Source organism: Streptomyces sp. 3-6 (genome assembly GCF_056323165.1).
The window spans coordinates 112,815-170,485 of the sequence record NZ_JBWHZP010000008.1 but is presented as its reverse complement, the minus strand read 5'-3'; the positions used below and the strand labels follow the sequence as shown (position 1 = coordinate 170,485).

Annotated in this window: 52 protein-coding genes and 1 tRNA gene (1 of these 53 only partly in view); 19 read left to right on the top strand and 34 right to left on the bottom strand. The window is 69.9% G+C overall.

Annotated features, from left to right (window positions below):
• Positions 1-155 precede the first annotated feature (155 nt).
• The 4 genes from AC02VZ_RS13560 to AC02VZ_RS13545 all read left to right on the top strand — a co-directional run bounded on the left by AC02VZ_RS13560 (position 156) and on the right by AC02VZ_RS13545 (position 3,746).
• Positions 156-809 (top strand): response regulator transcription factor, encoded by a 654-nt coding sequence (locus AC02VZ_RS13560; protein ID WP_028424348.1) that lies wholly within the window; start codon positions 156-158, stop codon positions 807-809.
• Positions 810-813: 4 nt separating this feature from the next.
• Positions 814-2,061: a sensor histidine kinase gene (locus tag AC02VZ_RS13555; protein ID WP_476475427.1), complete on the top strand. Its 1,248-nt coding sequence runs from the start codon at positions 814-816 to the stop codon at positions 2,059-2,061.
• Positions 2,062-2,452: 391 nt separating this feature from the next.
• Entirely contained in the window at positions 2,453-2,749 is a 297-nt protein-coding gene (locus tag AC02VZ_RS13550) for a DUF4193 domain-containing protein (protein ID WP_003993510.1), read from the top strand.
• Between the two features lie 13 nt (positions 2,750-2,762).
• The gene (locus tag AC02VZ_RS13545; RefSeq protein WP_476475426.1) at positions 2,763-3,746 is read left to right on the top strand and encodes a hypothetical protein; all 984 of its coding nucleotides are present in this window, start codon (positions 2,763-2,765) and stop codon (positions 3,744-3,746) included.
• Between the two features lie 306 nt (positions 3,747-4,052).
• On the opposite strand, the gene AC02VZ_RS13540 is transcribed toward AC02VZ_RS13545, so the two are convergent.
• A complete protein-coding gene (locus AC02VZ_RS13540; RefSeq protein ID WP_476475425.1) occupies positions 4,053-4,517 on the bottom strand; it encodes a DUF3093 domain-containing protein in 465 nt (154 codons plus the stop codon).
• Positions 4,518-4,574: 57 nt separating this feature from the next.
• On the opposite strand from AC02VZ_RS13540, the gene AC02VZ_RS13535 reads away from it, so the two are divergent.
• The 8 genes from AC02VZ_RS13535 to AC02VZ_RS13500 all read left to right on the top strand — a co-directional run bounded on the left by AC02VZ_RS13535 (position 4,575) and on the right by AC02VZ_RS13500 (position 12,482).
• Positions 4,575-5,159: a PaaI family thioesterase gene (locus AC02VZ_RS13535; RefSeq protein WP_432054654.1), complete on the top strand. Its 585-nt coding sequence runs from the start codon at positions 4,575-4,577 to the stop codon at positions 5,157-5,159.
• Entirely contained in the window at positions 5,156-5,716 is a 561-nt protein-coding gene (gene dut, locus AC02VZ_RS13530; protein ID WP_432054655.1) for a dUTP diphosphatase, read from the top strand. Before AC02VZ_RS13535 ends, dut begins: the two co-directional genes overlap by 4 nt.
• Position 5,717: 1 nt before the next feature.
• Positions 5,718-6,476, top strand: a complete 759-nt coding sequence (locus AC02VZ_RS13525; RefSeq protein ID WP_164443365.1) for a DUF3710 domain-containing protein — start codon at positions 5,718-5,720, stop codon at positions 6,474-6,476.
• A gap of 148 nt (positions 6,477-6,624) precedes the next feature.
• Positions 6,625-7,347: an ABC transporter ATP-binding protein gene (locus tag AC02VZ_RS13520; RefSeq protein WP_476475424.1), complete on the top strand. Its 723-nt coding sequence runs from the start codon at positions 6,625-6,627 to the stop codon at positions 7,345-7,347.
• Positions 7,348-7,686: 339 nt separating this feature from the next.
• The gene (locus AC02VZ_RS13515; protein ID WP_476475423.1) at positions 7,687-10,251 is read left to right on the top strand and encodes a DUF4118 domain-containing protein; all 2,565 of its coding nucleotides are present in this window, start codon (positions 7,687-7,689) and stop codon (positions 10,249-10,251) included.
• Positions 10,248-10,928, top strand: coding sequence for a response regulator (locus tag AC02VZ_RS13510; RefSeq protein ID WP_432054658.1), 681 nt, complete (start codon positions 10,248-10,250; stop codon positions 10,926-10,928). Before AC02VZ_RS13515 ends, AC02VZ_RS13510 begins: the two co-directional genes overlap by 4 nt.
• Before the next feature lie 345 nt (positions 10,929-11,273).
• Entirely contained in the window at positions 11,274-11,672 is a 399-nt protein-coding gene (locus tag AC02VZ_RS13505) for an OB-fold nucleic acid binding domain-containing protein (RefSeq protein WP_362096377.1), read from the top strand.
• Between the two features lie 3 nt (positions 11,673-11,675).
• Complete coding sequence (locus AC02VZ_RS13500; RefSeq protein ID WP_476475422.1) at positions 11,676-12,482, top strand: DUF3159 domain-containing protein; 807 nt, start codon at positions 11,676-11,678, stop codon at positions 12,480-12,482.
• A 241-nt stretch (positions 12,483-12,723) separates the two neighbouring features.
• Here AC02VZ_RS13500 and AC02VZ_RS13495 read toward each other — a convergent pair whose 3' ends face one another.
• Together AC02VZ_RS13495 and AC02VZ_RS13490 are read right to left on the bottom strand one after the other, a co-directional pair.
• Positions 12,724-13,401, bottom strand: coding sequence for a potassium channel family protein (locus tag AC02VZ_RS13495; RefSeq protein WP_362096383.1), 678 nt, complete (start codon positions 13,399-13,401; stop codon positions 12,724-12,726).
• The gene (locus AC02VZ_RS13490; protein WP_432054660.1) at positions 13,401-14,072 is read right to left on the bottom strand and encodes a potassium channel family protein; all 672 of its coding nucleotides are present in this window, start codon (positions 14,070-14,072) and stop codon (positions 13,401-13,403) included. The genes AC02VZ_RS13495 and AC02VZ_RS13490 overlap by 1 nt, the downstream gene beginning before the upstream one ends.
• A gap of 803 nt (positions 14,073-14,875) precedes the next feature.
• On the opposite strand from AC02VZ_RS13490, the gene AC02VZ_RS13485 reads away from it, so the two are divergent.
• The 6 genes from AC02VZ_RS13485 (at position 14,876) to AC02VZ_RS13460 (ending at position 26,378) form a co-directional block, all read left to right on the top strand.
• A complete protein-coding gene (locus AC02VZ_RS13485; RefSeq protein ID WP_476475450.1) occupies positions 14,876-15,787 on the top strand; it encodes an adenosine kinase in 912 nt (303 codons plus the stop codon).
• Between the two features lie 499 nt (positions 15,788-16,286).
• Positions 16,287-18,332, top strand: a complete 2,046-nt coding sequence (locus tag AC02VZ_RS13480; protein ID WP_476475421.1) for an APC family permease — start codon at positions 16,287-16,289, stop codon at positions 18,330-18,332.
• Positions 18,333-18,400: 68 nt separating this feature from the next.
• Positions 18,401-19,729 (top strand): class I SAM-dependent RNA methyltransferase, encoded by a 1,329-nt coding sequence (locus AC02VZ_RS13475; protein WP_432054662.1) that lies wholly within the window; start codon positions 18,401-18,403, stop codon positions 19,727-19,729.
• A gap of 468 nt (positions 19,730-20,197) precedes the next feature.
• Entirely contained in the window at positions 20,198-21,940 is a 1,743-nt protein-coding gene (locus AC02VZ_RS13470) for a class I SAM-dependent DNA methyltransferase (RefSeq protein ID WP_360228713.1), read from the top strand.
• Positions 21,941-21,975: 35 nt separating this feature from the next.
• Positions 21,976-23,235, top strand: a complete 1,260-nt coding sequence (locus AC02VZ_RS13465) for a restriction endonuclease subunit S (protein ID WP_381312654.1) — start codon at positions 21,976-21,978, stop codon at positions 23,233-23,235.
• Entirely contained in the window at positions 23,235-26,378 is a 3,144-nt protein-coding gene (locus AC02VZ_RS13460; protein ID WP_432054664.1) for a type I restriction endonuclease subunit R, read from the top strand. Before AC02VZ_RS13465 ends, AC02VZ_RS13460 begins: the two co-directional genes overlap by 1 nt.
• Positions 26,379-26,669: 291 nt before the next feature.
• Here the strand turns inward: AC02VZ_RS13460 and AC02VZ_RS13455 are convergent, their stop codons facing one another.
• The 7 genes from AC02VZ_RS13455 to AC02VZ_RS13425 form a co-directional block, all read right to left on the bottom strand.
• Positions 26,670-28,433: a UvrD-helicase domain-containing protein gene (locus tag AC02VZ_RS13455; protein ID WP_381312650.1), complete on the bottom strand. Its 1,764-nt coding sequence runs from the start codon at positions 28,431-28,433 to the stop codon at positions 26,670-26,672.
• Positions 28,430-30,052 (bottom strand): ATP-dependent nuclease, encoded by a 1,623-nt coding sequence (locus AC02VZ_RS13450; protein ID WP_432054665.1) that lies wholly within the window; start codon positions 30,050-30,052, stop codon positions 28,430-28,432. Before AC02VZ_RS13450 ends, AC02VZ_RS13455 begins: the two co-directional genes overlap by 4 nt.
• A gap of 520 nt (positions 30,053-30,572) precedes the next feature.
• Entirely contained in the window at positions 30,573-30,734 is a 162-nt protein-coding gene (locus tag AC02VZ_RS13445) for a hypothetical protein (protein ID WP_168724127.1), read from the bottom strand.
• A gap of 100 nt (positions 30,735-30,834) precedes the next feature.
• Complete coding sequence (locus AC02VZ_RS13440; RefSeq protein ID WP_432054666.1) at positions 30,835-33,831, bottom strand: WD40 repeat domain-containing protein; 2,997 nt, start codon at positions 33,829-33,831, stop codon at positions 30,835-30,837.
• Positions 33,828-34,643, bottom strand: a complete 816-nt coding sequence (locus AC02VZ_RS13435; RefSeq protein ID WP_381311512.1) for a serine peptidase — start codon at positions 34,641-34,643, stop codon at positions 33,828-33,830. The genes AC02VZ_RS13440 and AC02VZ_RS13435 overlap by 4 nt, the downstream gene beginning before the upstream one ends.
• Entirely contained in the window at positions 34,640-36,226 is a 1,587-nt protein-coding gene (locus AC02VZ_RS13430; protein ID WP_381311514.1) for a hypothetical protein, read from the bottom strand. The genes AC02VZ_RS13435 and AC02VZ_RS13430 overlap by 4 nt, the downstream gene beginning before the upstream one ends.
• 928 nt (positions 36,227-37,154) lie before the next feature.
• Positions 37,155-37,230, bottom strand: a tRNA-Arg gene (locus AC02VZ_RS13425).
• A gap of 208 nt (positions 37,231-37,438) precedes the next feature.
• Between AC02VZ_RS13425 and AC02VZ_RS13420 the strand changes: the two genes are divergently transcribed.
• A complete protein-coding gene (locus tag AC02VZ_RS13420) occupies positions 37,439-38,335 on the top strand; it encodes a DUF5655 domain-containing protein (RefSeq protein WP_432054668.1) in 897 nt (298 codons plus the stop codon).
• 178 nt (positions 38,336-38,513) lie between these two features.
• Here the strand turns inward: AC02VZ_RS13420 and AC02VZ_RS13415 are convergent, their stop codons facing one another.
• The 24 genes from AC02VZ_RS13415 to AC02VZ_RS13300 all read right to left on the bottom strand — a co-directional run.
• Positions 38,514-39,878 carry an SPDY domain-containing protein gene (locus AC02VZ_RS13415; RefSeq protein ID WP_432054669.1) on the bottom strand — a complete coding sequence of 455 codons (1,365 nt, stop codon included), beginning with the start codon at positions 39,876-39,878 and terminating at the stop codon, positions 38,514-38,516.
• A gap of 64 nt (positions 39,879-39,942) precedes the next feature.
• Entirely contained in the window at positions 39,943-41,058 is a 1,116-nt protein-coding gene (locus tag AC02VZ_RS13410) for a DnaB-like helicase N-terminal domain-containing protein (protein WP_381311519.1), read from the bottom strand.
• Positions 41,058-42,380 carry a DNA cytosine methyltransferase gene (locus AC02VZ_RS13405; RefSeq protein ID WP_476475420.1) on the bottom strand — a complete coding sequence of 441 codons (1,323 nt, stop codon included), beginning with the start codon at positions 42,378-42,380 and terminating at the stop codon, positions 41,058-41,060. Before AC02VZ_RS13405 ends, AC02VZ_RS13410 begins: the two co-directional genes overlap by 1 nt.
• Positions 42,326-43,285, bottom strand: coding sequence for an adenine nucleotide alpha hydrolase family protein (locus AC02VZ_RS13400; RefSeq protein WP_432054671.1), 960 nt, complete (start codon positions 43,283-43,285; stop codon positions 42,326-42,328). Before AC02VZ_RS13400 ends, AC02VZ_RS13405 begins: the two co-directional genes overlap by 55 nt.
• A 13-nt stretch (positions 43,286-43,298) precedes the next feature.
• Positions 43,299-43,751: a hypothetical protein gene (locus AC02VZ_RS13395; RefSeq protein WP_381311525.1), complete on the bottom strand. Its 453-nt coding sequence runs from the start codon at positions 43,749-43,751 to the stop codon at positions 43,299-43,301.
• Complete coding sequence (locus AC02VZ_RS13390; RefSeq protein ID WP_432054672.1) at positions 43,744-44,484, bottom strand: tryptophan synthase subunit alpha; 741 nt, start codon at positions 44,482-44,484, stop codon at positions 43,744-43,746. Before AC02VZ_RS13390 ends, AC02VZ_RS13395 begins: the two co-directional genes overlap by 8 nt.
• 94 nt (positions 44,485-44,578) lie before the next feature.
• Complete coding sequence (locus AC02VZ_RS13385; RefSeq protein ID WP_432054673.1) at positions 44,579-45,106, bottom strand: hypothetical protein; 528 nt, start codon at positions 45,104-45,106, stop codon at positions 44,579-44,581.
• Positions 45,107-45,164: 58 nt separating this feature from the next.
• On the bottom strand, positions 45,165-45,923 hold the full coding sequence (locus AC02VZ_RS13380) for a hypothetical protein (RefSeq protein WP_432054674.1): 759 nt from the start codon (positions 45,921-45,923) through the stop codon (positions 45,165-45,167).
• Between the two features lie 31 nt (positions 45,924-45,954).
• A complete protein-coding gene (locus AC02VZ_RS13375) occupies positions 45,955-46,680 on the bottom strand; it encodes an SPDY domain-containing protein (protein ID WP_432054675.1) in 726 nt (241 codons plus the stop codon).
• Positions 46,681-46,871: 191 nt separating this feature from the next.
• Entirely contained in the window at positions 46,872-47,630 is a 759-nt protein-coding gene (locus AC02VZ_RS13370) for a hypothetical protein (RefSeq protein ID WP_381311535.1), read from the bottom strand.
• A complete protein-coding gene (locus AC02VZ_RS13365) occupies positions 47,627-48,136 on the bottom strand; it encodes a hypothetical protein (protein ID WP_432054676.1) in 510 nt (169 codons plus the stop codon). The genes AC02VZ_RS13370 and AC02VZ_RS13365 overlap by 4 nt, the downstream gene beginning before the upstream one ends.
• 124 nt (positions 48,137-48,260) lie before the next feature.
• Positions 48,261-48,719 (bottom strand): XF1762 family protein, encoded by a 459-nt coding sequence (locus tag AC02VZ_RS13360; protein ID WP_381311537.1) that lies wholly within the window; start codon positions 48,717-48,719, stop codon positions 48,261-48,263.
• Positions 48,716-50,506 carry a type IV secretory system conjugative DNA transfer family protein gene (locus AC02VZ_RS13355; protein ID WP_432054677.1) on the bottom strand — a complete coding sequence of 597 codons (1,791 nt, stop codon included), beginning with the start codon at positions 50,504-50,506 and terminating at the stop codon, positions 48,716-48,718. Before AC02VZ_RS13355 ends, AC02VZ_RS13360 begins: the two co-directional genes overlap by 4 nt.
• Before the next feature lie 33 nt (positions 50,507-50,539).
• Positions 50,540-51,316 (bottom strand): SPDY domain-containing protein, encoded by a 777-nt coding sequence (locus AC02VZ_RS13350; protein ID WP_381311541.1) that lies wholly within the window; start codon positions 51,314-51,316, stop codon positions 50,540-50,542.
• Positions 51,317-51,318: 2 nt separating this feature from the next.
• On the bottom strand, positions 51,319-51,678 hold the full coding sequence (locus AC02VZ_RS13345; RefSeq protein WP_381311543.1) for a hypothetical protein: 360 nt from the start codon (positions 51,676-51,678) through the stop codon (positions 51,319-51,321).
• 230 nt (positions 51,679-51,908) lie between these two features.
• A complete protein-coding gene (locus AC02VZ_RS13340; RefSeq protein WP_432054679.1) occupies positions 51,909-52,730 on the bottom strand; it encodes an SPDY domain-containing protein in 822 nt (273 codons plus the stop codon).
• Positions 52,727-53,080 carry a hypothetical protein gene (locus tag AC02VZ_RS13335; RefSeq protein ID WP_233644951.1) on the bottom strand — a complete coding sequence of 118 codons (354 nt, stop codon included), beginning with the start codon at positions 53,078-53,080 and terminating at the stop codon, positions 52,727-52,729. Before AC02VZ_RS13335 ends, AC02VZ_RS13340 begins: the two co-directional genes overlap by 4 nt.
• Positions 53,081-53,106: 26 nt before the next feature.
• Positions 53,107-53,910: an SPDY domain-containing protein gene (locus AC02VZ_RS13330; RefSeq protein ID WP_381311548.1), complete on the bottom strand. Its 804-nt coding sequence runs from the start codon at positions 53,908-53,910 to the stop codon at positions 53,107-53,109.
• Complete coding sequence (locus AC02VZ_RS13325) at positions 53,907-54,290, bottom strand: hypothetical protein (RefSeq protein WP_052836952.1); 384 nt, start codon at positions 54,288-54,290, stop codon at positions 53,907-53,909. Before AC02VZ_RS13325 ends, AC02VZ_RS13330 begins: the two co-directional genes overlap by 4 nt.
• Positions 54,291-54,566: 276 nt before the next feature.
• Positions 54,567-54,974 carry a hypothetical protein gene (locus AC02VZ_RS13320; RefSeq protein WP_381311550.1) on the bottom strand — a complete coding sequence of 136 codons (408 nt, stop codon included), beginning with the start codon at positions 54,972-54,974 and terminating at the stop codon, positions 54,567-54,569.
• Positions 54,975-54,991: 17 nt separating this feature from the next.
• Positions 54,992-55,639 (bottom strand): hypothetical protein, encoded by a 648-nt coding sequence (locus tag AC02VZ_RS13315; RefSeq protein ID WP_381311552.1) that lies wholly within the window; start codon positions 55,637-55,639, stop codon positions 54,992-54,994.
• Complete coding sequence (locus AC02VZ_RS13310) at positions 55,636-56,394, bottom strand: hypothetical protein (RefSeq protein WP_381311554.1); 759 nt, start codon at positions 56,392-56,394, stop codon at positions 55,636-55,638. Before AC02VZ_RS13310 ends, AC02VZ_RS13315 begins: the two co-directional genes overlap by 4 nt.
• A gap of 26 nt (positions 56,395-56,420) precedes the next feature.
• Positions 56,421-57,125, bottom strand: coding sequence for a hypothetical protein (locus AC02VZ_RS13305; protein WP_381311556.1), 705 nt, complete (start codon positions 57,123-57,125; stop codon positions 56,421-56,423).
• 13 nt (positions 57,126-57,138) lie between these two features.
• Positions 57,139-57,671 carry the 3' portion of a relaxase/mobilization nuclease gene (locus tag AC02VZ_RS13300; RefSeq protein ID WP_381311558.1) on the bottom strand. The gene runs 316 nt beyond the window's last position, so the window shows 533 of its 849 coding nt (coding positions 317-849); its start codon lies beyond the right edge, outside the window — the gene reads right to left on this strand; its stop codon occupies positions 57,139-57,141.

The window sequence follows — 57,671 nt, the reverse complement described above, 5'->3', positions numbered from 1 at the left end:
CCTCCGCCCGGCACCCGCCCGCACCGGCGGCACTCACGGCTTACCGCCGACTTACGGCCGAAAAGGGCAGGATGGAGGCCAACACACCCACCCGTACCCCTGCCCGCGCGCGCCCGCCCGGCGCCGCCCGGCAGACATCAGGAAGGACAAGCGACGTGCGCGTACTCGTCGTCGAGGACGAGCAGCTGCTCGCCGATGCGGTGGCCACCGGACTGCGCCGGGAGGCCATGGCCGTCGACGTCGTGTACGACGGTGCGGCCGCCCTGGAGCGCATCGGCGTCAACGACTATGACGTGGTCGTCCTCGACCGCGACCTCCCGCTCGTGCACGGCGACGACGTGTGCCGCAAGATCGTCGAGCTCGGCATGCCCACACGGGTGCTGATGCTGACGGCCTCCGGCGACGTCAGCGACCGGGTCGAGGGCCTGGAGATCGGCGCCGACGACTACCTGCCCAAGCCGTTCGCCTTCAGCGAGCTGACCGCCCGCGTGCGCGCCCTGGGACGGCGCACCAGCGTCCCGCTGCCGCCCGTCCTGGAGCGCGCCGGCATCAAGCTGGACCCCAACCGCCGCGAGGTTTTCCGGGACGGCAGGGAGGTCCAGCTCGCGCCCAAGGAGTTCGCCGTCCTGGAGGTGCTCATGCGTAGCGAGGGTGCCGTCGTCTCCGCCGAGCAGCTGCTGGAGAAGGCGTGGGACGAGAACACCGACCCGTTCACCAACGTGGTGCGCGTGACCGTGATGACCCTGCGCCGCAAGCTGGGGGAGCCGCCGGTCATCGTGACCGTGCCCGGTTCCGGATACCGGATCTGATCCCATGGCCGCCACGCCCACCCCCACGCCGGCGTCCCCCCAGGCCCCGCCCAAGCCCACCTGGGATCCCCGCAGGCCGGTGCCGCCCTTCCCCTGGCTGCGCCCCACCATCCGGATACGTCTCACGCTCCTGTACGGCGGGATGTTCCTGATCGCGGGCATCCTGCTGCTGTCGATCATCTACCTGCTCGCGGCGAACGCGCTCAACGTGGGCAGCGACCTGCCGTTCCGGATCCTCTCCGGCAACGTGGCCAGCGAGACCTGCCACCTGGGCAGCGCCGAGGTGCCCGCGGACGAGCTGAACCGGGCGCTGAACGACTGCGTCAACGAGCAGCGCCAGCACGCCCTGGACAACCTGCTCAGCCGTTCCCTCCTCGCCCTGCTCGGCCTCGCCGTCATCGCCTTCGCCTTCGGCTACGCCATGGCGGGCCGGGTGCTCTCGCCGCTCGGCCGGATCACCCGCACCGCCCGCGCGGTCGCGGGCTCGGACCTGTCCCGCCGCATCGAGCTGGACGGCCCGGACGACGAGCTCAAGGAGCTGGCCGACACCTTCGACGACATGCTCCAGCGCCTCCAGCGGGCCTTCACGGCCCAGCAGCGCTTCGTCGGCAACGCCTCCCACGAGTTGCGCACCCCGCTCGCGATCAACCGCACGCTGCTGGAGGTGCACCTCTCGGACCCGGACGCGCCGGTGGAGCTCCAGCAGCTGGGCAAGACGCTGCTGGCCACCAACGAGCGCAGCGAGCAGCTGGTGGAGGGACTGCTGCTGCTGGCCCGCAGCGACAACCAGATCGTCGAACGCAAGCCCGTGGACCTCGCCGAGGTCGCCGAGCAGGCGATCGACCAGGTGAACGCGGAGGCCGCGGCCAGGGGCGTGGAGATCCGCGGTCGGCACGAGCCCGCCGTCGTCCAGGGCAACGGCGTCCTGCTGGAGCGGATCGCGCTGAACCTGGTGCAGAACGCGGTGCGCTACAACGTGCCCGAGAACGGCTGGGTGGAGGTCACCACCGAGGTCCAGCACGGCCGGGCGGTCCTGGTGGTGGCCAACACGGGGCCGGTCGTGCCGGCGTACGAGATCGACAACCTCTTCGAGCCCTTCCGGCGCCTGCGCACCGAGCGCACGGGCAGCGACAAGGGGGTCGGCCTCGGTCTGTCCATCGTCCGGTCGGTGGCCCGGGCGCACGGCGGGCACATCTACGCCCAGCCGCGGGAGGGGGGCGGACTCGTGATGCGTGTCACGTTGCCGATGTGAGATCTCGGCCCGCCCGGACCGTGTTCGCTTTGCGCGGAATTTTTTGGGCACCCGCCCGAGGGTCACGTGTGTGATCGATCACAGGTCGGAAATACCGATCATCCACTCTCTGTGATCATGCGACCGGTCGGAAGGTCGGGAAAGTACCGGTTTTCAGGGCCCCTCATCACGGGAAGTACACGGTGAGGCGCCTTTGGCGCACAGGATCGGGACCGTGTACGGTCCCCATCGCCATCCCAGCCGATCACTCATGAGGGGTCCGGTTGGGTGTCGATTGAGTAACAGACCTTGATGTGAGGCAAAATCTCCGCCTCAGGTCGGGCACAAGTCCGGCCTCTCACGCGTTACGTGCGCTGGAGACACCGCATACACCCAGAGGGGGAGAGCGAGCATGGCAACCGATTACGACACTCCACGCAAGACCGACGACGACGTCGACTCGGACAGTCTGGAAGAGCTGAAGGCCCGGCGCAACGACAAGTCGGCGTCCGCCGTGGACGTCGACGAGTTCGAGGCCGCCGAGGGCCTGGAACTGCCCGGAGCGGACCTCTCGAACGAGGAGCTGGCCGTCCGGGTGCTGCCCAAGCAGCAGGACGAGTTCACCTGCATGAGCTGCTTCCTGGTGCACCACCGCAGTCAGCTGGCCCGGGAGAAGAACGGCCAGCCGATCTGCCGCGACTGCGACTGAGGGAGGGTCGGCCGTGACTGGCTCGACCCCTTCCCGGAAGCGCCGACTCTTCGCAAGGGGAGCGGACCAGGGGCCGCCGCCCGGCGGCCCGCAGCACGAAACGCGTGATCACGAGCGGGGCCCGACCGGTACCGGGACGGCCCCGCTCGAGCACGCCGGACACCCGGGCGACCTCCCGGCTCCCACGGAGGTCCCCCCACCCGTGGCCCGCAGACGGGCCGCCGCCCTCCGCGACAAGGCCAGGGAAGGAGCCCGCAAGGGCGGAGCACGCGCGCGTGCCGGACTGGGCCACCTCGCGGACCGGATCATCGAGATGGCCCCCCGCGTACCCGTGCGCGACCTCGCGACCCTGCGCGCCCAGTTCCCGGGGCTCGGGCCCGAGGAACTCGCGGACAAACTGGTGGCGGGCGCCGCCGGCGCCACGGCCACGGTCGGCGCCGGGGTCGGCGCGGCGGCCGCCATGCCCGTCCCGCCCGCCATGCCGGCCGAACTGGCCGCCGAGGTCACCGGTGTCGCCGCCATCGAGCTGAAGCTGATCGCCGAACTCCACGAGGTCTACGGCGTCCGCCCGGCCGGCACCCTCGCCCGGCGCAGCACCGTCTACCTCAACACCTGGTCCGAGGAGCGCGGCGTCGAGGCGACCAAGCCGTCCACCGTCAGCGCGGCCCTGAACAGCCGGATGAAGCGCGAACTGCGCCAGCGCATCATGAAGCGCACCGTCCGCAACCTGCCCAACCTGATGCCCTTCCTGGTCGGTGCCGCCGTCGGCGCCTTCATGAACCGCCGGGACACCCGCAAACTCGCCGCCCGCATCCGGGCGGACCTGCGTCGCATCCAGGTGCCGTGGGAGGAGCTGGCCCCGCTGCCCGCCCTGGAGACCCCGGCGGACGCCCTGGAGATGGACCACCTCACCGACGGCCGCCCGCTCGACGCCCGCCCGCACGACGCCCGCCCGCACGACGGCCGGGGCACGGAGGACACCGGCCCCGCCACGTGATCACCCGCCTCCAAGGACGGCCCGCCCGCCCCGGTGGGCTCCGGCGCGTGACGCTGCCTCCGGGCGCACGGGGTCCACGGGGCCGGCACGGGGCGGGACGACGGCCGGGTCCGCCCCCGCCGTGGTGAGGGTTCACAGGGCCCGGGACACCCGTGCTGCCGAGCGGCGCGAGACGGCCACGGCACCCGGCACCCGCACCACCGCGAGGCCCCGGGACACCCACCCCCGGCACCCGCACTGCCGCGAGCCCCGAGGCGGCCGGGGCACAGCCCCCGCCGACCCCGGACCACGCGCCCCGGTACGCCGCTACGCGGCCGCCTTGGCCGCCCGCAGCGCCCCCGCCAGCCGCTCCGGCTCCCGGGTCGACAGGAAGACGTACGGCGTGGGATCCGACGGGTCGGTGATCTCCACCCGCACCGCCCCGGGGATGTACGCGCGCAGCAGCATGAAGCAGCGCGGGTCGGCCTTGTGGGTGCGCCAGGCGCGGGCCTCCTCCGCGTCCAGGATCTCCGCCTCACCGAGCGCCGTCACCGGGATCCTGGCCTCACCGGCGATCAGACTGCCGCCCACCACCCGGATCCGCGCCGACCCGTAGGAACTGACCACCACGGCCGCCGCCGCCGTGCCCGCGGCCAGGCCGCCGAGCGCCGGCAGGGTCCCGAACGGCACCACGATCAGGGCGAGGGAGACCCCCGCCAGGAAGCACATCACCCACCAGGCGCGGGGCGCGGTCAGGCGTTCTTCGTACGGGGCGGTGGAGGGCTGCTGCATGGAACCAGCTTGGCACGGTGTCGGGACCGCGCCGACGCGCGGGTAAGGTCTGCGCCTGTGAGTGGTACTTCCCCAGCTCTTCAGCCCCCGGCCGACGCCGGGACACCCGTGCGGCACCCGGACGCGCCCGCCCCCGGCGAACTCCTCGGCGCGCACTACGACCAGTGCTTCGGCTGCGGCGGCGGCCAGCCCCACGGACTGCACCTCCAGGCGCGCGCCGGTGAGGGCGTCTCGGTCACCGCCGAGTTCGTCGTGCAGCCGGCCCACCAGGGCGCCCCCGGCCTGGCACACGGGGGCGTGCTCGCCGCCGCCCTGGACGAGACCCTCGGCTCCCTGAACTGGCTGCTGCGGGTCATCGCCGTGACCGGCAGGCTGGAGACCGACTTCGTCAGCCCCGTGCCCGTGGGCACCACGCTGCACCTCCAGGCCGAGGTGACCGCGGTGGCCGGGCGGAAGATCTACTCGACCGCCACCGGCCGCATCGGCGGCCCGGACGGCCCCGTCGCGGTCCGCGCGGACGCGCTGTTCATCGAGGTCAAGGTCGACCACTTCATCGACAACGGGCGCCCGGAGGAGATCCGGGCCGCGATGGACGACCCCGACCAGGTGCGCCGGGCCCGGGCCTTCGAGGTGAACCCGTGAGCGAGGCCGGCCGTGCCCCGCTGGAGGTCCTCCTCCGGCGCGTCGACCCGGACGTACCGCTTCCGTCGTACGAGCACCCGGGCGACGCGGGCGCCGATCTGCGCACCACCGAACCGTGCGAACTCGCCCCCGGCGAGCGGGCCGTCCTGCCCACCGGGGTGTCCGTGGCGCTGCCCGAGGGGTACGCGGCGTTCGTGCACCCGCGATCCGGTCTGGCCGCGCGCTGCGGCGTCGCCCTGGTGAATGCCCCGGGGACGGTTGATGCCGGGTACCGTGGGGAGATCAAGGTGATCGTGGTGAATCTCGACCCGCGCGAGACCGTGCGGTTCGAGCGGTTCGACCGGATCGCCCAGCTGGTCGTCCAGCAGGTCGAGAGGGTCCGCTTCGTGCCGGTCGCGGAGCTTCCCGACTCGGCGCGGGCCGCAGGGGGTTTCGGCTCCACCGGCGGCCATGCCGCGGTGGAAGGTAAGAGCGGTACAAGCGATCAGGCCGCCGTGGGCGGCACAGCGGGTGGGAATCGATACGCTTCGGTCGTATCCGACCGGGAAGGACAATGACGTGTTCGGACGTCGCAAGAAGAGGGATGCCGCCGAGGACGCGGCCGGCGAGGCCGAGCAGGTCGTCGACGGTGTCGACACCGAGGTGGAGCAGGAGCGCGAGCGGCTGAGGCTCGAGCCGGCGCCGCGGCCCGACGGGCCGTGGGACAGCACCGAGGTCCGCGAGCCCGGCGAGGGCCGCGTCGACCTGGGCGGTCTGTTCGTCCCCGGCGTCGACGGCATGGAACTGCGGGTCGAGGTCGCGGGCGACGCGATCGTCGCGGCCACCGTCGTCCTGCGCGACAGCGCCATCCAGCTCCAGGCCTTCGCGGCACCCAAGCGCGAGGGCATCTGGGGCGAGGTCCGCGAGGAGATCGCGACCGGCATCACCCAGCAGGGCGGCATCATCGACGAGGTCGAGGGTCCGCTGGGCTGGGAGCTGCGGGCCCAGGTGCCGGTGCAGCTGCCCGACGGCACCGGCGGCTTCCAGGTCGTCCGTTTCGTCGGCGTCGACGGCCCCCGCTGGTTCCTGCGCGGCGTGATCTCCGGCCAGGGCGCGGTCCAGCCGCAGGCCGCCGGGCTGCTGGAGCAGATCTTCCGGGACACCGTCGTGGTGCGCGGCGACGGCCCCATGGCACCGCGCGACCCGATCGTCCTGAAGCTCCCCAACGACGCCCAGATGGTGCCCGAGGGCGTCCAGCAGGAGGAGGCCGAGGGCTCCCGCTTCGCCGGCGGCATGGGCCAGCTCCAGCGCGGCCCGGAGATCACCGAGGTCCGCTGACCGTCCTCCCACGTCGTCCCGTGTGACGGGCCGTGCACCCGCGAACCGCCGGGGGCACGGCCCGTCCCGCTTCTCCGGGCCACTGCCTGTTGATCGCCGGACGGGCAGCGGCGATACTGACGCCCGGTTCACGGGGGAGGGCGGTCGGATGAGTCGGGTGGTCACCGAGACCGGTACGGACACCGGGGCGAGGACGGCGACCATGGTGCGCGTGACGGACGTGCACAAGTCGTACGGCACCGGAGCCGCCGCGGTCCACGCGCTGCGCGGCGTCTCCTTCGACATCCCCCGCGGTGAACTGGTCGCCCTCAAGGGCCGCTCCGGGTCGGGCAAGACGACCCTGCTCAACATCGTCGGCGGACTCGACACCCCCGACCGGGGACGGGTCGCCGTCGACGGGCTCGACCTCGCGGACCTGGACGAGAACGGGCTGCTCGCCCTGCGCCGGGACCGCGTCGGGTTCGTCTTCCAGTCCTTCGGACTCATCCCGATCCTGACCGCCGCCGAGAACGTCGGCGTCCCGCTGCGGCTGCGCCGCGCCGACGCGCGCGAGCGGGAGGAACGGGTCGAGCTCCTGCTCTCCCTGGTCGGCCTGGCCGACCACGCCGCCCAGCGGCCCGGCGAACTCTCCGGCGGTCAGCAACAGCGGGTCGCCATCGCGCGCGCCCTCGCCAACAACCCCGCCCTGCTCGTCGCGGACGAGCCGACCGGCCAGCTCGACGCCGAGACCGGGCACGCCGTGATGGAGCTGCTGCGGGCCGTCGTCCGCAGCGAGCGCGTCACCGCCCTCGTCGCCACCCACGACGCCACGCTCCTGGACCTCGCGGACCGGGTCCTGGAGCTCAACGACGGCGAGATCGTGGAGCACTGAGCGGGCACCGGGTGGAGCTCTGAGCAGGGCTCGGGTGGGGCACCGAGCGGGGCAGCGGGCGGAACCCTGCCCGGCAGGTGTGCGGACCGCGGCACACCGCCCGGGTCCGGGGCGGCACGCGGCCGTTCCGCCGGGAGCGAGGCGTGCCGCCCCGGCCCGGAGGCGCCCGTTCCGCCGTTCCGCCCCGGCGCCGTTCCGTAGAGTCGCGTCCGGGAGCGGCCCGGGGAGGCGCCGTGGGGTGCCGGTCGTGGGCCGGTCGCCGGGCGCCCCCGCGCTGAGCAGCGGCGTTCGGACGTATGGTCGTGTCCGCCGGTACGGGTGAGCGGAAGACATGAGGTCATGGGACGCGGGACGCTACGGATACATCTCGGTGCGGCACCGGGCGTCGGCAAGACGTACGCGATGCTGTCCGAGGCGCACCGGCGGATCGGGCGGGGCACCGACTGCGTGGTGGCCTTCGTCGAGCACCACGGCCGGCCGCGCACCGCGGAGCTGCTGGAGGGACTGGAGCAGATCCCCCGCCGGCGACTGGAGCACGACGGGGCGGTCCGGACCGAGATGGACGTCGACGCCGTCCTCGCCCGCCGCCCCCGCGTGGCCCTGGTCGACGAACTCGCCCACACCAACGTCCCCGGCTCCCGCCACGCCAAGCGCTGGCAGGACGTGGAGGAACTGCTCGCCGCCGGGATCGACGTGCACTCCACGCTCAACATCCAGCACCTGGAGTCACTCGGCGACGTCGTGGAGTCGATCACGGGCGTGCGCCCCGAGGAGACCGTGCCGGACGAGGTGGTGCGGCGGGCCGAACAGATCGAACTGGTCGACATGACGCCCGAGGCGCTGCGCCGCCGCATGGCGCACGGCAACATCTACCAGCCCGACAAGGTCGACGCCGCCCTCTCCCACCACTTCCGCCCCGGCAACCTCACCGCCCTCAGGGAACTCGCGCTCCTGTGGGTCGCCGACCGGGTCGACGAGCACCTCCAGCGCTACCGCAACGAACACGACGTGTCCGCCATCTGGGGCTCCCGCGAGCGGATCGTCGTCGGTCTCACCGGGGGCCCCGAGGGCCGCACCCTGATCCGGCGGGCCGCCCGGCTGGCCGAGAAGGGAGCCGGCGGCGAGGTGCTCGCCGTCTACATCGCCCGCGGCGACGGCCTCACCGCCACCTCGCCCAGCGAACTGGCCGAGCAGCGCACCCTGGTGGAGAGTCTGGGCGGCACCTTCCACCACGTCGTCGGCGACGACATCCCGGCCGCCCTGCTCGCCTTCGCCCGCGGCACCAACGCCACCCAGATCGTCCTGGGGTCCTCCCGCCGCAAGGCGTGGCAGTACATCTTCGGCCCCGGCGTCGGCGCGACCGTGGCCCGCGAGTCGGGGCCCGACCTGGACGTGCACATCGTCACGCACGAGGCGATCGCCCAGGGCCGCGGCCTGCCGGTGGCCCGCGGAGCCCGGCTGGGGCGCTCCCGCGTCGCCTGGGGCTGGGCGGTCGGCGTGGCCGGCCCCGCGCTGCTGGCGCTGCTGCTCAGCGCCGTCGACCCGGGCCTGGCCAACGACATGCTGCTGTTCCTGGCCCTCACCGTGGCCGCCGCCCTGCTCGGCGGGCTCTGGCCCGCCCTGGCCTCGGCCGCGTTCGGGTCGCTGCTGCTGAACTACTTCTACACGCCGCCGCTGCACCGCTGGACGGTCGCCGACCCGAAGAACATCGTCGCCATCGTGATCTTCGTCGCCGTCGGTGCGGCGGTCGCCTCGGTCGTCGACCTCGCGGCCCGCCGGACCCACCAGGCGGCCCGGCTGCGCGCCGAGGCGGAGATCCTCTCCTACCTCGCCGGCAACGTGCTGCGCGGCGAGACCGGCCTGGAGGACCTGCTGGAACGCGTACGGGAGACCTTCGGCATGGAGTCCGCCGCCCTGCTGGAGCGCGCGGGCGACCTGGAGCCCTGGACCTGCGCGGGACGGGCCGGAACCGGCCCGCCGGTCGCCCGGCCGGAGGACGCCGACGTCGACATCCCCGTCGGGGACCACATGGCGCTCGCGCTCACCGGCCGGGTGCTGCCCGCCGAGGACCGCAGGGTGCTCGGCGCGTTCGCCGCCCAGGCCGCCGTCGTCCTGGACCACCGGCGGCTGCGCGAGGAGGCCGACCGGGCCCGCGCCCTCGCCGAGGGCAACCGCATCCGCACCGCGCTCCTGGCGGCGGTCAGCCACGACCTGCGCACGCCCCTCGCCGGCATCAAGGCCTCGGTCTCCTCGCTGCGCTCGCCGGACGTCCAGTGGTCGCCGGAGGACCGGGCCGAACTGCTGGAGAGCATCGAGGACGGCGCCGACCGCCTGGACCACCTGGTGGGCAACCTCCTCGACATGTCCCGCCTGCACACCGGCACCGTCACCCCGCTGATCCGGGAGATCGACCTGGACGAGGTGGTCCCGATGGCGCTCGGCGGCGTACCGGAGGGCGAGGTCGCCCTGGACATCCCCGAGACCCTGCCCATGGTCGCCGTCGACCCGGGCCTCCTGGAGCGGGCCATGGCCAACCTGGTGGAGAACGCCGTCAAGTACAGTCCCGCCGACTCACTCGTCCTGGTGGCAGCCAGTGCCCTCGGCGACCGGGTCGAGGTCCGCGTGGTGGACCGCGGCCCCGGCGTGCCCGACGAGGCCAAGGACCGCATCTTCGAGCCCTTCCAGCGCTACGGTGATGCCCCGCGCGGGGCCGGCGTGGGCCTCGGCCTGCCGGTGGCGCGGGGCTTCGTCGAGGCCATGGGCGGCACCCTGGACGCCGAGGACACCCCCGGCGGCGGCCTCACCATGACGGTCACCCTCCGTGCGGCGGGCACCGTGCCCCGGTCCACCCGTCCCGTCGAACCCGCCGCAGACCCCGCGGTACCCGAAAGGCAAGCCTCATGACCCGTGTGCTGGTGGTCGACGACGAGCCCGCGATCGTGCGCGCCCTCGTGATCAACCTCAAGGCACGCTCGTACGACGTCGACGCGGCCCACGACGGCGCCGAGGCCCTGCAACTGGCCGCCGCGCGCCACCCCGACGTGGTCGTCCTCGACCTGGGGCTGCCCGACATGGACGGCGTCGACGTCATCCGCGGCCTGCGCGGCTGGAGCCGGGTGCCCATCCTGGTGCTCTCCGCCCGCCACGCCTCGGAGGAGAAGGTCCAGGCCCTGGACGCGGGCGCCGACGACTACGTCACCAAGCCCTTCGGCATGGACGAACTGCTGGCCCGGCTGCGGGCGGCCGTGCGCCGCGCGGAGCCCGCCGGGGGCGAGGAGGACGGCGTGGTGGACACCGGGGAGTTCACCGTCGACCTGGCCGCCAAGAAGGTCAACCGGGGCGGCAAGGACGTCCGGCTCACGCCCACGGAGTGGCACCTGCTGGAGGTGCTGGTGCGCAACAGCGGCCGCCTGGTCGCGCAGAAGCAGCTCCTGCGGGAGGTCTGGGGGCCGTCCTACGGGACGGAGACCAACTACCTGCGCGTCTACATGGCACAGCTGCGCCGCAAGCTGGAGGCGGACCCCTCGCACCCCAGGCACTTCATCACCGAACCGGGCATGGGGTACCGCTTCGAGAAGTGAGCGCGCGGCCGTGGTCGCGCCACGGCACCGGGGCGGGGCGACGGGGCGGTCGGCCGGTTCCCGGCGGGCCGGGTGGCGGGTGCGCGGCGCGGTGGCGAGCGGCGGGTCCACCGCGGGCGGGGCGGCGGACCCGGGACAGCGGCTCGGGGGCAGGGGCTCGGGGCAGGGGCTCGGGACAGCGGCTCGGGACAGCGGCTCGGGACAGCGGCTCGGGACAGCGGCTCGGGACAGCGGCTCGGGACAGCGGCTCGGGACAGCGGCTCGGGGGCGGCAGGGCGGCCGGCCGGTTCGGGGCGCCGGGCCAGGGGGTACGTAACCGTCAGTGCACCCCGGTACGCTTCAGACATGAGTGCTGTTCCTCGTCCCGAGAAGCCTGCGGGTCGGTTCCGGCGCATGCTCGACCGCCTCTCCTCGTCGCAGGAGGAGCTGGAGTCGGAGGAGCTGCGCGAGGACGCCGAGATCGCCGGCTGCACGCGGATAGGAGACTGCCAGGACCGGCAGATCGTCACGGTTACTGGTACCTTGCGCACGGTCACGCTCCGCCCCCGGGCGGGCGTCCCGGCCCTGGAGGCCGAGCTGTTCGACGGCTCCGCCGCACTGGCCGTGGTGTGGCTCGGCAGGCGCTCCATCATGGGGATAGAACCGGGGCGCAAGCTGATCGCATCGGGCCGGATCTCGATGAGCCGGGGCCGCCGGGTGCTGTTCAACCCGAAATACGAATTGAGACCCCTGGGACGGGAGTAGCCGGTGACGTCGCTCGACAAGCCGACAACCGAAGACACATCCGCGGACGACGCCCGGGCGGTGACCGAGGCCGCCCTGTTCGAGGCGTTCGGCGGGGTGCGGGGCATGGTCGAGACGGTGCTGCCCGGGCTCCTCTTCGTCAGCATCTACACGGTCAACAAGGACCTGCACATGTCGGCGATCGCGGCGCTGGCCGTGTCGCTGGTGCTGGTCGTGGTCCGGCTGGCCATGAAGGACACCGTCAAGCACGCCTTCAGCGGCGTCTTCGGCGTGGGCTTCGGTGTCGTCTTCGCGATGATGACCGGCAACGCCAAGGACTTCTACCTGCCGGGCATGCTCTACACCCTCGGCCTCGCCCTGGCATACGTCATCACGGCCATGGCGGGCGTGCCGCTGATCGGTCTGATGCTCGGGCCGATCTTCCGGGAGAACCTCTCCTGGCGCACCCGCAACCCCGGCCGCAAGAAGGCGTACACCAAGGCCAGCTACGCCTGGGGGCTGATCCTCCTCGGCAAGAGCGCCATCCTCTTCCCGCTCTACTGGTGGGCCGACACCACCCAGCTCGGCTGGGTGCTGGTGGCGCTGAAGATCCCGCCGTTCCTGCTCGCCGTGTACCTGACGTGGGTGTTCCTGGCCAAGGCGCCGCCGCCCATCGACGTGTTCGCGGAGATGGAGGCGGAGGAGCGCGCCGAGAAGGAGCGCGAAGCGGCCCGCGCCGCCGGGACGACGGACGCGGCGGGTCCGGCGGCCGCCGGACCGGAGGACGCCGGCCGCGCCACGACCACGGGACGGCACCGCAGGGGGTCGTAGGCCCCGCAGACCTGTCCTGGGGCAGTTCTGGTGCGGACGCGCGACGCGTGAGGGGCGCCGGGGAGGTGATCTTCCCCCGGCGCCCCTCACGTGTCTCACGGAACGACGGGCCGTGCGGACCCGGCCCGGTGCAGCCGTCGTCCGCGGTCCGCCGTCCGTCTCTCGTCCGCTGTCAGCTATCCGCTGTCAGCTATCCGCTGTCAGCTGCCCGCTGTCAGCGTCAGCCGTCCGACCGTCCGTCCTACTGCCGTGCGTCGCCCTTGCGGACCGACAGCAGGTCCTCCAGCTGCTCCTCACGGGCCTGGGCGGCCACGAACAGCAGCTCGTCGCCCACCTCCAGGGAGTCCTCCCGGGTCGGCGTCAGCACCCGCGTGCCGCGGATGATCGTGACCAGTGAGGTGTCCTGCGGCCACTGCACGTCGCCCACCTGCGTGCCGGCCAGCGCCGACTCCTCCGGCAGGGTCAGCTCGACGAGGTTGGCGTCGCCGTGGCTGAACCGCAGCAGCCGGACCAGGTCGCCGACGCTGACCGCCTCCTCCACCAGGGCCGACATCAGGCGCGGGGTGGAGACGGCGACGTCCACGCCCCACGACTCGTTGAACAGCCATTCGTTCTTCGGGTTGTTCACCCGGGCCACGACCCGCGGCACCCCGTACTCCGTCTTGGCGAGCAGGGACACCACCAGGTTGACCTTGTCGTCACCGGTGGCGGCGATGACCACGTTGCAGCGCTGGAGCGCGGCCTCGTCCAGGGACGTGATCTCGCAGGCGTCGGCCAGCAGCCACTCCGCCTGCGGCACCCGCTCGACCGAGATCGCGGTGGGCGTCTTGTCGATGAGCAGGACCTCGTGGCCGTTCTCCAGCAGCTCGCCCGCGATCGAGCGGCCGACGGCCCCGGCCCCGGCAATGGCGACCCTCATCAGTGACCGCCCTCCTCGTCGGGTCCCTTGGCGAACGCCGCCTCGACCCGGTCGATCTCGTCGGTGCGCATCATCACGTGCACCAGGTCGCCCTCCTGCAGCACCGTCTGCGAGCTGGGCAGGATGGCCTCGCCGAGCCGCGTCAGGAAGGCCACGCGCACCCCGGTCTGGTCCTGCAGCCTGCTGATCCGGTGCCCCACCCACGCCGGGGAGGTGTGCACCTCGGCGAGCTGCACCCCGCCCGTCGGGTCGCGCCACAGCGGCTCGGCGCCGGACGGCAGCAGGCGGCGCAGCATCTGGTCGGCGGTCCAGCGGACCGTCGCCACGGTGGGGATGCCGAGGCGCTGGTAGACCTCCGCGCGGCGGGGGTCGTAGATGCGGGCGGCGACGTTCTCGATGCCGAACATCTCGCGCGCCACCCGCGCCGCGATGATGTTGGAGTTGTCACCGCTGGAGACGGCGGCGAAGGCACCGGCATCCTCGATGCCCGCCTCGCGCAGGGTGTCCTGGTCGAAGCCGATCCCGGTGACCCGGCGCCCGCCGAACGCGGAGCCCAGGCGGCGGAAGGCAGTGGGGTCCTGGTCGACCACGGCCACCGTGTGACCCTGTTCCTCCAAGGTCTGGGCCAGGGCGGAGCCCACCCTTCCACAGCCCATGATGACGATATGCATTACTTCACACCGCGCTTCCTGCAGGCCTTCCGACCTTCATGACTCTGGTGCTCATGTCCCTCTTTCGGCTCGCCAGGCAACACGTCCCGGCCCGGGGTCCGGGCCGCAGGGCAACATCATGCCGGGGGATCGGACTCCTGACGCCCTTCGGGGCGCGGCTCGTCGGTTCGGGTGCCCGTGACGCCGGAGAGCACCCCTCGGGCCCACGTCCAACGTAGCCCCCAGGGGGCGCGGCCCGCCGAACCGACGGGGGTGGTGCCGGGCGGTCGGCAGGACGGCCGACGGGGGGTGCGAAGGGGCGGCGGGCAGGACGGCCGACGGGGCGGACGATCCGTTGCGGGTTGCGGGTTGCGGGTTGCGGGCTGCGGGCTGCGGGCGGAGGACCGGACGGGGCGGCAGGGCGGAGGGCCGGACGGGGTGGCACGGCGAGGGTCGGACGCGGTCGGCAGGAGCGGAGCCGGAGGGGTGCGCGGCGGTGCACGGAGGGCCGCCCGACGTCCGGCGCCACGTTTTCCACAGGGGTCGACAGCGAACCCGAGAGCCCGACAAGATCGACGAGTCGGCCGCCCGCCGCGTCCGTCGAAGCACCGGTAGTCAGCACCGTACGACCACACCGCCACACCGAAAGCACCGTACGCACACCGAACGACCGCACCCGGGCGTGGGCCGCCGGGCGCAGCAACAGGGGGAGTGACATGACCGACGACGTGACCCACGACAGGACTCACGACACCCACGACGTGACCACCGACCTGAACGCCCAGGTGGGGGCCGCCGTGACCGCGGACGACGTCACCGCCGCCGTGGCCGCCGACATCGACGTGCTCGTGCTGGGCGGCGCGGGCGTGGACACCATCGTGCACGTGCCCGAACTGCCGCTGCCGTTCGCCGACAGCCACATGATCCGCCCGGGCATCGTCACCCGGGCGGGACAGAGCGGGGACTTCGTCGCCCTCGGCACCAGCGCCCTGGGCCTGCGCACCCACCACCTCGACATGGTCGGCGACGACCCCGAGGGCGACCTCGTCCGTGCGCTGCACCGCGACCACGGCATCGCGCTCACGGCCGTTCCGCAGCCCCGCGGCACCAAGCGCGCGGTCAATCTCGTCGACCCGGACGGGCGGCGCCTCTCGCTGTACGACGCGACCCGCTGGGCGGAGACGGACCGCCTGCCCGAGGAGACGGTCCGGGCCCTGGCCGCCGTGAGCCGGCACGTCCACGTCGTCATCACCCAGCCCTGCGCCGACGCCCTGCCCCTGCTGCGCGACGCGGGCGTGACCCTCTCGACCGACCTGCACGACTGGGACGGCGAGAACCCGTACCACGAGCCGTTCGCCCTGGCCGCGGACGTCGTCTTCCTGTCCGCCGCCGCGCTGCCCGACCCGGAGGCGACCATGCGTGACATCGCCGGGCGAGGACGGGCCCGCGCGGTGATCGTCACGGCGGGGGCGGACGGGGCATACGTCCTGGCCGACGGTGGGGTGACCCACGTCCCCGCCGCGAGACCCCCCGAGCCGGTCGTGGACTCCAACGGGGCCGGGGACGCCTTCGCCGCCGGCTTCCTGTTCGGCTGGCTGCGCGGCGAACCGGTGCTCCACTGCGCCCGCTACGGCGCGGTGGCCGGCGCCCACGCCTGCACGGTGCCCGCCACGCGGGTCGGCAGCATCGGCCGGGATGAGCTGCTCGGGGGCGTCGCGGGGAGAGCCGCCGGGTAGGCCACCTGCTCCTCCGCCGGCGTCTTGCCCGCGCCTGTCGGCGGAAGGGCTCAGCGGCGGCTGATGCTGCGCACGCTGGCCAGGGCCAGCAGGCCCACGCCGACGAGGGCGGCGACGGCGCCGATCAGTTCTGCGGTCGCGTGCATGGGACCTACCTCCGTGGGGCGGCGTGGGCCGGGGACGAGGAGAAGAAAGGGGCTGGAGACGAGGAGAAGAAGGGGGCCGGAGACGAGGAGAAGGAAGGGGTGCTGTGGGGTCGCCGGCCCCCGCGGGACGTGCCCGGCAAAAGGCCCCCGGAACCCTCGCCCCGCCCCGGGGACGGGCTTAGTCATATAGGCATGGAACCCCCGGGACCGGCACGATCCATGCCCGCCGCCCGACCAGAGTTCACTCGGAGAGCAGACGGCTCCCGAACGGGAAGCGGACGGCCGGCGGAGGCCGCGCGGAGAAAGGGTGGTGGCTGGGCGGCCCGGGGCGCGACGGCCTACGATGCTCTGTTGTGTCCAAACTGACCGACGTGCCCAAACGCATTCTCATCGGGCGCGCACTGCGCAGCGACCGGCTGGGGGAAACGCTTCTGCCGAAGCGTGTGGCACTCCCCGTGTTCGCTTCCGACCCGCTGTCCTCGGTGGCGTACGCGCCCGGCGAGGTCCTGCTGGTCCTCTCCGTCGCCGGCCTGTCGGCCTACCACTTCAGCCCCTGGATCGCCGTCGCGATCGTCGTACTGATGGTCACCGTCGTCGCCTCCTACCGGCAGAACGTCCGCGAGTACCCCAGCGGTGGCGGCGACTACGAGGTCGCCACCACCAACCTCGGCCCCCGGGCCGGGCTCACCGTCGCGAGCGCCCTGCTCGTCGACTACGTCCTCACCGTCGCCGTGTCGATCTCCGCCGGCATCGAGAACCTGGGTGCCGCCGTCCCGTTCGTGGTGGAGAACAAGGTGGCCTGCGCGGTCGGCGTGATCGTGCTGCTGACGCTGATGAACCTGCGCGGCGTCCGGGAGTCGGGCACCCTCTTCGCAATCCCCACGTACGTCTTCGTCTTCGGCGTCGTCACCATGATCGCCTGGGGCGCGTTCCGCAGCCTGGTGCTCGACGACGAGATGCGCGCGCCCACCGCGGACTTCGACATCCGGCCCGAGGAGCCCGGCCTCGCCGGCTTCGCCCTGGTCTTCCTCCTGCTGCGCGCCTTCTCCTCCGGCTGCGCGGCGCTCACCGGCGTCGAGGCGATCTCCAACGGCGTGCCCGCCTTCCGCCGGCCGAAGGCGCGGAACGCGGCCACCACGCTCGCCATGATGGGCCTGCTCGCCGTCACCATGTTCTGCGGCATCATCGCGCTCGCCTCGGCCACCGACGTCCGGATGGCCGAGAACCCGGCGAAGGACCTGGTCCACGACGGCGTTCCGCTCGGCCCCGGCTACGTCCAGGACCCGGTGATCTCCCAGGTCGCCGAAGCCGTCTTCGGACACGGCAGCGTCCTGTTCATGATGCTGGCCGCCGCCACCGCCCTGGTCCTCTTCCTCGCGGCGAACACCGCCTACAACGGCTTCCCGCTGCTCGGTTCGATCCTCGCCCAGGACCGCTACCTCCCCCGCCAGCTCCACACCCGCGGCGACCGCCTCGCCTTCTCCAACGGCATCGTGCTGCTCGCCGCCGCCGCCGGACTCCTGGTGTGGGTCTACGGGGCCGACTCGACCCGGCTGATCCAGCTCTACATCGTCGGCGTGTTCGTGTCCTTCACCCTGAGCCAGATCGGCATGGTCCGGCACTGGAACCGCCTGCTCACCGCCGAGCGGGACCGTACCCAGCGGCGCCGGATGGTCCGCTCGCGGGCCATCAACGCCTTCGGCGCCTTCTTCACCGGCCTGGTCCTGGTCGTCGTGCTCGGCACCAAGTTCACGCACGGCGCCTGGGTCGCGCTGCTCGGCATGTGCGTCTTCTACGCGACGATGACCGCGATCCGCCGCCACTACGACCGCGTCGCCGAGGAGATCGCCGCACCGGAGACCCCGGGCGACGACATGGTGCGCCCCTCCCGCGTCCACTCCGTCGTCCTGATCTCCAAGATCCACCGGCCCGCCCTGCGCGCCCTCGCCTACGCCAAGCTGATGCGCTCCGACAGCCTCGAAGCGCTGAGCGTCAACGTCGACGCGGCGGAGACCAAGGCGCTGCGCGACGAGTGGGAACGGCGCGGCATCGAGATCCCCCTCAAGGTGCTCGACTCCCCGTACCGGGAGGTCACCCGGCCCGTGATCGAGTACGTCAAGGGACTGCGCAAGGAGGCGCCCCGCGACGTCGTCTCCGTGATCATCCCCGAGTACGTCGTCGGCCACTGGTACGAGCACCTGCTGCACAACCAGAGCGCCCTGCGGCTCAAGGGCCGCCTGCTGTTCACCCCGGGCGTCATGGTGACCTCGGTGCCGTACCAGCTCCAGTCCTCCGAGGCCGCCCGGCGGCGCGCCCGCAAGCGGCAGAACTGGAGCGCGCCGGGTGCGGTGCGGCGCGGTCCGGCGGAGCGGGCGAAGGACACCTCCCGGCACCCGTAGACTGGTGGGCTGTTGTCGCGGGCCGACCGGCCCGCCACCCGCTCTCGATGTTGTGGAGTCACCCCGCCATGCAGGCAGAACCGAGGAAATCACTGGTGGGGGAGGAGTACGAGGTCGAGATCGGCCCCGTCGCCCACGGCGGCCACTGCATCGCCCGTACGTCCGAGGGCCAGGTGCTGTTCGTCCGGCACGCGCTGCCCGGGGAACGCGTCGTCGCCCGCGTCACCGAGGGCGAGGAGGGCGCCCGCTTCCTGCGCGCCGACGCCGTGACGATCCTGGACGCCTCCAAGGACCGGATCGACGCCCCCTGCCCGTTCGCCGGCCCCGGCCGCTGCGGGGGCTGCGACTGGCAGCACGCCAAGCCCGGGGCGCAGCGCCGCCTCAAGGGCGAGGTCGTCGCCGAGCAGCTGCACCGCCTCGCCGGTCTCACCCCGGAGGAGGCCGGCTGGGACGGCACCGTGATGCCCGCCGAGGGCGACAAGGTCCCCGCCGGCCAGGTCCCGTCGTGGCGCACCCGCGTGCAGTACGCGGTGACCGCCGACGGCCGCGCGGGGCTGCGCCGGCACCGCTCGCACGAGGTCGAGCCGATCGACCACTGCATGATCGCGGCGGACGGCATCAGCGAACTGGGCATCGAGAAGCGCGACTGGACGGGCATGGACTCCGTCGAGGCGATCGCGGCCACCGGCTCCCAGGACCGCCAGGTCGTCCTCACCCCCAAGCCCGGCGCCCGCCTGCCCCTCGTCGAACTCGACCGCCCCGTCTCGGTCATGCGCGTCGACGAGCGCTCCGGCCAGGTCCACCGCGTCCACGGCCGCCCCTTCGTCCGCGAACGCGCCGACGGCCGCACCCACCGCGTCGGCAACGGCGGCTTCTGGCAGGTCCACCCGAAGGCCGCCGACACTCTGGTCACCGCCGTCATGCAGGGCCTGCTGCCCCGCAAGGGCGACATGGCCCTCGACCTGTACTGCGGCGTCGGCCTCTTCGCCGGCGCCCTCGCCGACCGGGTCGGCGACGCCGGCGCGGTCCTCGGCATCGAGGCCACCAAGCGCGCGGTCGAGGACGCCCGCCACAACCTCGCCGACTTCCCCCGCGTCCGCATCGAACAGGGCAAGGTCGAGTCCGTCCTACCCCGTACCGGCATCACCGAGGTCGACCTCGTCGTCCTCGACCCGCCCCGCGCGGGCGCGGGCCGCAAGACGGTCGAGCACCTCTCCTCCCTGGGCGCCCGCCGGATCGCCTACGTCGCCTGCGACCCGGCGGCCCTGGCCCGCGACCTCGCGTACTTCCGCGAGGGCGGATACCGGGTGCGGACGCTGCGGGTGTTCGATCTGTTTCCGATGACCCACCATGTGGAGTGTGTCGCCATCCTTGAACCGGCCGCAAAGGGCTCCTGACCTGCGGTTTTGTCCGTGCGCATTATGTGCGTTGTGTGCGTTACGGGCGATATCTTGACGCTGAAATGACGCTCGTGACGCTCATTTGACGCTCGTTCTGATGGGGAGTCAGTTGGTTCTTCCTGCGGTGGCGGTGGGCCGGAGTCCTCCTGCGGAGGTGAGGGCACGAACGACCCGCAACTCTTATCCGGCCACTGTCCAGTGCACGCTCAGGAGCAGTTGCTTGCCCAGAGGCGCTTCGGTGTCGTGCCGGCGCATCTTCATCTCGCCGTAGTGGAAGTCCGACGAGCCTGGCTCGTTTTTGCCATCTTCCAACGCTTAGGCAAGTTCCGCTCCGGCAGCACGCGCAGGCCCCGGGGCCGATCGGCAAGAGCACGTCGAGGAGGTCCCATAGCTGAACCATGGGACGCTGGCTGCTGCCTCTGGCAGAGTGATCGGCACTGCTAGACGATTCTCGTGAGGAACCTTGTGAGCACGCTCGGTAGCTTCATCTGGTCAATCGCTGACCAGCTTCGGGGCCCCTACCGCCCCAACCAGTACGGGACGGTGATTCTCCCGTTCACGATCTTGAGACGGCTCGACTGCATCCTCGAGCCGGACCGCGCGGCGGTACGGGAGCTGGCTGCGAGGCACGAGAACCCGAACCGGCTCAAGGTCGAGGTCAAGAAGGTCACGGGCCGAACGTTCTACAACACCTCCAACTACGAGTTCGCGAACCTGCTGGCCGACGCCGACGGGCTAGCGGACAACCTCGCCGACTACATCGACCGGTTCTCCGCCGACGTGGACGTGTTCGAGTTCTTCGACTTCAAGAAGGAGATCCTGGCCCTGGAGAAGGCCGGGCTCCTGCGCGAGATCGTCAAGTCCTTCGGCGCCGTCGACCTGCATCCCGGCGTGGTGTCTAACGCAGACATGGGGGATGCGTTCGAGTACATCATCCGCAAGTTCAACGAGGCCGCGAACGAGACATCAGGAGACCACTACACGCCGCGCGACGCGATCCGGCTGCTGGTCGACCTGCTCTTCGCGGAGAAGGACGTCGACCTCACGGAGGGCGGCATCATCCGGTCGCTGTACGACCCCACCGCCGGCACGGGCGGCATGCTCTCCCTGGCAGAGGAACACCTGCTCGCCCAGAACCCCGAAGCGAAGCTGAGCCTGTACGGCCAGGAGTACAACCCGCAGTCGTACGCCATCTGCAAGTCCGACCTGCTCGCCAAGGGCCACGACGCGACCAACATCGCCTTCGGCAACACGCTCACCGACGACGCCTTCAAGGGCCGCCAGTTCGACTATTGCATGTCCAACCCGCCCTACGGGGTGGACTGGAAGCAGTACGCCAAGGCAGTCAAGGAGGAGCGCGACTCCGCCGGCCCCTACGGCCGCTTCGCGCCGGGCCTCCCCGCGACCTCGGACGGCCAAATGCTCTTCCTGCTCCACCTGGCCCACAAGATGCGCGCACCCGAGGACGGCGGCGGCCGCGTTGGCATCATCATGAACGGCTCGCCGCTGTTCAACGGCGCCGCCGAATCCGGCCCCTCCAACATCCGCAAGTGGCTGCTGGAGAACGACCTGGTCGAGGCGATCGTCGCGCTGCCGACAAACATGTTCTTCAACACCGGCATCGCCACCTACATCTGGATCCTCGACAACACCAAGCACCCCGACCGCCAGGGCAAGGTCCAACTCATCGACGGCACATCGTTCTGGACCAGGATGCGCCCGAGTCTCGGCTCGAAGAACCGCGAGATCAGCGACGATGACCGGGCCAAGATTGTGCAGTTGTACGCCGATTTCGAAGAAGCTGATCCCGATCTCTCCAAGGTACTAAAAAGCAACGAGTTCGGTTACTGGAACATCACCGTCGAGCGCCCGCTAATGGAAGACGGTAAGCCGGTCGTCGACCGAAAGGGCAACCCAAAGCCAGACTCGAAGAAGCGCGACACCGAGAACGTGCCATTCACCTACGGTGACTCGACGGCAGGCGCGGAGGCGGAGCGCGAGGTCATCCAGGCGTACTTCGACGCGGAGGTGAAGCCGCACGTCCGCGATGCCTGGATCGACTGGGCGAAGACCAAGATCGGATACGAAATCCCCTTCACCCGCCATTTCTACAGGTACGTCCCGCCCCGGCCGCTCGCCGAGATCGATGCGGATCTGGAGAAGCAGGTTGCCAAGATTCTTGACCTGCTGCGAGAGGTGGAGCAGTGACCGGTCCTCTTTGGAAGGCCCTGCCCGATGGATGGATGGCAGGCCAGGTCAAGCACGCCGCGACGGTCACGCTCGGTAAGATGTTGCAGGGTAAGGATTCGGGCAGTGACATGCGTGCGCCCTACATGCGCGCTGCGAATGTGCAGCCCGATGGCGTGTTGGCCCTCGACGACGTGAATGAGATGTGGTTCGGTGAGGGCGAACTTGAGCAGTTGAGTATCCGCGCGGGCGACGTGGTCGTCGTCGAGGGCGGCCAGGGCGGATTCGGTCGTGCCGCGTATATCGATCAGGATATTCCTGGCTGGGGATTCCAGAACTCGATCAACCGACTTCGACCGCTTGGAGACTTTGACGGGCGCTTCATCGCTTTCTACTTGATTGCGTTGCGGGCTAGTGGCTTCATCCGCGCCTGCTCCAACGTTGTCTCAATGCCGCACCTCACGGCAGAGAAGCTTGCCAGGATTCCTATCCCGCTTCCGCCAGCGGAGGTGCAGCGCGCCATCGCAGACTATCTCGACCGCGAGACAGCCCGCATCGACACGCTCATCGAAGAGCAGCAGCAGTTGATCAAGATGCTTCGTGAGCGCCGGTTTGCACTTCGCGTCAACGTGGCTTTGCACGGAACGACACCGACGGAGGAGACCGAAAGTCCCTTGCCGTGGGCAAAGACGCTCCCAGCTGCTTGGCGTGTCGTCCCACTCACCTCCGTTGCAGCACTCGAAAGCGGACACACTCCGAGCCGCTCCCGGGAGGACTGGTGGCAGGACTGTTATATCCCGTGGGTAAGCCTCCACGATGTTGGGATGATGCGGGGTGTCAAGTACCTAAACGACACGACGCAGCACATCAGCGACGCTGGAATTGCCAACAGCTCCGCCCGTCTCCTTCCAGCACGGACTGTTGTCCTTTCTCGGGACGCCACTGTCGGCCGCACTGCGATCATGGGTGTTCCGATGGCAACATCTCAGCACTTCGCGGCGTGGGTGTGCGGACCGGATCTTGATCCCGAGTACCTCTGGGTCTTGTTCGAGGATGCGATGCAGCCTTTCTTCGACTCATTCCAGAATGGCTCGACGATCCGAACGATTGGGATGAGAGACCTAAAGGCATTTCGCATTCCGCTGCCGCCTCTCGACGAGCAGCGCCGCATCGTCGAATTCCTGGACGAGGAGACAGTGAAGATCGACTCGCTCATCACTGAGACGGAGCGGTTCGTCGAGCTTTCCAGGGAGCGCCGATCTGCATTGATCACGGCGGCGGTGACGGGGCAGATCGACGTGAGAGAGGGGGCGTGATGGCCGACCATAACGAGCCGGTCTTCGAGAAGGAGATCTGCGAGTACCTGCGGGATCACGGCTGGCTGTACTCGAAGAACGACCGCGACGGTGGCAAGTACGACCGAGAGCGGGCATTGTTCCCCGCTGATCTGTTTGCGTGGCTGGAGGAGACGCAGGGGCCGGCGTACGAGAAGGCGTTGAAGGCGGCGGGGTCGCAGGCGAAGTTCCTCGACGTGCTGACCGCGGCGCTCGATCGACCGCTGGAACATGGCGGTGGGACGCTGAACATCCTGCGTAACGGGGTGCAGTACATCGGCGGTGGCCGGTTGAAGATGGCGCAGTTCCGTCCGGAGACGTTGCTCAACGAGACCACGACGGCGCACTACGAGGCGATGCGGGTGCGGGTGGTGCGGCAGGTGCACTTCTCGACCGCCGACCAGCGCAGTATCGATCTGGTCTTCTTCGTCAACGGGCTCCCGGTGGCAACGGTGGAGTTGAAGACCGACTTCACCCAGTCGCTGGACGAGGCGGTCAACCAGTACAAGCGTGATCGCAATCCGTTGACGAACGGGCGGCCGGAGCCGTTGCTGTCGTTCGGGCACCGGGCGCTGGTGCACTTCGCTGTCTCGAACGGCCTGGCGGCGATGACCACGAGGCTGGAGGGGGAGAAGACCCACTTCTTGCCGTTCAACATCGGCTACGACAGCGGTGCCGGTAACCCGCCCGGCGCGAACGGACGGTCGTCGACGGCGTACCTGTGGGAGCGGGTGTGGGAGAAGCACGCCTGGCTGAACATCATCGGGCGGCTGATGATCGTGCAGACAAAGGAGGAGTGGGACGTCACCACCGGCACATCGGTGCGGCGTACGAACATGCTCTTCCCGCGGTTCCACCAGTGGGAGGCCGTCACGAGCATCATCGAGGCGGTGAAGGAGGAGGGTGTAGGACAGCGGTACCTGATCGAGCACTCGGCCGGGTCGGGGAAGACGAACACCATCGCCTGGACAGCCCATCGGCTGGCGCGGCTACATGTCGAGGACAAGAAGGTCTTCGACTCGGTCATCGTGGTCGTGGACCGCACTGTGCTCGACTCCCAGTTGCAGGACGCGATCCGGCAGATCGACGGCTCCGGCAAGATCGTCGCGACTATCAGCCCCGAGGACGTCCGCAAGGCCGGCGCGAAGTCGAAGTCGGGTCTGCTGGCGCAGGCGTTGAAGAACGGTGAGCTGATCATCGCGGTGACGGTGCAGACCTTCCCGCATGCGCTGGACGAGATACGGACCGACGCCGGCCTGAAGGGCAAGCGGTTCGCCGTCATCGCCGATGAGGCGCACTCCTCCCAGTCGGGTCAGATCTCCTCGAAGCTGAAGCAGGTGCTGACCGCCGAGGAGGTGAAGGAGATCGAGGAGGGCGGTGAGGTCGATGTGGAGTCGGTGCTGGCATCGGAGATGACCGAGCGGGCCGAGTCGGAGAACATCTCTTACTTCGCCTTCACCGCGACGCCGAAGAACAAGACCCTCGAACTGTTCGGCCGTAAGGGCGTCGACGGGAAGCCGCGAGAGTTCCACCTGTACTCGATGAAGCAGGCGATCGAGGAGGGCTACATCCTCGACGTGCTCAAGGGCTATCAGTCCTACGACACCGCGTTGAAGATCGCCGGCAGGGCCGAGAGCGGTGACGGGGGAGAGGTCGAGGAAGCCGCTGCCCGCAAGGGGCTGATGCGGTGGGTGCAGCTCCACCCGACGAACATCAGCCAGAAGGTACAGATCATCGTCGAGCACTTCCACGCCAACGTCGCCTACCTCCTCGAAGGCAAGGCGAAGGCGATGGTGGTGACCGACTCACGCAAGTCCGCGGTGAAGTACAAGCTGGCCATCGACGCCTACATCGCCAGGCGCAGCGCCGAGGACGCCTCGTACAACTACCGCACCCTGGTCGCCTTCTCCGCCGGGGTAACGATGGCCGAGGACGAGACGTGGCACAGCGACTGGGGCCCGCAGCCGTCGAAGGATGACGAGTTCACCGAGGCCAACATGAACCCCGGTGCCGGGGCTGATCTGGCGGCCGCGTTCAAGGGTGATACGTACAAGATCATGCTGGTCGCCAACAAGTTCCAGACCGGCTTCGACCAGCCCTTACTCTCAGCGATGTACGTCGACAAGAAGCTGTCGGGGGTCGCCGCGGTGCAGACGCTCTCGCGGCTCAACCGCACCCACCGCACCGCGGGTGGGGAGCAGAAGCGCAAGACGTTCGTCATCGATTTCACCAACAAGCCCGAGGACATCAAGGCGGCCTTCGAGCCGTACTTCAAGAACGCGACCCTGGAGACCGAAACCGACCCGTACGTCGTCGTCCACCTGGCGAACAAGCTCGCCCAGGCTGGAATCTACACCGAGGACGACGTCCGCAAGGTCGCCGAACTGTGGGTGACCCGGAAGGGCAACAACGCCCTCTCGGCGGCGATCAGCCCGGCGCAGCACGACTTCCGGCGCCGCTACGCCAGGGCGATCGAGGAAGAGGACAAGGTCACGCTCCAGGCGCTCGACCTGTTCCGCAAGGACGTCTCCACCTACGTACGCCTCTATGACTTCATGTCCCAGATCGTCGACTACGGCGACCCCTACATGGAGATGCTCTCGATCTTCCTGCGCCTGCTGGAGAAGGTCATCGCCGAGTCCGCGTGGGCGGCCGACGTCGACCTCTCCGACGTGGTGCTGGTCGGGGTCAAGCACAACAAGGCGATCCCGGTCGACATCTCGCTCGTGGGTGACGGGCAACTGAAGGGCATCAGCGCCGCCGGCACGGGCACGAAGAAGGAACCGAAGTACGTCGCGCTCCAAGTCGTCATAGACAAGATGAACGACCTCTTCGGCGCCGAGACGTTCGCCGAGTACCAGATCAGGGAGTTCGTGCAGGGCCTCGTCCAGCGGTTGCTCGCCGACCCGAACCTGATCAAGCAGACCAAGGTGAACTCCAAGAAGCAGTTCCTGGAGTCACAAGACTTCCAAGCAGCCGTCACTGAGGCAGTTGCAGACAACCAGGACGCCCACAACACGATTGCTGACTACTTCTTCACGGACGGGCCGGCTATCAACTCGATCATCGTCGCCCTCGCGGATGCCTTCTACGAAGCAGCGGTCGATCAGCAGGTGGATTCTTAGATGCGGCACATATCCCGCATATCCCGCCCCAGCAGACCACACCTCTGCGGGAGTGAGGCCAAGGAACCATGGCCCTGCTGCCCGAGCCCGGACCTAGTAGGTCGCGCCTACCACTGCGCCGAGCGCTGAGCTGGACCGGCCGTACCCGGCAGCAGAGCCCCGATACGGCAGCACGGCCCGGACTGCGCCTCGCGGTCCGGGCCCTGCCCCGTGCGGTTCTGCCCCGGCAACCTGCTGCGGTTGCCGGTCCTCGTGCTACTCGGGGCGGGAGGTCGACGAAGTGCGAAGGGATCATTGGCCTACTGTGCCAGTGGCCACCGAATCCTCCGCGACCTCGGTTCGTACCTGTTCTGACGCTTGTGGCGGTGCGGACACGGACTCATCCCGAGGGGCGCCATGGGATACCAGTTCGGAGATGTGCTGGGCGAGGGTGTTGGCGTTCATTGGGCATGCCTCGACGATTATGGGCCACCACTGGCTCTCGCGCGTGGCGTAGGGGTTGCCTGCCTTGGAGATGAGAGACCGCGCGCGGGTGATGACGACGCCATGGCGTGCCCTGGAGACCATGACGAGGACGACCCGGAGCTCTTCTGCCAGTTGCTCGGCGGTGTCGGCCCGACCATCTGGGATGTGCCAGTCCTCGAAGCCGGGCACGAATACCCAGTCGAACTGTTGTCCTTTTCCTGTGTGGGCGTTGAGCAAGTGGACGCCCGGCTCGATTGCCGAGCCCTCCTCCACGATGCGGAGTTGGGCTGCCGCCGCGGCGAGAGATCCCGCCTGGATGGCCAGGCGTTCGAACTCTGATAGGGCGTTCGTCGCCTGTTCCATCGTGTCGACATCGCTCGGGTCGATGCCTCCAAGCACCGCGCTTCGCAGCCTCTCCATATCGGCTTGGCGCGGCAGCTGGGCAACCGTGGCCACCAGCCGCTGAACCATGGTGTTGTCCTCGATCGCGAGGTCCCAGCGCTGGCACCGGAGGTGGACTGCGTTCGAGAACGCCGCATCCACGTACTTGCGGCGCCACCCAGACCGGGTGATGACGCCGATGGTCGCCTTGGGAAAGGTAGACAGGATTTCGGTTGCCCGGTCCACAATCCACCCTGCTTCCTCGGCCCCGCTGTTGAAGCCCGCGGTGGCTGCGGCACCGCCCTGGGGCCAGGCATCAGGCCGGACTGACCGGAGATCCGCGACATCGTCGAGCCGGGCTGCGACATGGTTCACGACGTCGAGCACGGCAGGGGAGGACCGATACGAGAGAGTGAGACGGCGTGGTTCGCCGCAGATATGCCTCAACTCCCGTTCCACCTCAGCGGGCCTCGCGCCAGCCCAGCTGAAGATCCCCTGAAGGGGGTCGCCGACGAAGGTCCGGCTAGCCAAGCTGCTCGCGAGGGCGATCTCCAGCTGCTGCGGTGACATGTCCTGGAACTCGTCGACCAGAACCGCACCGTAGTGCAGTTGGTACAGGCGGGCGATCTCCTCGACCCTGAGCAGCCGTTGGGCGTGCCGGAGCAGATCCTCGTAGTGGAAGATCCCTTCTGCGAGACGCTTGGCCTCGATCTGCTGGGCGAAGGTGTTACCGCTGGCGGCGAGGGCTTCGCGCACCTCATCGTCGTCGTATGGGCCCTGCTTTGCGGCGGTCAGGGCCGCTTCGATGGCCTTCCTGCGGTTGATGGCAGGGCCGATGTCTAGGCCGTCGGTGAACAAGGAGATCGCGTCGGTGAGGGTTGAGCGGCCAGGCATCGGAGTGTTCGGATCGAGCCCGAGAGTCCGGCCGTGGGCGCGGATGATGTCAGCGGCATGCCCGTGGAAGTTGGTAACTCGGACGTGGCGCGAAAAACGCTGCGGTCCCAGAGTGCGCAAAAGGCGCTCACGTAGGTTCTGCTTCGCGCGATTGGAGAACGTCAGTGCGAGGATGCGCTGGTGGGGCTGTAGCGCACCGAGCAGGTGAACCGCGCGTCGGGCGAGCAGCTCCGTCTTGCCGCAGCCCGGCGGTGCGATGGCCAGGAGGTTCGCCGCTGGGCTGTAGGCCGGGTCCGGTCCCGTGTCCTGATTCATCCTCCGGCCAGTTCCTTAGCCCGGGTGAGGATTCCAGCGACGCTACCTATCGCCTCCGCTTGTTCGCGGGTTATCGCGTCCGCGATGGCTGTGGCCGCATCGGTCTTGTTCCTGCGGCAGTAGGCCGCGACGGCTTCGGACGTGAGCTCATCCTCGCTGGAGGCACCGCACGCCTGGAGGAGCCCCTCGAGTCGGCACACGCCTGCGTCGATGAGGATGCGGCCGACGCCAGGCCCGGTCAGCGCTTTGCAGTACTCATCCTCCAGGTCGCTGTCGCTGGACCAGACCTTCGTTCCGATCAGATCCTTGGGCCGGCCCCCGATAGCACCGAGGAAGATGCCTTCCTCGGCCTTGTCTACGAGGCCCAGGACATGCACGCCGAAGCCGTTTGGCCCGAGCATTTTGTAGACGTGCCGGAACTTGTCGGCACCGTCCAGTTCGAAGACGACTACGCCGAGTCGGTCCAGCCCGATCTCGAGTGCCCGTGCTGCCGCTTCGACGATGATCCTGTCGGCGACGCCTTCGACCGCGATGACGTAGCGGGCGGTCAGGGCTTCTAGCAGGCGCGGGGACCACCATTGGGCGCGGAGCTTCTCCACCGCACCCAGGCCACCATCCGGCACCTGGTGCACATCCCCACCGGGGGCAACCACCAGCACCTGGGCCGGCTCGAAGCGCTGCAGAACGTACGGCGAGTGCGTGCAGACGATCTTCTGGTTTTCGGCCGCGGCGAACAACTCGGCGATGGTCCGCTGGCTGGCAGGATGCAGGTGGAGTTCCGGTTCGTCGACCGCGATGATGTTCGCGGCGTTCTCGGCAAGGTCGAACAGGGTGAGCGCCATCAGCTGGCGAAGGCCATCCGACTGCTGGGCGATCGGCACGTACTGGTCATCGCGATGGAGAAACATCGAGACGCCCTCCAGCACGGACGCACCCGGGTCGGCCGAGGTACGCACAGCTAGATCGTTGGCGGTGACCTGGCGCGGCATGGCCTTGGCCAAGTGCCCCGCGATCTTCCTGCGGAGCTCGGTCAGACTCTCGCTGACGTGGAGCTTGTCGTTGAAGTCGCTGAGGATCGCCGTGAGGGCGGCCCGCTCCGCGCCCATGTCGAGGCTGTCGAACATCAGCTGCAGGGCACTGTTCGGGCCCCCGAGCTGCGCCCCGTTCGTCCCGCGCGTGGCCGGCAGGTAGCGCCAGCCGAACGCGTCGAGCTGCTGGCGAGTCGGCGCGCGACGGTCTGCCGTACCGGTCAGAACCCGGTGGATGACAACAGCCTCCACGTCATCCTCGTTGGGCTGCACATCGAGACGGACCGTCAGCGACGCGGCGCCGGAGCTGGCATCGATGTCGATCTCACGGTGGAACAGCGCTTTCTCGATGTTGGAGAAGTCGGCCAGAACCGCCTCCACGGTCAGTGGCTGATCCTGGTCCCGAAGATCCGCTCGTGACAGACTCTGGTACAACTGGCCGAGCGTGGCGCCTAGCGTGAGGTTCAGCATCCGCAGGAGCGACGTCTTGCCGACATCGTTTGCGCCCACGACGACAAGGTGCTTGCGAACCTCGATGTCGAGGTCTTGCAATCGGGCGTAGTTGACGACTTTCAGCCTGGTGAGCCTCACCGTCGCTGACCTGCCCGTCGCAATACGGGCTTCGGACGCCGAACGACGGTGCCGGAATGACTCACGGGCGGATTCAACAGGGCGCTGAGGTTCACCCGGTTAGAGTACGACGATTAGGGCTTCCGGGCTCCGGAATTTCGGGTTCCTGATCCGGGATGATGGTTGGAAATCGGTGCTCCAGACTCCTGGCGGGGCACGAAGCTGTCCGAGTCGAGAGCACGGTGCCACCGCCCAAGCGTAATGGTCGGGTGTACGAGGACGGGTAAAGGAATTCTGCGTGACCACTGATCGGGAGGCGGGAACCCAGGGGGCGGAGGATGGCGGGCTGCGTGGTCAAGCGCAGCCCGGTCCGGTCTGCTCTTCGGCGCCGATGGCCATGGGCGCTGGAAGGGAACGTCTTGGAGTAGAGCTGCGAGCGTGTGCGTATGGCTCCCCGAGGAACGACGGCCCAGGCAAGTAAGTTCCGACTTCTCGCCTCACCGCTCGCCGAGAAATTCGCAGGCACCGTGGGCCCTGGTGCTCAGCCGACGCTTGTGGTGTGGCTGTGGATACGCACGTCGAGCGCTCCTGGCGAGCGCGTGTCCGCCCGCCGACCGACGCGCAGCCGGGAGGCGTTGAGGCCGTCACGCTGGGCGATGAGCACCCCGAGGTCGTAGCTTCCCTGATTATTGGATGTGTTCAAGCGTCGGGGGAGCAAGGGTTACGCGAACGGCAATGTCGGCTACCAGCGGGTTCGCACGTCGCATCACCCACCAGGCGGGGCTACCAGGCCGGTCGTCCGGCTAGATGCCGCAACTTGCGCAATGGCTGCCGATTTTCCTGCGTCTTTTGGCCAGTTCACCGTTGTGTTCAGCCCAGGCAACAGCCTTGCGGCCCTCGGCGGTGGGGAGGAAGAGGCTGGGGTTCTCCGCCCGGCACACGTACTCCTTTTGGAGGAGGGAACGCAGTTGCCTCTTCACACACCGGCGGAAGTGCCACCTGAAGGCCGCGTGCACTTCTGAAACGCCGACGGGCTCGCCCCCCTGGCAGACGTGGAGCAGGACCGAAAGTTCCAGAGGGGTCATCTGTCCACCGATGTCCTCCAAATTGTCCTCCGTGCCCCCAATGTCTCCTTCGTGTAGGGGGCTCGACGCCGCCAGAGGCACTTTGACGTCATCCCAAGGTCCCGGGTCGTAGGAGGCGCTGAAGACGGCAAGTTCCCGCCCGTATCCGACGGCGAGGACCCCCTCCGTCAGGGAGAGCGCGCCGATCGCCTCGGGCAGGGTCACAACGGTGTGTATATCGCCTGTTTCCACATCCCAGAAGTGGAGGGTTGTACGGGACGGATCCGCGGTGACTACCACGGGGCGGCCATGCGATGTGCCGATCGCGGTCATCTGTGCTGGGCCCGATGTGAGAAGGCAGCGCCGCCGACCGGTGTCGGCGTCCCATACGCGTACCCGGCCATCCTCGTACGTGGCCGCCACCATCGGCCCTATGGGTGTCGTACCGATGGCGACACTCACCGCGTCGCCGCCCCCGCCAGACAGGGACCTCCGGGGTGCGCCAGGGTTGAGGTTCCATAGCTCGATCAAGCCATCATGATGGGCGATGGCAGCGACCGTCTTCCGGCCGATCCGTCCCGTGGTCACTGCCACGCAGGGCAGGCCCTGCAGAGGGTGGTGAGTTGGGCGTCCCCCAGTGAGCGAGTGAACTCGCAGTCTTCCGCCGCCCGACGAGTCGATACTGAGAACGAGGGGGCGCCGCCGCGAGCCGCCCACGGCCAGTGCCGTCACAGGTGCGTCCGGCGTGGAGCACGGGGTGCACTGCCAGAGCCGTTCCCCGGTCGCGGGTCGCCGGGCGGTCAGCTTCCCGTCGTCAGTAGCAATGACGGCGACTGGCCCCTCGAGTGTTGGGCCGATCCCCACGGCCGTGATCCTGCCAGTGCCGTTGAGATGGTTCCCCTCGGACATGCCGTCCGACGCGGTCACCACGCGCAGCCGCTCGTCGCCACAGCCGGTAGCGATCAATAGCCGACCATCCACGCGGCTGAGGGCCACAGAGCTGACGGGGATGGGGTAGGTAACTCGGCCTGCGGTCCTGACACGCCGGTCGTTCAGCGCCCAGACACGCGCCGTATTGTCCTGGCCCGCGCTGACCGCCACCGGGTTGCCAGAGATGTGCGGGACGGTGATGGTTCGGGGGAGGTCAGTGTGAGCGCTGAACGTCTGGCGGAGGCTTCCGTCCGCCATACTCCACTCGCGTAGGGTGCGGTCGGCTGATGCAGACAGCAGAGCGTATCCATCCAGTGAGTCGAGCAATCGTGACCGGCGGAGACCTTCACTGTCCGGGGTGATACGCGGTTTGACACGCGGAGTGTGGAAGACCGACTGGATGCCCGGAAACGAGCTGTGCGGCTTGTCCACCTTATGTCTGGCCGGGGCGTCGTACACGGCCAGGTCGGTGATTGCGCCGAGGTGGCCGGTGAGTTGGCGCAGGGGTCGTCCTCCGCGTTCCAGGTCCCAGAGCCGGATCGTCCCGTCCTTGCCACCAGTGACAGCCACACTGCCTCGACTCGTGTCAAGGGTGGTGAGGGTGTTCACAGCACCTGGTGGTCCTTCGAACACACTGGTCAGTTTTCCGTCCAGCAGGTCCCACACCTGCCCCACGCCGTCGGCGGTAGTGATCACCACGACCGGGATCAGGTCGATTAAGGCCGGTGCGATACCGGTGATCTCCCCAAAGTCAAGCGGCTTCCTGAACAGTTCCATTCCCGTGGCGGGGTCGAGTGACAGCAGCTGCCTTTGGCCGACGTAGGCGACCATGTCGTTCATGCCACCTACGGCGGCGACCAAGCGGCCGCCGGGAGGCACGCCGGTGAAAACCCTCCAGATCTCCCCAGTTTCTAGGTCTCGGATGCCCACCGTGCCGTCGCTGCCGTGGGTGATGACGACCTGGACGTCATGGAGTTCGTGCAACTGGAGTCCGTGCACCGCGCCGTCGTGTGCGGTCGTCTCCCAGAGGGTTTCCCCACTCCACGGTTTGCAGCAGCGCAGCGTTCCGTCTTTCGCCGCTGTGAGCACGAGGGCACTGGAGGAGTTCGAGGTGGCCACGGCCGTCAACGGCGCCACATGTCCTGGCAGAACACGCAAACGCGTGCCAGAAGCCAAGTCCCAGACGCCCGCTGCCTTGTCGCCGCGTGCAGCCGTCACAGCAAAGTACTGGCCCCGGGCTGTCCCAGTCGCAAGCGACTCGACCGGTGAGTCGTGGACGAGGGTGCCACGGAGCGCGAAGCTAACGTTGCTCGCAGTGGACCAACGGCACTGCCACAGTGTGGGAGGTGCGTGACGAGGATGGTAGAAGGACTGGCAGAGGTCGGGCCACTGATGGCGGGCGGCATCCACGGCGAGGACGTCGCGCCGTGCGTGCGGCTCAGCCGTGATGTGCTCCACTAGGGAAGCCCGGTAGAGCGAGAGGGCCCGCACCGGTTCCATCGCCTTGCCCTCCAGGTACGCGCCGAAGCGCAGCACCGGACCGGGGCGGGCGTGGACGAGGAACTCGCAGTCGAGGAAGAGACTCGGCAGACGGCCGGACTCGGCGGCGTGTTCAGTGGCGTGGCGCAGGAGGTAGGGCGACGCGAGGTCCCAGCGTGGCCGACCGCCCTCCCGGATCGGCGCCGTAAGTCGGTCCAAAATCAGGCCAGCGATGGTCTCGCGTTCTGGACGTTCGCCGTCCGTCTGATTTCCCTCATCCACGTCTGTCTGTTGGGGATCCTGCTGGTCTTCTTCCACCGGGCTCACGCCGCAGTCGTCAGAACGTGCGCGAGACCGGCTGACTTCAGGTAAGACTCCGCATGGTGGAACTTGAACCCTTGGTGAACGACGTGGTGTTCATCGCTGTCCACGCCGGCGAAACGCTGGGATACTCCTTTGGCGGGGATAGCCACGGGGTCGCCGGGATCCGCCAGATTCGCCCAGCGGACCACCTGGGGCGGCCTTGCGCCTCGGCCAGCCTCGGGCGACGGGTGCAGCCGGTCAAAAATGGCCTTTGGCAGCGCGAGCGGCGAGCCCACTGTCACCCACAGCGGAACGGGGGGCGTGCCGTCGTGGTACAGGGTCTCGTACGCCACGACCGAGCCCAAGGAATGAGCGATCAGCACGTCCGGCCTGTGGCGGTCGAGCGCCTCGCGGAGCCGCTGCTGCACCGCGTCGCGAGCTGGGCCTCTCCGCTGATAGGCGGCGACCTCCTTTGCGAAGCGGACCATGAACCACTCCATGAGCCACTCTGGGCACGCCCAGCTCTCCGCCAGGTCGGCGATGCCGTCGCGCAGCACCGCCGTGAGCAGTCCCTGTGGGACGCGCCCAGGGGACGAGGCGGCGGGCTGAGCGCCGAGGAGTTCACGGACGGTCTCCTCCTCGGCCTCCGTCAAGTCCTCCAGGTCCGAGGCATCGTCGCTCTGGCCGCCCCGGTCGCGCAGCAGATCGGCGTAGTACACCACCTCGACCTCGGCGCCCAGGTGCCTGCTCCAGGCAGCTGAGAGGTTCCGGGCCGCTGTCTCCGGCACCTCGCCCGGTCGGTGGTTACCGATGCCGTGGATTCCAACGATTTTCACTCCGGCCCTCTGGGAGAGTAGGGATGCGATGTCAAGTAGTCGGCCAGGCCCTGATGGAAGAGTCGGTACAAGGTGGAGCCGTCACTCTCCACGCCGGTACGCATGTAGAAGCGGCCGGCCTCCAGCAACTCGCGAACGTTGTGGTCCCCGACCTCCGGGTTGAATTCGGGCGCGACCGCCACGACGGCTTCGGTGGGAAACCCCTCGCCCTTGGCCCAGGCCACCGCGGAAAGCACGGCCCGCAACCGTGCCCCCTCTGGACGCAGGCTCAGGTCAAGCTCCAGCACGTCGGGCAGGGTGAGCGGGACACTCTCGCCACGCCGCGCTGCGGAGGCCGTGTCTTCTGGGACTGGCAGCCGTTCGAGCGCGCGGCCGTAGATCCGGGCCACGAGGAACGGACCCCAGTGCCGAGTGGTCCGAGGATCGTGGGTTAGCGTTGCGGCGATCGTGCCAGCCAGCGTGGTACGCACGGCGCGTCGAGACGGTTCCCGGTAACCAGGGAGTTCGGCGAGACGCATGGCGAGATGCCGGGCCAGGTCATCGCGGATTTCGTCGTTCGGTACGTTGTCCAGGTCGAGGAGTGTTCCATGCCGGACGGCGCGTTCCAGGAGCGGCTGAAAGCGCGAACCACGCCGGGTGCCGACGAGCAGCCGCACTGCGGGCAGCCCGTCAGGGCGGACGGCCTCGACCAGCGGCAGAAGCAGCCGCCGCATCAAATCGACGGGATCATCGGCCTCATCCAGGGCGTCGAAGACCAGCGGCGGGACGTCCGGGAGCGACAAAACGGCGTCGATGAGAGCCGGTGCGGTCCACATCTCCTCCCGTCTGATGCCTCGGCAGGGGAGCCCCCATTGCGTAGCGAGGGAGGCGACCACGGCATCCAGCCCGCGGTTACGGGCGTGAATGGCCGCCAGCATAGGATTGGGTGAGGGGACGCCATCCGGCTGTTGGGCGGCTAGGTATTTGCGAATGTCGGGGGCAGCTCGCACGATCTCCTGGTGCCCGGCGCAGACCAGCGCCCCGAGAAGGGCCGACTTGCCGCAGCCGGGGGCACCGGTGACAACACTAAGCCCGCCGGCGGTTATGTCGTCCAGCCAGGGGGCCAGCGCGGTGAGCTGCCGACGGCGGCCAGTGAAGTGGTCGCCGACGCGGTCCATGAAATGCTCAGCACCCAGGTCGGCCACGAATGCCCGAACGGGGGCGTCAACCGTCTGAAGCCGCTCCTGCCGTGGGTCGCTGATCCAGTTGGGGTTGGGGAAGAAGGGCAATTCGAGCGGCTGTGAGGTGTCGACTTTGGTGGAGTGGACCTTCTGGCGACGGCTCACCGCGCTGACTCTCCGCTGGATTGCCGACGTCACCCGGTCCCACCGCACGTAGCGCAGAGATGGGGAGGTGTCGAGCCCGTTGACAGCGATCTCCTCCAGCACTTCGGCCACGGCCGTGCTGAACACGCCGTCGTAGGCCGCCTTGTCCGGACTGGTGGCTGCGATCACCCAGGCGTGCAACTGGTCATCCGAGATCTGCATCAATTGCCCGATCCGGGCGGCGCGTCCAGCCCTGCACAGGTCGACCAGGAACAGCATGGGTTCCTGCAGGCTGTTCGCCTCCTGGACCCACAAGCTCACGTCAGTCCCCAATCCAGGGTCCCCACACGAAGGCACCATGGACAACCGCTCTGTGCCCTCGGCCTTCCGGCCCCGGCCCGGCAGGGCCGATGTACCATGCGAGACGACGTGCACGATACGGAACTGGTCCTCGCTCGCCATCTCCCAGTTCCGCCGCACCGCCTTGCGATCGGGCTCCCGAACAGTAGTCACCTGGTACGAGAGCTTCCCATATGCCTGCTCCAGCCTAGATAACAGCTCCGGCACGAAGGGCAACTCGCTCCACCCCTGGCCCGGTTCTGGTTCTGAGTCCGGCGCGATGGACGAAGTGAAGCGGCTTACGCCCATAAGCAGTGCACGCGGGAACGCTGAACCCGCTGCAGCTTCGCCCCTCATGTCGACTTCCCCCCCGCCCGAGCGTCCCGCGTGATAGCTCTCACAAGAACTGTCCCCGGGATCGTACCGGTCGCCGCTGATGCCGTTGGGCAGCATGAGCCCGGTGGCCGCGCGAGACTCTCCGCCGGACCGTGGCGCGCGAGAGGCTGGAGGGCGGCAGACCTCTCCAGCCGGCAACATGGGTGCCGCGTTATCCAAAACTGGCAGTGACCAACCGGAGTGCCGCCCGATTAGGAAGGTCGAGACCGCCGGGGCGCCGAGCCGGACAGCTCACCTTCCTCGTCGATCACACAGCTGCGGCCATCGCACGTCCACCCGGCCCCGGCTGCCGCACACGCTCAGGGCAATGCTTCCACGACCCAGAGATCCTGAACACTTCGACTTGACAGGGAACGTAGCGGCTGATCGCGTCGGATCCGGCGATGTGGCTGTGAGCGGGGGCTGCGGATCCGAGCGCCGGGCTGTTCAGCACACGTTTTCACAGGCTTATGCACTGGTTGGGGTATGGCGGTGGCGCCCCCGGCAGGTCTCGAACTTGCGGCCAAGCGCTTAGAAGGCACGTGCTCTATCCGCTGAGCTACGGGGGCTGACCTGCGTAAACGCAGCTTCCGGGAGCTGTCCCCCAGGTCGCGGGGGACACATGGGGGAACCGCGGATTCCCGGTGACCGGGGGGCGCGAGCTCCCTGGTCGAGCAGTACGTAGGGTCTCACACTATCTTCACGCCCCCGAAGGCTCTCGCGGAAACAATCCCGCACCCCGTCGGCGTTGGTGATCTCCGAGCCGAGGAGGGGAAGGTGTCGGGCCTGAAGCTGTTCCGCACGGACACGACGAACAGCGGCATGACGGAGGTCATGCCGCGTCTTGCTGAGATCGAGGCCGATGTGCAGGCTTTGGTCGAGGCACACATGGAGACGCTGCTGGGCGTCCGGTTCCTGGCGAGCGAGTACAGCACTGGGCCCGCCCACGGGGGCCGGATCGACTCGCTCGGGCTGGACGAGAACGGATCGCCGGTCATCATCGAGTACAAGCGCGGCACGGACGCCGGCGTCATCAACCAGGGCCTGTTCTACCTGGCCTGGCTGATGGACCACCGGGCGGAGTTCGAGCACCTGGTCCGCGACCGGCTCGGGGTGACGGCCGCGTCCCAGGTCCTGTGGAGCGGACCGCGCTTGATCTGCATCGCCGGCGACTTCACCCGCTACGACGTGCATGCCGTGCGCGAGCACCGGAGGTCGATCGACCTGGTTCGCTACCGACTCTTCGGCAGGGACCTGCTCGGTCTTGAGACCGTGGCCTCCGTGAGCGGCGGCGTGCAGGTGGCCCGCCGGGCACGGCGCCAGGCGGTTGCCCGGGCGGCGGCTGATGTCCAGGGCGCGGCGATGCGCGAGTTGGCGGGTGCGGTCGACGAGGTTCTGCTTGGGCTCGGGGATGGTGTGAACCGGGTGGAGCGCAAGACCTACCGGGCGTATCAGCGGCTGCGCAACTTTGCCTGCCTGTGCCCGCCGCAGCGAAGCAAGCTGCTGGTCTATCTGAAGGTAGATCCGAAGAACGTCGATCTTGTTCCGGGCTTCACTCGGGACGTGTCCGGTCTCGGTCACCACGGCACGGGTGATCTGGAGGTCCAGCTCCGTACGCTGAGGGACGTGGAGCGGGCGCAGGACCTGTTCCGGGCGAGCTACGCGGCGGCGTGATCGCCCGGCGCTCCCGGCCTCGTGACGGGCTGCGCTACGTGTGGTGTCTGCGGTCGTGGGAGGAGCCTCTCGACGTGCGGGCAGGGCGTGGCGGTGGAATATCTATGGTGCGCGGGATCGCCGGTTTGGCCAACCGGCGATCCCGCGCTATGTTGCCCCGCTCGTGCGGGGCCGATGATCAGCGTGAACGGCTGGCGGGTCGGCCGGCCGTGACCGCCGGAGCCGCCGGTGCACTGGCTGCGAGGCGAATCCTGTGCTCGCGGCCCGGCTGGGGCTGGCGCGTGCCGGTCTCGTGGGCGAGAGATTCGGAGAGGTCGGCCAGTAGCGAACTTGGGGTGTGCGGGGACGCGGTGATGGCCCATGTGGGCCGGTCCGGGTCGGGGCCGGCCCAGATGGTCCAGGTGGCTGGGTTTTGGGGGGCCTGCGCGGTCAGTGGGTCAAACCGAACGCCTGCCTGCCCGTCGGGGGACGTCCACCGGATCCCGTGCCCTGTCAGGGTGTGCTTCCACCCGGCCTCAGTGAGCGGCTGCGTGGCTGTGGTGACCGTCCTCTCGCCCACTGGGACGCCGATGACCGTGTCCCAGCCGTCGCCGTCGGCGAGGTGATTCAGCAGATTCTGCAGTACTGGGGCGGGGGTGGCGCTGGTCGCGGTGAGGTGCCACATGCGGTCGGAGACAGGCGTTTCGTAGGCGGCCACGGTCCAGGCGGTCTCGCGGGCCTGGGTTTCGTGGACGCGTTCGATGCGCAGGGTCTGCGATTCGTGGATGGCGTGGGTCGTTTCATCGGACCAGGTGCGCCACTTTTCGAACTCGCCGTGCGTGTCGAGGAAGGTGCCGAGGAGCGCGTCGTGGTCACCGGCATCGGCCAGGTAGATGGGGACGGCCTCCGGCTCCGGGCGGGACGGTTCGAGCTTGGCTGTGGTGACGTCGAAGACGGAACGCGCTGCGGTGGCGGCGCGTTCGGTGTCGGTCAGGGGCGCTGGGCCGGGGCGCATTTCGGCCGCGTGGGCGTTCTCGAAGGCCACCAGTGCTTCCGCGGGTGAGTCGAAGGTGTCGGCGATCTGACGCAGATGGTCCTCGCCGTGGAGGTAGACGGACTTGCCGCCCTGGTGGAGGTATGTGCCGACCGCGACGGTGGTGTGGCCGTCGTGGGCGTGGGCGTGGATCAGGAGGTGGCCGTTGCGGATGTCGTCGTGGATCTTCTGCGCCTGGTTGGAGACCTCGCGGATCTCGTTGCGGGTGCACCAGGGCATTGGGTAGTTCGGCCAGGTCCATTCCTCGTCCATGGCCTCCTGGAGGCGCGGGGTGATCTCGACGGTGATGCCTTCGGCGGTCAGGCGTTTGGCTGCGTCGGCGGCCCAGTAGGGCTCCTCGTGATCGATGCGGGCCAGGACCAGGACGCCTGTGGCGGCGGCACTCCAGCCAGCATCCTCCAGAGCCATGGAGGCGACGCGTGCCTGGGTGCCGGTCAGCACGGCCTGCACGGCGCTCGGGTGAGTGGGGTGGGTGTCGAGGCGGACATGGGCGTCGATGGAGGCAGTCACGTGAGGGTCTCATCCGTTCTGCCGGTGACCGGACCCGCGGGCCCGGCCACCGCGTAATCGGGAGTTATCGGGTTGCTCGTGTGGGCCGGGCGGCGTGTGCGGCCGTGGTGGTCGGCGGGCCGGCGCGGGTGGCAGGCGCCGCTCGCCGCTGCTGCGGCGGAGTGGCTCCGGCGGCGTGCTGCCAGCGGGTGCGGACGGCGGCGATGTCAGCGAGAGCGCGGCGGGCCCCGGCGACGAGCTGGAAGGGGGTGTTCGCCGAGTCGCCGGCGTACGCCTCGACGCGCCGTCCAGTGTGTTCGGCCGTGGCCAGCAGGGAGCGCCGCAGGGCGCGTTCGGCCCAGTGCTCGACGGATCCGGCCGGTTCGGCCAGCATGCGCAGGACCTCGCCTGGTTCACGGCCGTAGTCGAGCAGGCCGCGCTGCTGGGCTTCCCATAGGACGGTGACGGGGTCGATGGGCTCGTCGCGGCGGGCGAGGGTGGTCAGGCACTGCCACAGGCCGGCGTGCAGGGGCAGGGTGAGGTCGTCGGGGAGCAGCCACCGGACGGCGTCGATGTCGTCCGGGCGGGCGGTGGCGGTCGCGAGCAGGAGCTGCTCCTCCTCGACCGCCTCGGTGTCGTCGGCGGCGATGGGAGGAGGTGCCGGGGTGCGGGGAAGGACGCCGGAGCGCGGGGGGAAGCGGTTCGCGATGTCGTCCACGACCGCGGCAAGTGCATCCGCCTCGGCGAGCGCTGTCTGGACGGGGTGCGGGAGGGAGGCGTCGTGGACGGTGTGGACGAGGTGTTCGGCGGCCGTCAGCAGGCGACGGCGGGCGTGCTCGGCCTCGACCATCCGGGCGTACGCGGGGGCGTGGCTGGGCCAGGGGCAGACATGAACGAGGGCGTGCAGGTAGGAGGCGGTCAGTCCGCGCGCCTCCTCCAGGGCGGTGGCGAGTACGCGGTCGAGCCACGTGGTGTTCTTCGCGTGCTCGGCGGGATCGGGCCGCGGCACGGTGTTGATCGCGGCATACAGGGCGGCGTGCGCGGCGGTGGAGAACGAGTCGGCGGCGATGCCGTTCACGTCGTCCAGGCGGTGCGGGTCGAGCAGGAGAGCCCCCAGGAGTGCCTGCTCGACGTGGAACACCGGCTGGGGCGGTGGGACGGCGTCAAGGTCGTCTTCGTCGGGTTCGGAGGTGTGGGGCATCAGGCGGCGAGGGTGAAGTCGTCGGGGTCGAGGGTGAGGCCGAGGTGCGGGGCGAGGAGGTGGCCGGCGAGCAGCGGGGGAACGGCGTTGCCGATCTGGGAGAACTGCTGGCCCTTGTTCCCGGCCCAGGGATAGTCGGCGGGAAAGGTCTGCAGGAGGCCCGCCTCGCGGGCGGTGATCCGGATCGGCTCAGGAACGGCCGGCGCATCGGCTTCTTCGGCTGGCTGTGTGGCGGGTTCGGCGACCCAGGTGCACTCGTTCGCACGGTGCCCGAAGAACAGCGTGCCAGCCGGCTCCTGGATGGACCGGACGGTGGCGTTGGCCTGGTTGTTGCTGCGCAGGGACCAGGACCAGCGGTGCGCCTCGGCGGTGAACGTGGGCGCCGGAGCGTCGGACGCACGATTCTCGCGCGTGCCGTGCCGGGCCGCCCACCCCGCGCCTTCCCGGCGGGACTGCAGAACCACCCCGTCCGGCCGCGGCATCCAGGTGCCGCGCTCCCGCGCGTCGGACAGCGTCTTGCGAGAGCCCGACGGGAACGGCTCGGGGCCGCCGCCAGGCCCACCTCCTGCACAGACGGTGGGGACGGGCCGGTCGGTCGCGCCCCATCCCAGGGCTTCGGCCATGCTGACCCAGCGGGCACGGCCCGGACCGAACAGCGATTCCGGCTCGGCGAGCGGGGCGTGCGTGGGCGTGGGCGGCTGCGCCGTGCGGACGCGGGAGGCCAGGAGGATTGCCCGCTTCCTGGTCTGCGGGACACCGAAGTCGGCGGCGTTGAGGATCCCGCACCAGACGGAGAACCCCCACCCGCGCAGGACGGCCGCGTACTGCTTCCACAAGGGCAGCACGTCCGGTACTTCCTCCATGGCGACCCAGTCGGGCTCGCCGACCGTATTCAGCGCGTGCAGGTAGCGCATCGGCTCGGCGGCGAGCAGGGAGCGCTCGTCGCGGCAGGCGGTGAGGAGGCGTTCGCGGGTGTCGCGCCCGGCGGCCAGGTCTTCGACCGCCGCGTGCACCAGCGGCTGGTCGAGAAGGCCGAGGCGCTTGCCGGCCATGCTCCACGCCTGACACGGCGGCGAAGCGATCACACCGCGGGTGCGGCCGAGGAACGGCCAGGCCGGATACCTCGCCACGTCGCATCGGATGGTCAACTGTCCTGCCGCAGCACGGGTCTTACATGCCCACGGGTCCCATTCCAGGCCGACGTCGCGCACGCCCAGGACGTGCAGTGCCCTGCTCCAGCCGCCCGGCCCCGCGAAGAGGTCGAGTATCACGTGGCCAGCCCGAAGTCGTCCTGCGTCAGCGCGTCGGCGTCGCCCCGGCATGCCCAGGGTGAGCAGCCGTCCTCGACACCGTTCTCCAGGACGTCGGCCTCGTCCGCGCTGATCCGCAGGGCGGCCCGCTCGGCAGCCGTGACGTGATCGATGGGGGCTTCGCTGAGCGGGACGCGGGAGCGGTGCAGGAACGCCTCGCCGAGCAGTCTGTTGCCGGTGGCGTTGGCCCGGGCATTGCCCTGCCGGATGGCCGCGTCGAATTCGACGACGTCCGCCCACTCGGACGGAGATGTGTCCCTGATATGCCGCCACTGCGCATTTCCATGGAAGAAGAAGCTGCAACTCGACTTCGGGGTATCGGCGAGACCGAGGGAAGTCAGGTAGCGCGCGCAGTCGGCCCTGCTCCAGGACATGTCCAGAAGGGGATGCCGGTTGCGCATGTACTTGACGTCCGCGTCCTTCGCGCGGTGGAATTCATCCGTGGAGATTCCTACCCACTGCTCGACGAAAACGCCCTTCGGGATGCGTGCCGGATAGGGGTAGCCGAGCAGTTCGCGGGCCTTCTGCTTGATTGGCTTAACCTTATATTCGCCGGTGCACTGCCGCCGGGTCATCCCAGGTCGCCCGTCCTGATTGAGGATGTGGAGCGGCATGGAGGCGAACCGGTGACCCGGGTTCAGGGCGTCGTCTCGGATATTTCCGGCCGACACGCGCAGTACGGGTATACCGGCGGGGGCGGCTATCTCTTCTTCCAGGCGGTCAAGGTGTGCATAGACCGCTGCGGGTTCCCATCCGGTGTCGGCGAAAATCGCGTAGTCGACCTTGGGGAGAATGCCCTCGGCTGACAGTGCGAGGAGCGTGCTGGATTGAACTCCCGCGCCGAGGGAGAGTGCGCGGAATCTGGGCTGATCTGAAATGGTCTGTCCTGGGTGTAGGGAGAAGGGGGGCGCTCGCATCGCGGCTGTCGCGTCACTGGCAGGGGGCTTCCGGCCACTCGCGGGCGTCGCAGAGGGCGGGGATGCGGTCGAGGAGGTCGGCGGCCGACTCGATGAACTGCTGCGGTGTCGGCCCGATCAGGACGACCCGCCGTGATGTGGCGGCGGCCTGGCGGCGCTGGTTCTCCACGGCGCGGGCAAGAGCAGCCGTCAGTTCGGCAGCGGCGTCCTGGGCGGCCTTGGCGATCTGCGCGACACGGTGAAGAAGCAGCAGGTCCGTAGGGGAGGGACGCGACGTCTGGCGGCTGCGGGTGAGAAACAGCCGCAAAGCGATGCCGGCGAGGTCCTGGGCGTCAGTGATGCGCGCGGCCAGTGCGGATGCGTCCCGTTCGGCGGGCAGGGCACGCAGGGCCTGGTGCAGACAGGACGCGTCGGAGGCGATGCGGGACAGGACCGGGACCGGGACCGGGTTGGTGGTGTCAGGCACGGGTCTCCGTGGTGGCGTACGGGTACAGGGCGTGGGCGAACGCGGTGGTGAGCGCCGGGGCCCGCTCGGGGGAGGCCATCAGGGCGCGGACGACGGGGGTGCCGATGACGACGGCGTCCACCAGTGGCGCGACGCGTTCCGCGAGGGCCGGGGTGGAGATCCCCACGCCCGATACGACGGGCAGGGGGCTCGCGGCGCGAAGGCGTGTCGTGAAGTCGGCGAGCGCGGGCACGTCGAGCGGGCCGCGGTAGCCGGTGGGGGCGGTGCTGGCGGGTGCGTAGAGCCATCCCGACGCACCGGCGGCCACGGTGGCGAGACCGGTGTCGGCGAGGTGGCGGGGGACGAGGCGTGGGGTGGAGAGGTTTGCGTCCTTCGCTGCGGCCTGCCAGCGCTCTGCCTGGTCGTCGGGCAGGTCGACGACCATCGCCCCGGCGGCGCCCGCGTCAGCGAGCAGTCGGGCCAGGCGTTCGGGGCCGTGCCGGCTGACGGGGTCCCAGTAGGTCATGACGACGGTCGGCCGAAGGCCAGCGGCGTGCTCGACCGCGCGCAGGGCGCGGGCGAGGACGTTTCCGCGGCTCAGGGCGCGGCGGTAGGCGGCTTGGATGACGGGCCCATCGAGGCCGGCGTCATGGTGGGCGTGGCCGATCTCGAACAGATCGGCGCCGGCCCGAGCGATCTGGTCGAGCTGACGGCGCTCGGCGCGGGCCGGATGCAGTCCGGCGGGAGCGAACACGCCGAGCGCGCACCGGGGTTGTGCAAGGAGGGCCTGGAGGGAGTCGGTGGCGGCCAGGAGATGCCTTTCTCGGAGGGCGGGCTGTCGCGGCAGGTCAGCGGTGACGTGGTGCCAGCGTGGGCGGGGAGGCCACGGGGGTGGTGGCACTGCCGTGGGCGGCCTGGGCACGGGGCGTGGTGGGCTGGTGGTTGAAGGCGGGGGCCACGCGGTCGAGGGCCTGGACGATCTGCCGGGCCTGGTCGTGAGCAGTAGCGAGCTGCTCGGCGACATCGGTGGGGAAGTGGTCCCACTGGGCTCGGTACTGGTAGCGCTGGATGATCTCGGCGGCGTTGCGCAGCTGCTCGGCGACCTGCCGCAGGACGGCGGTCTTCCGTTCCGGGGTGGTCGCGGTGTGCGTGGCTTGCAGAAGCGCGTCCAGCGCGGTGGGCAGCGACTCGTCGGGCGTGGGAAGGCCGTAGAGGGCGGCGTGCAGTGCCTGGGCGTAGACCGTCACGGGTCCGCCCCGACCGCGGCTGCGGTACTCGATGGGGGCTTGCCGGCGGGCGCCGAAGCTGACGGTCACGTCCCGGGGAGCGGCACCGGGGTGGAGCTGGTCGGCGAGGGCACGGGCGAGATCATGCACGGTGGGGGTGTCGGACGTGGAAGCTCCTCGGATGGTGGTGCCGGATGCGGCGGGGTGGTCAGCGGGTGCGGCGAGGGGCCGACGGTGTGGTTCGCGGACCGGTCGCGGGAGCTGAGCGGCGGCGGGCGCTCGCGGGGATGTCGGCTGGTGTGGGGATGCCCAGGTGGACACGCGCGCTGAGACCGTGGGTGTACGCGTGTGCCTCGGCAGCGGTGACGGCGCTGAGCAGTTGGCGCTCGTCCAGCCCGTCCCGAGTGCGGTAGGACGCGCCGTCTGCTGTGGGGACGAAGCCGTGTTGCTCCAGCAGCAACCGGGCGGCGGTGGTCGAGGCAGTCACGGCAACCGTGCCGTCCCTGACCTGGAAGTGCAGGTCTGGGCCGCCTGCCGGCTGGTCGGGACTCCAGCGGGTGGTCCAGGAAAGGTCGACGAGGTCGTGGGTGTGGGCCAAGAGCCCGTACATCGCCACGCCGGCGCGCTCGTGTACGTCCTGCGCGATGCCTGGAGGCAGCAGGTAGAGCCTGCGGCCGTGGTGTTCACGAGGGAGGAAGCCGGCGTCGGTGAGCAGCCGGTCGGCGTCGCGGATGGGGCGGTTGAGGATGACGAAGGTGTGGCCGTCGTCGGTGGACCCGATGAATACGTCGGGGATGTCCAGGAGTGACACGGTGGTCCAAGGGATTCGGAAGTGCAGGCCGGGAGGAATGGCAGTGCGCTCGCGGCAACGGACGGGTACGTGCAGCCGAGTCAGGGCGTCGTTGTGCCGGGTGAGGTAGCCGGCGAGGAGCAGGAGGTGCTCGGCCGGCCCAGTCGGCTCGTTCATCTGGGGATGACGGGTTTCGGTGAGGCCGGTGTCAGCGGCGGCGTACGACGCGGCCGAGCTGGGCGCCGGCGTGGTGGACGTGTGGGTTCACGGCGGCTCGGTGCACGGGGGTGATGAGCGCGTCGTCCAGGTTTTGCACGAGGTAGGGGACGTCACGGAAGGTGCGCTCGACCGGGGTGGTCGTCGCGAGGTGGGTGAAGAACTGGGCGACGAGCCGCTCGGGGGTGTCCTGGGTGAAGGAGGCGTCCCAGTGGGTGTCGAAGCCGTCGTACACGTGGTGCCGGAAGCGCCACGGGGTGTCTTCCGCCGGAGTGTGCTGCAGGTGGCAGTGGCCGTCGGGCGAGGTGAACGTGTCGTCCTCGCGGTGCCAGTGGTTCAGTTCGGCGATCTGCGCGAGGGGGGTGGTGGTGAGCGGGATCCGGTCGATGTGCCGGTCGTCGCCGAGCAGCTGGGGCAGAGCCTGGGTGACGGCGGCGATGGCCTCGATCGGGGTCTGCCGGGTGAAGCGGGCTTCCCAGTACGGCTCGTGGTGCGCGAGGGACCACCAGTGGCCGTGGGTATGCCGGGAGTTGAAGTTGATGAACAGGCTGCCGTCGGGGCTGTGGACGCTGATGCGTCCGCTTGCGCGATCGTGCTCGCTCGGCCAGCCGAAGAGGTGGACCAGCGGGCCGATCGCATCGGCGAGCCGGTCGATGCCCGCTCCCGCCAGATAGCGCGGGGAGACCAGGACCCGGTCCTGGGGCGCGAAGGGCCTCACCGCCGGGCCTTGTACCGCAGGCGGCAGTGGGCCAGGACTGATCGGGTGCAGCGCGTCGGTGCCGGTGTGCAGGAGACGTCTGGGAGGCGTGCGGGCGGGGCCTCGTATCCGTCCACCCGGGCGCGGGGTGGATCCGGGTGTTGGGTGCGGTTGTGCGAGGTCATGGGCTGCTGTGGGCTCCGATGGGTCGGTTAACGGCTGCGGGCGGCCGTCTTGGCAGCGGTGGGTGCGGGCGCGGGCGTCGTGCCGGGCGCCCTGCGAGTGGGCGGGCTGCTGATGGCTGTGGCCAGCGCGGCGGTGCCGGCGGGAGTGAGGCGGACTCGGTCTTGGAGCGGGCCGCCCACATAGGCGGCAGGCGCGGACTGCGGAACGCGCTCCGCGAGCCCCTTTGCCTCCAACGCCCGCAGTGTGCCCATGAGCACGCGCTCGTCGCGGTAGTGGACGTTTTGCCGTCCCAGGGAGCTGGTGACCACCACGTTTCCGCAGGCGATCTCCCACAGGGCGGTGTGGTGAGCGGCGGTCAGGGTGTGCTCCGGACCGTCGCCTGCTGCCGTCCCCTGGCGGCGTCGGATTTCGTAGGCGAGGGTGTTGGCGCAGCCCATCGCGGCTTCGGGTGCCAAGGCGGTCAGAGTGCGTGCCATCGGGAGCTGCTGGTCCGCGGAGGCGCTACTCAGGAAGGCGAGCTGCTCAAGGCGGACCACTGCGTCCGACAGGTCGGGACTGCGGAAGAGGCGTTCGTCGGTGACCGCTTTGAGGGCGGTGCGGGTCGCAGAAGCGAGTCGCTGGGCGGAGGCGGCGTGGGCGTTGGGCTCGGATGGCGGATGGGCCCGCAGGAGACGGTCGAGCATGTCGTTGTGCTGCACGTACTGGTCTGCGAGCAGCAGCAGGCGCTCAACCGGCGTCGGCGGGGCGGCCACGTCGAACAGGAAGCCCTCGGGCGGTGTCGTCATCCGCGGCGCCGGGCAGCGAGCACGGGCGGTGTGGAGGGCGCCTTCTGCGGGCTGGGTCCGTGGGCCTCGGCGATGAGTTGCCGGTCTTCAGCGCGCGCCGAGAATGAGGCGAGGCGTCGGGAGAGCCGTCGCGTTACGGCGCGATAGGTGGTGGCCGCTTGCTGCATCTCGACACCGGCACGGCGGAGTTGATCACGGCTGGTGGCGGGGGTGGGGTCGGCGTCCTCGTACAGCAAGATCTCGGTGCGGTGATGGATGGCGAGGTTGCACAGGGTGGCGGCCAGTGAGATCTGGGAGCAGGCGCCGGCGAGGAGCGCCAGGTTGTCGGCCCCGTCCTTCATTGCGGGGTATTGGCTGACCGACAGGTCGTGGACCTGGCGCGTGCACTTCGTCGCCAGCTCGTGCACTCGCAGGCTCAGGGGTGCGATCTCTCGGACGGGCTTGGCGATCTCGCCCTCCCGGATGCGTGCCGCCTCCGCGGACAGCTCCTTCAGGGCGGGGGCCACCTCGCCGAGAAGGCGGGGTGTGTTCGGTCAGGTCGACGGTGTGCAGGACAACTCCGGGAGGACGCGGGGCGGTACGGGGCAAGGTGAGGATGGTGGGTCCGTTGCGGCGTAGGAGCGGGCTCGGTCAGAGGGCTTCCCACAGCAGGCGGGGGACGTGGTCGTTGCCGTGGCCGGCTCGTGGGCGGGACGGGGTGTGCCATCCGGCGCGGGGCGGGCGGCTGGCGATGACGTGCCACCCGGCGCCGCGCAGTGATGCGCCGCTCTCGCCGTCCTGTGTGTAGGTGATCAGCCGTCGGTAGCCGAGGGCTTTCGCCGCCCGCCACGCGGCGCCGTAGAGCAGTGAGTTGGCGTTGCGGGCGCCGTCGGTGGCGGTCCGGGTGACTTCGAGGGTGGCGCCGTCGTCCAGGTGACGGGCCACCGGCCGGCCGACGATGGCCACGGCGCGCAGCGTGCCGGTCTCGTCGGCGGCGCCGACCGCGAAGATCTGTCCTGCGGGCGGCGGGTGGTGACGGTGCCAGGTGCGCACGAAGTCCTTCGCCTCACGGGAGCGGACCGGCACCAGGTGCAGCGGTATGTCGCTCACGCGGCCGTCCCGAAGTCGGACTGTGTCGGCGCGTGTTTCGCGACGGCGCGAGCCGTGATGGCCTTCGATGCACGGGCGGACGCCGCGGACAGTTCCGCGGCTCCTGGCTCTCGGTACCAGGGCCGCAGGTCGAGCATGGCGGCGCGCATGCCGGTGGCGAAGCAGAGGGCGGTGCCCTTGGGCAGGGCGCGGATCGCGTCGGCGGGCAGGATCCGTTCCTGCCGCATCGACACCGACGTGCTCTTGCCGGACTCCGAGTGCGAGGTCGATGTGGTCTCGACGTCGTGGTCGCCGATCAGGCGGGAGAGCTTGTCGGCGAAGTCGGGGTCGTCGATGCCGGAGCCGATGACCTTGACGGTCGAGGCGGACCACATGGCGTCCATGCCCGTGTCTCCCCAGACCTTCTGGCCCTGGCGGTAGGACTGGAGGATGGTGATCGGGATGATTCCGCGGGAGCCGAGGTGGGAGTACAGGTCCGGCAGGTCGCTGATCTTGCACACGTTGGCGGCCTCGTCGAGGATCGCCAGCATGGGCGGGTCCAGGCGTCCGCCGGCGCGTTCGGCCTGGGCGGTGGCCGCACGCATGACGGAGTCCGCGCACGCGGCGATCAGTGCCGAGGCCCCGCCGCCGCCGTCCTTGCTCAGCAGGAACAAGGTGTCGGTGGAGGTGACAAACTCCGAGGGGCGGAACTCGGGAACGTCCTTCTGCGGGGTGACCCAGGCGGCGATTTCGTTGTTCAGCAGGGCGGCGGCGTACTGGCGGGCGGTCTCGTAGATCCCGTCGCGCGTTTCCGGGGGGCCCTCGACGGTGCCCTTGAGCTGGGCTGCGACGGCGGCGAAGTCGTGGTCGCGGAGGATGTCGAGCGGGGTGCGGTCGGCGGGGAAGGCGAGCCACTGCATGATGTCGGTGATGGGCCGCTCGTCGAGCGCTGCGGCCAGCAGCAGTTGGGACAGGATGTTGCTGCCGGCCTTGGACCAGAAGTCGCCCTGCTGGGAGGCGTCCACCGAGGCGGCGAGGAAGTGTCCGGCGAGCCGGTTCGCCCCGTCCAGGGTTTTCGCGCTGGCGAGGGGGTTCCACCACATTTCGCGTGCGGCGTGCGCGATCTGCTGGGGGTCCATGGTCCACACCTGCCCGACGCGGGAGCGGGCCTCGTATGTGGCGGTGAAGGCGTCGCCGGCGGCCTTGTTCGAGGTCAGCAGGACGGGGCCGGGCGCGGCGAGCATGGAGGGGATGGCGAGCGAGGTGGTCTTGCCCGAGCGGGGCGCCATGATGGCGACGGCCACATCCTCATAGCCCATGCGCACCTCGTGCCGGGTGTTTTGCAGGTTACCCAGGAGGATGCCGGTGTCGCGGGCTTCGATGTGCTTGGCGTCCTTGAGGCTGGGGCGCAGCGAGCGGGCTTTGTCGGTGATCGCCTTGGCCATCAGGGGCTCGATGTCCCGGGCCTTGGCCATGCCGGTGATCTTCTTCCGGCTGCCGCCGCGGTTCTTGTGCCGGAGCCACAGGGCGACCGCCGTCCCCACGAGAGCCAGTAGGAGCAGAACGGGAACGATGCGTGCCCCGATGAGCAGGGACGTTTCTCCCAGAGCGGGCCAGACCTGCTCGGGGTGGAGCAAGGCGTTGGTCGGCTGGTAGGGGGCCCAGCTGGTGCCGGTGAGGTAGGCGGTGAGGTTGCCGCACAGCCAGGCCAGGTGGGACAGGGGGACGACGACGGCGAGCACGCCGAGCAGGAGGCGCAGGACGAGGTCGTATCCGTCGGTGTTGCTGCTGGAGGAGGAGGGGGGCAAGGGGCTAGGTGCTTCCGGGCGGGGACGGAGGGATCAGCGCTGGCGGTGGCGCTCGGCCTGCGGCCGTTGCGGAGGATGCGTACTGGTCGTCGGCGGGCCGGATCGGCGTGCGGCGAGGGAGCGGATGCGTTCTTCCAGGGCGCCGGCGACCTGCTGGGCGGGTACTTCCCGGTGCGAGCGGGTGATGAGGTCCGGGTTGCGAGTTGGGAGGCTGGAGGGGCTGGCGGTGCGCGGCACCGGTCGGGGGTCGGTGAGCGCGGTGGTGAACGCGGTGATCAGGTGGGGTGGGGTGTGCTCGCTGAAGTGGGCTTGCCACAGCAGAGTCCGGAAGTCGCGGAGGGCGGTGTCGACCCACCAGGCCCTGGTTGTCACGTCGGCCTCGACGCGGACGGTGCCGTCGGGTGAGGCGAGTCGGTGGTGGTTGTAGGCCGGAGTCCAGCCTGCTTTGAGAAGCGGCTCCTGCGGATCCCAGTTGTCTGCTGGATCGGCCATGGGATCGGTCAGCGCATCGGTGAACGTCGCGATCATTTCTACGGGGGTGCGGGCATCGAAGCTGGCGAACCAGGCGGGCCGGTCCGGCGCGGGGGCGTGCTGCAGAGTCCACCACCGTCCGTCGGGGTCGGGCTCCAGCCGCAGGAGGGCCTTCTGGTCGGGGCTGGAAAGCAGGACGCGGGGCATCAGGGGGTCGTGACCGTAGCTCCAGCCGCAGGCACGGTGGAGGGGGACGGTGATCCAGGCGGGGTCACCGCCGCCGGCCAGGTGGCGCGGTGCGACGTAGTCGATGTCGACGTTGGCGGGGACCTCGGGCATGGTCACCGCCCCCTCGCGCCGTGTCCGCTGCGCCGGGACGTCAGGGCGGGAAGCTGCGGGCGCTTCGGCCGGGACGGTGCTCGGCGTGCGGCGGCCTGGATGTCGAGGATGACGCGGCCGTGGCAGGCCCAGTCGTCCAGATAGCTCCAGCACTCTGCGTGGTGCTCGTCCAGCGCATCGACGTACGCGTCGCTGCCCGGACCGGCGCCCTCGGGGAGCTGGGCCCGGGTCTCTTGCCACCGGGCGTCCAGGGCGTCGAGGTGGCTCAGTGCCTCTTCCAGGATGGTCAGCTGCCCGGGCCAGCTGTCCCGCGTGAGGTGTGCGGGCAGGTGCTGGAGCTGGAGCCGGGCGGTGACCAGCAATTGGCGGGCACCGGGGCGGATACTGGCGAACGCTGCGGCGGTGTCTGCGTCCCGGACGGCGGCCCGGCGGCCGTAGGCGTCCTGGTCGAAGGGCCAGCCGTCCAGGTCCGTGTTGAACGCGGTGAAGGCGTCCCAGGACGCCAGGATCCGTTCACTGTGGCGCAGGTAGCGGTTGAGGCGCCGCAGTGACGTGCGGCGGTGAGAGGGGGAGATGGGAAATTCCTGTCGGTTCAGCGGCGGACGGCCGGCTGGGCAGTTCGGGTGTGCATCGGGGCCGGTGCGGGCTTCGTCTGACGTCGGCGGGCTGCGCGGACGCGTGCCGTGATGGCCTTGAGTCGGTCGGTGTGGGCGTCGACTACCTGCTGAGGGGAGAGTGGGCTTGGCTCCTGAACGGCCCTGTAATGGGCGGTCGGTTCGTGCATGCCGCGTTGGAGTGGAGCGGTGTCGGTCAGCGCGGTGACGAAGGCGTTGACCAAGTGGGCGGGGACGTTCTGGTGGAAGTGCGCGTGCCAGATGCGTCGGCCGCCAAGCTCGTGAAAGTTGGTCTCGTGGGTTTCGATGTGCCATTCCGGCGTGTCGTGGAGTTCGCTGACCGGGCGGTGTTCGATGGTGCACATGCCGTCGGTGGAGCGGGCTGCGCCGCTGTCGTCGCGAGCCCAGCCCGCTGCGTCGAGTGTTTGCCATGGGTCCGGCTGTGCGGCCGGTGGCGAGATGACCAGGGCGTCGGTTACGGCAGCGATGACCTCAGCGGGGACGAGTTCGCCGACGGCGGCGTACCAGTAGGGCTCGGCACCGAAGGGTTCGCTTGTCAGGTGCCACCACGCGGACATGTACCCGGACTCCGGGGTGAAGCGCAGGCTGTAGCGGTGGTCGGGGCTGGTCATGACCATGCGCGGGCTCAACGGATCGGAGGTGCGAGTCCAACCGGCGGCGGCGAGACCGTGTGTGACGTGCCGGGCGTCACCAGGGCCGGCGAGGTGGCGAGGGCTGGTGTCGAAGGGGATCTGCCAGGCGTGTTTGTCGGCGAACTCCGAGAGCTGCCGTTCGCTCACCGGCACCGGCTGCACCCCTGCTCGCTCTCGGCGTCGTCGTGCAGCGCCCGCAGCTCGTCCAGGACGTAGTGGAGGGTGTGTTGGTCGGTCTGTTCCCAGGCGGCGGAGCGCAGCTCGGCGATCAGGACGTTGACGTGCGCGGTGCGTGGGATGGCCTGGTGTTCCTGGATGGTGCGGGCGAGGGCACGCAGGGTGTCGGCGAGCTGGACGGGCAGGCCCGTGTACTCGTCGAGGAGCGGCTCGACGAGGGCGAGGGCTTCGGCGGGGTCGGGATTCTCGCGCAGGTACTCGGTGACGTCCGACAGCGTTTCGGTCACGGTGCGCAGGGATTCCGGGGTGGGGGCAGGCATCGGACTCCTTGAGAGGGGGAGGGTGGTCAGCGGCGGGTCCGGGCACCGCCGGATGGGGTGTAGGGGCGGGCGGTGGTGCGTGGCCGGGCGCTTCGAGCGCTGCTGCGGGCCCAGGTGGCGGCGCGGGCAGCTGTGATCCGGGCCTGTTGCCATGCGCTGAGTTGGGAGGGTTTGACGGAGACCGACCAGGTCCGGATCTGTGTGCTGTGCGGGACACGTCCGCGTGGGCGCATCACGGGGTCCGGGCCGGCAAGTTCGGCTGAGAAGGCTTGGATCAGGTGCATCGGCGTGTTCGGCGTGAAGTTGGCCGTCCAGCCGTTGCCCTGCTTGTCCTGAGCTCCGGTCCACCACATCGCCGAGCCATCGGCGCCCTGGTGGTAATGCATCCACGCGGCGCCGTCGGGGCTGGTCGCCATATAGTCCTGGCCCTCGAACCGCGTGTGCCAGTTCTGCTCCTGCAGAGGTGCCCAGACGTTGGGGGCGTGTGCGGAGTGGGGGTGGGTGAGGGCGTCGGTCAGACCGGCGACGATCTCCACCGGAGTCTGCCGGCCCAGGTGCGCAGACCACTCGGCGTTCGCCCCGTTTGCCCGGCCGTGGATGGTCCATCCACCGGGGAGGATGTAGGGGTCGTAGGCGACGCGGACGGTGCGGTCCGGGCTCTCCATGAGCAGCGGGCCGCCCTTCCTGGACTTGTCCCGCCAGCCCGAGGCGCGTAGGAACTCCGAGACGTGCCGGACGTCGCCGCCCCCGGCCAGGGCACGGGGCTGGACGAGGTAGTGCTGCTCTGCTTGCTCGTCCGGCCCCCAGCCCTGCCACTGCTTCTTCTTCACCGGCGCCGCCGTACGACGAGCGGGGCAGGAGCCGGAGGCTTCGCCGCGCTGGTGGCCGGTCGGGTGCCGAGGTGCTGGAGGAGGTCCTGGTGCTCGTCCAGGTCCAGGCTGATGTCGTGCAGTTCGTTGGCGGCACGGCCCAAGGCGAGCCATACCTCCGCTGGCAGGGCGCCTCGTTCCGCCTCGCTCTTGGCGAAGTGGCTGCCGGTGATGACGAGGTGAGTGACGCCGCCGAGGACTCCGTTGTCCGGGTCGAGGACGCGTGCGATGACCTGCGCTGCCTGGGGCGGGGGAAGCTGAGAGAGGTGGTCGGAGAGCTGGCCGAGCTGGCGGGTGATCTCGTCGGCCAGTCTCACCGGGTAGGGGGCGGGGTGGGACATGCTCCTCCGGGTGCGTGGACGGTCAGTGGTGGTGGCGCTGCCCGACGCGTTGCGCCTCGGTGGGGACGGCGTCCGGGCGGGCGCCCACCAGTGGGGAGGCTCGGTCGGGGCCGGCCGTGATGCAGGCGCGTAGATAGCGGCGGAACAGGGCGGTTGCGAGCCGGGGTTTGAGCCGATGGCTGATCGGTGCGGGTGTGCGTTCTGCTACGGGTTTCTCCGTGGAATCGGGCGGCGGGGAGGTGGGCGGCCCCGGCGTGGTGCCGGGGCCGCCCATGCTTACGGGGTGCGGCGGGCCGGTGCGGAGTGCGAGGGGGGACTGGCGGGCGCCGGTTGCTGCGGGGCGGGGCGGGCCGCGCGCGCCTGGAGGCGGTGCACGGCCTGCTGGTAGAGGGCCTCGTCGAAGACCTCGGGGTCGCAGTTGACCGTGTATCCGGCCAGGAGCAGGGCGGGGATGGCGCGGTTCGCCAGGCGTTTCTGCTCGTCGGCACCGAGGTGGTCGGGCACGGTGTGCCAGACGTAGAGCGGCTCGCCTGTGGGGTATTCGTGGCGTTCGAGGCCGAGCTGTTCCAGCAGGTCGTGGAGGCCGGCGGGGGCGCCGGTGGGGGTGTCGGCGTGGATGGTGGTCGTCAGGGCCTTGATGTAGATCTCTACGTCTGTGCCGTACTCGTCGGCCAGATTGGCCATACGTTTCATCTCCGGAGTCAGCGGCGGCGGGATACCGGGGACTGTGCACGGCCCGGTGCCGGTGCGGTGGTCGGCGGCTGCGCCGGGTGGGCGGCGTGATTGCGGGCGCGCAGGATGACGCGGGCGGCTTCGCTCAGGGAGTTGGCGGTGCTGCCGAGCCGTGCGATGGGCTCGGGTTCCTCGCCGGGCGCGGCGCCGTGGAGATCACTGGCGGCGATCCAGGCGCGGACGATCACTTCTCTGGTCAGGGGCAGCAGCCCGTGCACGGGCGCCGCGACCTCGGTCAGGACCTCGGCCACCGCGCTGCGGGTCTCGGCGGCCGAGGCCCGCTCAGCGAGCTGAGCGAGGTAGCGCATGGCTGCGTCACGGTCGCCGTCGGGGGCGGCCAGCATGTTCAGGGCGGGGTCGAGGTGGACGCTGTGGCCGGCGGCGAGCAGGGCGTGCGAGGCGGTGGTCGCCTTCAGGCGCTGCTGCTCGATGGGCAGGCCGTGCGGAAGACGGTGGTAGTCCCCGCGGGGCCCGGGAGCGGAGACGAAGCCGCCGGTCCGCTGGAGAATGTCCGCTGCCTTCTCGGTGCCGCCGATGGCCACGACCAGACCGGTGCGGGGGTCCTTGGTGATGGTGACATACTCCAGGGCCCAGAAGTCGGGCTCCGTCTGGTTCATCGCGTCCGGGCGGTGGGTGTGCGGGCGCCGGCGGGGGCCGGCGGCATGGATGCCGGGGCGGAGGTGGGCGCGTGACGTCCGGCGGGGTGCTGGAGGGCGGTGCCGATGCCGAGCGCGTCGAGCTGCGGGCCGATCTCGCGCAGCGCGCGGGCCTGGGCCTGGGTGTCGTCGCCACTCAGGCGGTAGATGCCGCTGTGCGGGTCCTGGACGAAGCCGTGGGAGGCGAGGATGGTGCCGGCCCGGTCGTCGGCAGGGGCCGTGGCGACGCTGCCGTCCGGCTGCCAGGTCAGGACGACCCGGTCCGGCTGGGAGGGCTGGATGCCGTCCAGGGCGTTGTGCCGGACCTGGGCGAGCGCACGGTCGTAGCGGACGAGGAGATCACCGGCGACCTGCTCGGCGCCGAGGAACGGGTCGTCGGTCAGGGCGATGCCGTTGGGCTCTGGGACGCTGCGGTACGCCTCGTCCGGCAGGGCGTGCGGGGCGACGGCGGCGAGGAGGAAGCCGTCGCGTTCGTCGTGCCGGTCGATCAGGACGAGCTGGGCGCCGTCGGGGCGGCTGAGGACGGCTGCCTGCTGCAGGGGGTGTTCGGTCAGGGAGGCGGCGATCAGGTCCAGGTCCCAGATGCGGTCGGTGAGTTCGGCTAGGTCGTCCTTCGCGTCGGCCGCCAGGTGCGTGCTGGTCCAGGTGTCGGGAAGTTCGCCGGCGAGGACGTCGGCGTAGGAGGCAAGGCGCTCGGAGGCGCTGTGGTCGTGCATGGTGTCCTTGGGCAGTTGCAGGGGCGTTAGCGGCGCAGTCGGGTGGCACCGACGGGTGGCGGTGCCGGGGCCGGCAGGGCACGCGGCGGGGGCGGGCAGGCGCACACCGCGGAGCGTTCGGTCTCGTGGTCGGGAACCTGCTCGGTGCAGGCGCGGCGGCCGGGGTGAGGGGCGTGCCGGTCGGCCAGCCGTTCGCGGGTGTGCGCGAGGTCGGAGTAGATGATGCGGACGTATTCGTCGGCGAGGTAGCGCAGGCGCCCGGCGGTGTACGGATCGCTCGCGTCGCCGAGGCCGTCGAAGAACTGGGCCAGGGCGCCGAGGGTTTCCTTGAACCCGGCGAGGACGCCGTCGTGGGGCGCGGTGAGTTCGGTGAGGACGTCGGCTGCCTCGGCGGTGTCGGTGGCCTCGCGCAGGCGTTCGGCGAGGTGGGAGACCGAGGCGCCGAGCGTGGGATAGGCCGCGGGGCGGGCTTCGGTGTCGAAGCGCTCGTCGCAGTCGACGTGGTACCCGACAGCCCGAAGGCGCCCTACGGCATCGGTGGCGAGACGGGATTCTTCGTCCTCGGTCAGGCCGGCGGGGGCGCGGTGGTAGTTCTCGTGGAGGCGGACGACAGCGACGAGTCCCGCGCGCTGGAGGATGCTGTGTGCCTCGACGTCGCCGCCGCGGGCGAGGAGTTCGCCGGAGTGCGGGTCACGGCGGATGTCCAGGAAGCGGTCGGTGGTGCGGGGCAAAGAGACGTTTCTCCTACGGAGATCGGTGGGCGGTGCGCCGGGCCGCGGCCGGTGCGGCGGCGGCCCGGGGCTGGGCCAGATGGGCCGCAGTGGCGTCCAGGTCCTGCTGAATCGCGTGGAGGCGGCGGGCGATCAGCTCCAGACGGTGCGCCGTGTCCGTGCCGGCAGCCCCCGGTTGGCGGGCGATCCGGTAAGCGGTGTGCTCGACCAGTCCGCGGACCGTGGCCAGCGGGCCGGCCTGTTCGTCGGCGAGCTGCGTGAGGACGCCGGCGAGCTGCGCCGATGCGGTCGGGACCGTACGGGCAGCGGACCACTGCGTGGTGCCGGTGCGGACGGGGATCAGGTTCAGGTCCTGCTCGATGCGGCGTGCTTCGTCCGCAAGCCGTCGCAGCATGTCGGCGGGAGGGGTGCGCCAGGTGCCGTCGAGGTGGATCAGGTTGGCGATCAGATCCAGACGTCCGGGCTGGCCCTGGACAGCGATCCACCGCCACCCGTGCTCTGCGGCGCCGGGCACCTCGATACCAGCGGCCCGTGCGAACCGGTGGG

Excerpts from the sequence above, each read along its gene's own strand:
- AC02VZ_RS13555 (WP_476475427.1), top strand. The coding sequence starts at position 814 with ATGGCCGCCACGCCCACCCCCACGCCGGCGTCCCCCCAGGCCCCGCCC.
- AC02VZ_RS13550 (WP_003993510.1), top strand. The coding sequence starts at position 2,453 with ATGGCAACCGATTACGACACTCCACGCAAGACCGACGACGACGTCGAC.
- AC02VZ_RS13540 (WP_476475425.1), bottom strand. The coding sequence starts at position 4,517 with ATGCAGCAGCCCTCCACCGCCCCGTACGAAGAACGCCTGACCGCGCCC.
- AC02VZ_RS13520 (WP_476475424.1), top strand. The coding sequence starts at position 6,625 with ATGAGTCGGGTGGTCACCGAGACCGGTACGGACACCGGGGCGAGGACG.
- AC02VZ_RS13515 (WP_476475423.1), top strand. The coding sequence starts at position 7,687 with ATGGGACGCGGGACGCTACGGATACATCTCGGTGCGGCACCGGGCGTC.
- AC02VZ_RS13510 (WP_432054658.1), top strand. The coding sequence starts at position 10,248 with ATGACCCGTGTGCTGGTGGTCGACGACGAGCCCGCGATCGTGCGCGCC.
- AC02VZ_RS13505 (WP_362096377.1), top strand. The coding sequence starts at position 11,274 with ATGAGTGCTGTTCCTCGTCCCGAGAAGCCTGCGGGTCGGTTCCGGCGC.
- AC02VZ_RS13495 (WP_362096383.1), bottom strand. The coding sequence starts at position 13,401 with ATGAGGGTCGCCATTGCCGGGGCCGGGGCCGTCGGCCGCTCGATCGCG.
- AC02VZ_RS13490 (WP_432054660.1), bottom strand. The coding sequence starts at position 14,072 with ATGCATATCGTCATCATGGGCTGTGGAAGGGTGGGCTCCGCCCTGGCC.
- AC02VZ_RS13475 (WP_432054662.1), top strand. The coding sequence starts at position 18,401 with ATGCAGGCAGAACCGAGGAAATCACTGGTGGGGGAGGAGTACGAGGTC.
- AC02VZ_RS13465 (WP_381312654.1), top strand. The coding sequence starts at position 21,976 with ATGGCAGGCCAGGTCAAGCACGCCGCGACGGTCACGCTCGGTAAGATG.
- AC02VZ_RS13460 (WP_432054664.1), top strand. The coding sequence starts at position 23,235 with ATGGCCGACCATAACGAGCCGGTCTTCGAGAAGGAGATCTGCGAGTAC.
- AC02VZ_RS13455 (WP_381312650.1), bottom strand. The coding sequence starts at position 28,433 with ATGAATCAGGACACGGGACCGGACCCGGCCTACAGCCCAGCGGCGAAC.
- AC02VZ_RS13430 (WP_381311514.1), bottom strand. The coding sequence starts at position 36,226 with ATGCTGTTCCTGGTCGACCTGTGCAGGGCTGGACGCGCCGCCCGGATC.
- AC02VZ_RS13410 (WP_381311519.1), bottom strand. The coding sequence starts at position 41,058 with ATGCCCCACACCTCCGAACCCGACGAAGACGACCTTGACGCCGTCCCA.
- AC02VZ_RS13405 (WP_476475420.1), bottom strand. The coding sequence starts at position 42,380 with ATGCCGGGGCGACGCCGACGCGCTGACGCAGGACGACTTCGGGCTGGC.
- AC02VZ_RS13400 (WP_432054671.1), bottom strand. The coding sequence starts at position 43,285 with ATGCGAGCGCCCCCCTTCTCCCTACACCCAGGACAGACCATTTCAGAT.
- AC02VZ_RS13380 (WP_432054674.1), bottom strand. The coding sequence starts at position 45,923 with ATGAACGAGCCGACTGGGCCGGCCGAGCACCTCCTGCTCCTCGCCGGC.
- AC02VZ_RS13370 (WP_381311535.1), bottom strand. The coding sequence starts at position 47,630 with ATGACGACACCGCCCGAGGGCTTCCTGTTCGACGTGGCCGCCCCGCCG.
- AC02VZ_RS13350 (WP_381311541.1), bottom strand. The coding sequence starts at position 51,316 with ATGCCCGAGGTCCCCGCCAACGTCGACATCGACTACGTCGCACCGCGC.
- AC02VZ_RS13335 (WP_233644951.1), bottom strand. The coding sequence starts at position 53,080 with ATGCCTGCCCCCACCCCGGAATCCCTGCGCACCGTGACCGAAACGCTG.
- AC02VZ_RS13325 (WP_052836952.1), bottom strand. The coding sequence starts at position 54,290 with ATGTCCCACCCCGCCCCCTACCCGGTGAGACTGGCCGACGAGATCACC.
- AC02VZ_RS13320 (WP_381311550.1), bottom strand. The coding sequence starts at position 54,974 with ATGGCCAATCTGGCCGACGAGTACGGCACAGACGTAGAGATCTACATC.
- AC02VZ_RS13315 (WP_381311552.1), bottom strand. The coding sequence starts at position 55,639 with ATGAACCAGACGGAGCCCGACTTCTGGGCCCTGGAGTATGTCACCATC.
- AC02VZ_RS13310 (WP_381311554.1), bottom strand. The coding sequence starts at position 56,394 with ATGCACGACCACAGCGCCTCCGAGCGCCTTGCCTCCTACGCCGACGTC.